The sequence below is a fragment of the Trichococcus sp. genome (genome assembly GCF_055118575.1).
Map to the genome: position 1 here is coordinate 1 of NZ_JBSQPW010000014.1, position 55,961 is coordinate 55,961.

The 55,961-nt window shown below is 45.6% G+C and carries 47 protein-coding genes; 2 read left to right on the forward strand and 45 right to left on the reverse strand.

Annotated elements, in window-relative coordinates:
* Positions 1–272 precede the first annotated feature (272 nt).
* From ACTCCX_RS05430 to ACTCCX_RS05575, 30 genes are all read right to left on the reverse strand, one after another.
* Positions 273–1,748, reverse strand: coding sequence for an O-antigen polymerase (locus ACTCCX_RS05430; protein ID WP_463275072.1), 1,476 nt, complete (start codon positions 1,746–1,748; stop codon positions 273–275).
* Positions 1,749–1,861: 113 nt separating this feature from the next.
* Positions 1,862–3,007: a non-hydrolyzing UDP-N-acetylglucosamine 2-epimerase gene (wecB, locus tag ACTCCX_RS05435; RefSeq protein WP_463275073.1), complete on the reverse strand. Its 1,146-nt coding sequence runs from the start codon at positions 3,005–3,007 to the stop codon at positions 1,862–1,864.
* Between the two features lie 12 nt (positions 3,008–3,019).
* A complete protein-coding gene (locus ACTCCX_RS05440) occupies positions 3,020–4,084 on the reverse strand; it encodes a glycosyltransferase family protein (protein WP_463275074.1) in 1,065 nt (354 codons plus the stop codon).
* Positions 4,085–4,179: 95 nt separating this feature from the next.
* Positions 4,180–5,061 carry a UTP--glucose-1-phosphate uridylyltransferase gene (locus tag ACTCCX_RS05445; protein WP_463275075.1) on the reverse strand — a complete coding sequence of 294 codons (882 nt, stop codon included), beginning with the start codon at positions 5,059–5,061 and terminating at the stop codon, positions 4,180–4,182.
* Positions 5,062–5,168: 107 nt separating this feature from the next.
* Positions 5,169–6,380 (reverse strand): LCP family glycopolymer transferase, encoded by a 1,212-nt coding sequence (locus ACTCCX_RS05450; protein WP_463275076.1) that lies wholly within the window; start codon positions 6,378–6,380, stop codon positions 5,169–5,171.
* Between the two features lie 280 nt (positions 6,381–6,660).
* Positions 6,661–7,560 carry a glycosyltransferase family 2 protein gene (locus ACTCCX_RS05455; RefSeq protein WP_463275077.1) on the reverse strand — a complete coding sequence of 300 codons (900 nt, stop codon included), beginning with the start codon at positions 7,558–7,560 and terminating at the stop codon, positions 6,661–6,663.
* Positions 7,561–7,621: 61 nt separating this feature from the next.
* Complete coding sequence (locus ACTCCX_RS05460) at positions 7,622–9,076, reverse strand: flippase (protein ID WP_463275078.1); 1,455 nt, start codon at positions 9,074–9,076, stop codon at positions 7,622–7,624.
* A 235-nt stretch (positions 9,077–9,311) separates the two neighbouring features.
* A complete protein-coding gene (locus ACTCCX_RS05465) occupies positions 9,312–10,952 on the reverse strand; it encodes a C39 family peptidase (protein ID WP_463275079.1) in 1,641 nt (546 codons plus the stop codon).
* Positions 10,953–11,178: 226 nt separating this feature from the next.
* Positions 11,179–13,911, reverse strand: coding sequence for an N-acetylmuramoyl-L-alanine amidase (locus ACTCCX_RS05470; protein WP_463275080.1), 2,733 nt, complete (start codon positions 13,909–13,911; stop codon positions 11,179–11,181).
* A gap of 139 nt (positions 13,912–14,050) precedes the next feature.
* On the reverse strand, positions 14,051–15,064 hold the full coding sequence (gene galE, locus ACTCCX_RS05475) for a UDP-glucose 4-epimerase GalE (protein ID WP_463275081.1): 1,014 nt from the start codon (positions 15,062–15,064) through the stop codon (positions 14,051–14,053).
* 72 nt (positions 15,065–15,136) lie between these two features.
* Positions 15,137–16,081: an LCP family glycopolymer transferase gene (locus ACTCCX_RS05480; RefSeq protein WP_463275082.1), complete on the reverse strand. Its 945-nt coding sequence runs from the start codon at positions 16,079–16,081 to the stop codon at positions 15,137–15,139.
* Positions 16,082–16,392: 311 nt separating this feature from the next.
* Positions 16,393–17,169 (reverse strand): tyrosine-protein phosphatase, encoded by a 777-nt coding sequence (locus ACTCCX_RS05485; RefSeq protein ID WP_463275083.1) that lies wholly within the window; start codon positions 17,167–17,169, stop codon positions 16,393–16,395.
* Complete coding sequence (locus ACTCCX_RS05490) at positions 17,169–17,903, reverse strand: CpsD/CapB family tyrosine-protein kinase (protein WP_463275084.1); 735 nt, start codon at positions 17,901–17,903, stop codon at positions 17,169–17,171. Before ACTCCX_RS05490 ends, ACTCCX_RS05485 begins: the two co-directional genes overlap by 1 nt.
* Positions 17,904–17,916: 13 nt before the next feature.
* On the reverse strand, positions 17,917–18,657 hold the full coding sequence (locus ACTCCX_RS05495) for a YveK family protein (RefSeq protein ID WP_463275085.1): 741 nt from the start codon (positions 18,655–18,657) through the stop codon (positions 17,917–17,919).
* 281 nt (positions 18,658–18,938) lie between these two features.
* Positions 18,939–19,688 (reverse strand): type I methionyl aminopeptidase, encoded by a 750-nt coding sequence (gene map / locus ACTCCX_RS05500; protein ID WP_463275086.1) that lies wholly within the window; start codon positions 19,686–19,688, stop codon positions 18,939–18,941.
* A gap of 379 nt (positions 19,689–20,067) precedes the next feature.
* A complete protein-coding gene (locus ACTCCX_RS05505; protein ID WP_463275087.1) occupies positions 20,068–20,799 on the reverse strand; it encodes a CpsD/CapB family tyrosine-protein kinase in 732 nt (243 codons plus the stop codon).
* Positions 20,796–21,818 (reverse strand): YveK family protein, encoded by a 1,023-nt coding sequence (locus tag ACTCCX_RS05510; protein ID WP_463275088.1) that lies wholly within the window; start codon positions 21,816–21,818, stop codon positions 20,796–20,798. The genes ACTCCX_RS05505 and ACTCCX_RS05510 overlap by 4 nt, the downstream gene beginning before the upstream one ends.
* A 124-nt stretch (positions 21,819–21,942) precedes the next feature.
* A complete protein-coding gene (locus tag ACTCCX_RS05515; RefSeq protein ID WP_463275089.1) occupies positions 21,943–23,100 on the reverse strand; it encodes a DegT/DnrJ/EryC1/StrS family aminotransferase in 1,158 nt (385 codons plus the stop codon).
* 36 nt (positions 23,101–23,136) lie between these two features.
* Complete coding sequence (locus ACTCCX_RS05520) at positions 23,137–24,957, reverse strand: polysaccharide biosynthesis protein (protein ID WP_463275090.1); 1,821 nt, start codon at positions 24,955–24,957, stop codon at positions 23,137–23,139.
* Positions 24,958–25,084: 127 nt separating this feature from the next.
* Positions 25,085–26,608, reverse strand: a complete 1,524-nt coding sequence (locus ACTCCX_RS05525) for a lipopolysaccharide biosynthesis protein (RefSeq protein ID WP_463275091.1) — start codon at positions 26,606–26,608, stop codon at positions 25,085–25,087.
* A 32-nt stretch (positions 26,609–26,640) separates the two neighbouring features.
* A complete protein-coding gene (locus ACTCCX_RS05530; protein WP_463275092.1) occupies positions 26,641–27,447 on the reverse strand; it encodes a glycosyltransferase family 2 protein in 807 nt (268 codons plus the stop codon).
* Between the two features lie 42 nt (positions 27,448–27,489).
* Positions 27,490–28,620, reverse strand: a complete 1,131-nt coding sequence (locus tag ACTCCX_RS05535) for a glycosyltransferase family 4 protein (RefSeq protein ID WP_463275093.1) — start codon at positions 28,618–28,620, stop codon at positions 27,490–27,492.
* Complete coding sequence (locus ACTCCX_RS05540; protein WP_463275094.1) at positions 28,580–29,830, reverse strand: hypothetical protein; 1,251 nt, start codon at positions 29,828–29,830, stop codon at positions 28,580–28,582. The genes ACTCCX_RS05535 and ACTCCX_RS05540 overlap by 41 nt, the downstream gene beginning before the upstream one ends.
* Before the next feature lie 44 nt (positions 29,831–29,874).
* Entirely contained in the window at positions 29,875–30,615 is a 741-nt protein-coding gene (locus ACTCCX_RS05545) for a phosphocholine cytidylyltransferase family protein (RefSeq protein WP_463275095.1), read from the reverse strand.
* Positions 30,616–30,663: 48 nt separating this feature from the next.
* Positions 30,664–31,383 (reverse strand): LicD family protein, encoded by a 720-nt coding sequence (locus ACTCCX_RS05550; protein ID WP_463275096.1) that lies wholly within the window; start codon positions 31,381–31,383, stop codon positions 30,664–30,666.
* Positions 31,384–31,416: 33 nt separating this feature from the next.
* Entirely contained in the window at positions 31,417–32,481 is a 1,065-nt protein-coding gene (locus ACTCCX_RS05555; RefSeq protein WP_463275097.1) for a GNAT family N-acetyltransferase, read from the reverse strand.
* Positions 32,478–33,629: a hypothetical protein gene (locus tag ACTCCX_RS05560; protein WP_463275098.1), complete on the reverse strand. Its 1,152-nt coding sequence runs from the start codon at positions 33,627–33,629 to the stop codon at positions 32,478–32,480. The genes ACTCCX_RS05555 and ACTCCX_RS05560 overlap by 4 nt, the downstream gene beginning before the upstream one ends.
* The gene (locus ACTCCX_RS05565) at positions 33,616–34,290 is read right to left on the reverse strand and encodes a sugar transferase (protein ID WP_463275099.1); all 675 of its coding nucleotides are present in this window, start codon (positions 34,288–34,290) and stop codon (positions 33,616–33,618) included. The genes ACTCCX_RS05560 and ACTCCX_RS05565 overlap by 14 nt, the downstream gene beginning before the upstream one ends.
* A gap of 52 nt (positions 34,291–34,342) precedes the next feature.
* A complete protein-coding gene (locus ACTCCX_RS05570; RefSeq protein WP_463275100.1) occupies positions 34,343–35,404 on the reverse strand; it encodes a hypothetical protein in 1,062 nt (353 codons plus the stop codon).
* 445 nt (positions 35,405–35,849) lie between these two features.
* A complete protein-coding gene (locus ACTCCX_RS05575) occupies positions 35,850–36,521 on the reverse strand; it encodes a VanZ family protein (RefSeq protein ID WP_463275101.1) in 672 nt (223 codons plus the stop codon).
* Positions 36,522–37,388: 867 nt separating this feature from the next.
* On the opposite strand from ACTCCX_RS05575, the gene ACTCCX_RS05580 reads away from it, so the two are divergent.
* Positions 37,389–38,021 carry a PepSY domain-containing protein gene (locus tag ACTCCX_RS05580; RefSeq protein ID WP_463275102.1) on the forward strand — a complete coding sequence of 211 codons (633 nt, stop codon included), beginning with the start codon at positions 37,389–37,391 and terminating at the stop codon, positions 38,019–38,021.
* A gap of 136 nt (positions 38,022–38,157) precedes the next feature.
* Here the strand turns inward: ACTCCX_RS05580 and ACTCCX_RS05585 are convergent, their stop codons facing one another.
* The 14 genes from ACTCCX_RS05585 to ACTCCX_RS05650 form a co-directional block, all read right to left on the reverse strand.
* On the reverse strand, positions 38,158–38,718 hold the full coding sequence (locus ACTCCX_RS05585) for a hypothetical protein (protein WP_463275103.1): 561 nt from the start codon (positions 38,716–38,718) through the stop codon (positions 38,158–38,160).
* Positions 38,715–39,254 carry a hypothetical protein gene (locus tag ACTCCX_RS05590; protein ID WP_463275104.1) on the reverse strand — a complete coding sequence of 180 codons (540 nt, stop codon included), beginning with the start codon at positions 39,252–39,254 and terminating at the stop codon, positions 38,715–38,717. The genes ACTCCX_RS05585 and ACTCCX_RS05590 overlap by 4 nt, the downstream gene beginning before the upstream one ends.
* Positions 39,247–40,278: a type IV pilus biogenesis protein PilM gene (pilM, locus tag ACTCCX_RS05595; protein WP_463275105.1), complete on the reverse strand. Its 1,032-nt coding sequence runs from the start codon at positions 40,276–40,278 to the stop codon at positions 39,247–39,249. Before pilM ends, ACTCCX_RS05590 begins: the two co-directional genes overlap by 8 nt.
* 43 nt (positions 40,279–40,321) lie before the next feature.
* Positions 40,322–41,077, reverse strand: coding sequence for a prepilin peptidase (locus ACTCCX_RS05600; RefSeq protein ID WP_463275106.1), 756 nt, complete (start codon positions 41,075–41,077; stop codon positions 40,322–40,324).
* Positions 41,078–41,162: 85 nt separating this feature from the next.
* A complete protein-coding gene (locus tag ACTCCX_RS05605) occupies positions 41,163–41,513 on the reverse strand; it encodes a competence type IV pilus major pilin ComGC (protein ID WP_463275107.1) in 351 nt (116 codons plus the stop codon).
* 136 nt (positions 41,514–41,649) lie between these two features.
* Positions 41,650–42,858: a type II secretion system F family protein gene (locus tag ACTCCX_RS05610; RefSeq protein ID WP_463275108.1), complete on the reverse strand. Its 1,209-nt coding sequence runs from the start codon at positions 42,856–42,858 to the stop codon at positions 41,650–41,652.
* Positions 42,859–42,893: 35 nt separating this feature from the next.
* Positions 42,894–43,910, reverse strand: a complete 1,017-nt coding sequence (locus ACTCCX_RS05615; RefSeq protein WP_463275109.1) for a type IV pilus twitching motility protein PilT — start codon at positions 43,908–43,910, stop codon at positions 42,894–42,896.
* A 13-nt stretch (positions 43,911–43,923) separates the two neighbouring features.
* On the reverse strand, positions 43,924–45,549 hold the full coding sequence (locus ACTCCX_RS05620) for a GspE/PulE family protein (RefSeq protein WP_463275110.1): 1,626 nt from the start codon (positions 45,547–45,549) through the stop codon (positions 43,924–43,926).
* 17 nt (positions 45,550–45,566) lie between these two features.
* On the reverse strand, positions 45,567–47,054 hold the full coding sequence (locus ACTCCX_RS05625; protein ID WP_463275111.1) for a PilX N-terminal domain-containing pilus assembly protein: 1,488 nt from the start codon (positions 47,052–47,054) through the stop codon (positions 45,567–45,569).
* Between the two features lie 8 nt (positions 47,055–47,062).
* Positions 47,063–47,554 carry a PilW family protein gene (locus tag ACTCCX_RS05630; protein ID WP_463275112.1) on the reverse strand — a complete coding sequence of 164 codons (492 nt, stop codon included), beginning with the start codon at positions 47,552–47,554 and terminating at the stop codon, positions 47,063–47,065.
* On the reverse strand, positions 47,499–47,912 hold the full coding sequence (locus tag ACTCCX_RS05635) for a hypothetical protein (protein ID WP_463275113.1): 414 nt from the start codon (positions 47,910–47,912) through the stop codon (positions 47,499–47,501). The genes ACTCCX_RS05630 and ACTCCX_RS05635 overlap by 56 nt, the downstream gene beginning before the upstream one ends.
* Positions 47,913–47,984: 72 nt before the next feature.
* Positions 47,985–49,442, reverse strand: coding sequence for a sensor domain-containing diguanylate cyclase/phosphohydrolase (locus ACTCCX_RS05640; RefSeq protein ID WP_463275114.1), 1,458 nt, complete (start codon positions 49,440–49,442; stop codon positions 47,985–47,987).
* A gap of 4 nt (positions 49,443–49,446) precedes the next feature.
* Positions 49,447–51,726: a putative bifunctional diguanylate cyclase/phosphodiesterase gene (locus ACTCCX_RS05645; protein WP_463275115.1), complete on the reverse strand. Its 2,280-nt coding sequence runs from the start codon at positions 51,724–51,726 to the stop codon at positions 49,447–49,449.
* Between the two features lie 460 nt (positions 51,727–52,186).
* Positions 52,187–53,239 (reverse strand): GGDEF domain-containing protein, encoded by a 1,053-nt coding sequence (locus tag ACTCCX_RS05650; protein ID WP_463275116.1) that lies wholly within the window; start codon positions 53,237–53,239, stop codon positions 52,187–52,189.
* A 431-nt stretch (positions 53,240–53,670) separates the two neighbouring features.
* Between ACTCCX_RS05650 and ACTCCX_RS05655 the strand changes: the two genes are divergently transcribed.
* A complete protein-coding gene (locus tag ACTCCX_RS05655) occupies positions 53,671–54,366 on the forward strand; it encodes an EAL domain-containing protein (RefSeq protein ID WP_463275118.1) in 696 nt (231 codons plus the stop codon).
* A gap of 220 nt (positions 54,367–54,586) precedes the next feature.
* Here the strand turns inward: ACTCCX_RS05655 and ACTCCX_RS05660 are convergent, their stop codons facing one another.
* Positions 54,587–55,639: a GGDEF domain-containing protein gene (locus tag ACTCCX_RS05660; protein ID WP_463275117.1), complete on the reverse strand. Its 1,053-nt coding sequence runs from the start codon at positions 55,637–55,639 to the stop codon at positions 54,587–54,589.
* Positions 55,640–55,961 lie beyond the last annotated feature (322 nt).

Consider the following 55,961-nt stretch of genomic DNA (forward strand, 5'->3'; position numbering starts at 1 on the left):
TGCTGAACGGGTTCGTTCAGCCCTGAAAGAAATTTAGGAAATCTGTCCGACTGAGCATCGAAGAGCGCAATAGGACAGATTTATCTAATTTCCGAAGGGTTAACCCGTGAAGCTGGCCATCATTTTAGGCGCATGAAACATTTTGCAAACGTGTGAAACACCTATGGTGAAGCACTTTTCAATCCGAAAAATTTTATACTTTCCTAGTATACAAAAAAAGGCAACCCCGACACGTGATCGGGATTCCCTTTTTGAATGGTAAAATTCAATCTTCATTGGTTCTGAATGCTCATTTCCGGCACTTTATTCCTTATTTTCATATTCCAGAAAGCCAAGAGTACCAAGAATACTACTGTATATTGCATCGTACTGTTGCTTAACCATGGGATGAAGAATGAGAACAGACAAGCATAGACGAATAGTCCAGAGAGCATAATGATGAATGGATTTTGACTGACCAGTGACATATGTTTCAGCCATGCCAAAACATAGCCATATAGTGCCATACCGACGATGACCCCAAAGATGCCAAAATCGAAGTAAAAATCAGAAACAAAGCCGAATGTATTAAGGAAAGGACTGATTTGCAGTCTTGCTTTGTCGTGCTTATAGGCATCCATCAGTTCAACCTCTTCCCCAGTAACCTTCGACCAAGCCTTTACGGGAAGTTCCAACAAAGAAATACCGTAATAGTGATTTTTCTGATGATTGACCTGATTATTGAAGCTTTGAAGGCTGTTTGAAAAATAGACATATGGTGTCACCAATACCTGCGGCAAATCAAAAGCGACTTCGTGTTGAGTCGGTTTTATCGTTTCTGTGTCGTCTGAAGGATCAGCACTGTTGTCATCCTCTTGTACATTGCTTTGTGTGTAGGCATCCGCTAAATACTCCTCACTTTGGTTTCTCGCTCCCGACAAGAAAACAAACGCCCAACCGAAGCAAAGCACCATTGCGATAAATAGTTGAAAAGTTTTTTTGCGATGATAGAAAGCCAACGTAAAGAACATGATGAACAACTGTTGCAACAACAATTGGCGGGAAACGATCAGTATCGGAATGGCATAACTGATTAGGCTCAAAACAATCAAAACCAATGCTTTGAAAGAATGCCATTTTACACCGTACTGATGAATATAAATGACCGCTAAGCTAGGAATGAAATAGGATAACACGACAAATTGGTGCAACCCACTGACATAAAAGGTAACATAAGCATTCATGTCACTACTGAAATAAGGCAACTCACCAATAATGATACTTTCCGCTACAAAACATCCTAGAATGAACAAAGATATCAGCAACGATACTGTAAAGAACAGATTACCGTCCATAAGTTTCGTTGGTTTAACTTTCTCTTCATTGGGGTTGTTGTGTATTATTTCATACAGGAATGATCCTAGTAACAATAGAACTGGTGTGATAATCAAAACGATCGAAGTCTTTAGACTCAGTTCATTATAGATAGGATTCAACCTGATCAAATTCAAAGCGAACGAGACCAACCAGGCTGCTAAAAAGATAGCCCTGAAATCGAAAAAATCCTTATTCTTTATTGAAATATAAAAATAACTGAACACTGCTAAAGCAAACATAATAATGAATGACATTATTTGGTTTTCAAAACCGATCACCCTCATCAAAAGAAACACGAGTATGATCAAAATAGCATTCTTAATTAAGTATGCATGCTTATTATTGAAAGAAAAAATATCTTTCCGACTTAATTTTGGATGATTCACTTGCATTACCCTTTACCTTTCTTCCTCGTAATTTAAAGTTTATTTAAAAATAGTAATCATAAAAACACAATACAATATAGCATATTGAATTATAGAATACTATCAAAAAATAGGCGCCCCTAATACTTGAAATCTTCAGGCCTTTGGTCCATACGGCCAAATTCGTAAGCGATACAGTCCAAAATCCTTTGGGATGCTTTACCATCTCCATATGGATTTTCCGCTTCGGACATTTTTTTGTGCAACGTGGCATTATCAAGTAAATCTGTCATGGCTTCAACCACATCTTTTGTCTCAGTTCCCACCAGTTTCAGTGTTCCAGCCTCGACGCCTTCTGGCCTTTCTGTGGTATCACGCAAGACCAGTACCGGGATGCCCATAGAGGGTGCTTCTTCTTGCACACCACCCGAATCGCTCATGATCATGTAGCTTCTGGCTGCGACGTTATGGAAATCGACGACATCCAACGGCGCAATAAGATGGATACGCTCATGGTCCCCAAGATGCGCATTCGCCAGTTCCTGAACCACAGGATTCAAGTGAACCGGATAGATTATTTCAATATCAGGATAGGCATCAACGACCTGTCTGATTGCACGAAATACCTGTTCCATAGGTTTCCCTTGGTTTTCACGACGATGCATCGTCACCAAGATGAGTTTATGCGCTTCAGGAATACGGTTCAGGATTTCGTTCTGATAATCTTCCCGGACCGTATGCTGTAAAGCATCGATAGCTGTATTACCGGTAATGTAAATAGCATTTAAGTCGTGATTTTCTTTCAGCAGATTGACCTCGCTTTGCGTTGTTGGTGCAAAATACAAGTCCGAGATGACATCTGTTACCTGCCTGTTGATTTCTTCCGGGAAAGGAGAGTATTTATTCCAAGTTCGTAATCCGGCCTCAACGTGGCCCACCTTAATGTTGTGATAGAATGCTGAAATTGCCGCCGCAAATGTGGTAGTCGTATCGCCGTGAACCAAAACAATATCCGGCTTTGCTTCTAACATGACTGCCTCCAACCCCATCAAGACATTAGCAGTAATCTGTGATAGCGTTTGGCGATCTTTCATTACATTCAAATCATAATCCGGTTTGATGTCGAAAATAGTCAATACCTGGTCAAGCATTTGCCGATGCTGCGCCGTTACAGTCACAATCGACTCGAACCGGTCGGATTGTTTCTCCAATTCCTTCACCAGAGGGGCCATTTTTATGGCTTCAGGTCTCGTTCCAAAAATGGTCATTACTTTTATCTTCTTCATAATTACACATCCTCAAATTTTCTCGGTCAGTACCTCGATGATATCTGACGCTCTTCTGTCCCAAGTGTTGTTCACCAAAAAATCAGCCTGTTGTTTTCGAGAATATTTTGGCTTAAAGTTTGTTTCGATCAATTTTTGCACCAATTCATTATATTCTGCGGCATTATTGTAGAAATAAACAAAATCACCGAATCTCTCTATTTCCGGATAATAGACCGAGATGATGCATTTCCCATAGCTGATGTATTCGTACAGTTTGACCGGGTCAACCGCCAGAACTGTGTCATTCAAAATGAACGGCATTACTAAGCAGTCTACATTCTCGATGTTCGTGTATAACTCATCATGCGGAATGATACCGCAGTATTTGACACGTTCTATCGGCTTTTTAACAACGGTCGGGCCGATGATGTCATAGGACACATTTTTAAAAGCAGCGACATTACTCGCTAGCGTTTCGAAGTCGAACCAGGAATCGACCGTTCCGATATACGCGATTTTGTAGTTCGTTTTTTCTCCATCAGACGTGCCCCGCTCATCATAAAATAGTTCACTTTGTACAAAACCATTGCGGATTATCGTCACTTTTTTGCTCGGATCCACGCGCATGATATCTTCGTACAAGCCATGGCTTGAGGCAAAAATATAACTGGCTTTTGCGATCAAAGCTAACTCCATGTTTTGCACGTATTGTTTCCTTTCACTTTTCGCCATGTTCACATGACGGTCCATGCAATCATAAATGATTGTCCCACTATAATCTTCCGGAATCGCTTCAAACAACTCAGGAGAGCATACCCAAAGATAATCATAGTCTCCCTTAATGATTCTCCTCTTATAGTTGCTTCGGATCATTGCGTTGAACTGCTTAATGATCGGCAAATCATTCTTCGGCAGCTGGAAATAGACAACTTGCTTCGAAGGACGAACTTTATTTTTTCTGACGGTTTTGCGGTTGTTCGCAAAACGATATTGCACGGTGACATCAAAATATTTACCTAATTCCAAAGCCAAAATTTGCGGCCTTTGGAAAATCCAATCCCAATCGACATGCATCATATATAGCATTTTTTCCATATTCTTCTCCTGTTTTAAACGCCATCCAGCGTTCTTTTTATTCTTTTTGCTCACCAGCTCCAGCTAGGACTACTTGAATGGAATAGGTAGCATAATTACTCCTGCTTCAGCTGTTTGCTTAATTCCTTCAGATACTCAACCAGTGGCTGAGCTGTTTCCTTGTGCTTCATACCTAATTCGATGTTTGCAATCAGTAGCCCGTACTTATCACCCACATCGTATCTTTTGCCTTGATATTCGTACGCCAGCACGTCTTGCTCTTTGTTCAGCGCTTCGATAGCATCCGTCAGTTGCAGTTCGGGCTTCCCCTGTGCAGACAATGAGTGCAATTTAGGAAAGATATCCGGTGTCATGACATATCTGCCTATGATGCCCAAGTCGTTGGATACGACCGAAGAACCGGCCTTTTCAAAAACATGACTGATGCCAAAAAGGGTTTCCCCTATCGCGTTGGAAACTTCCACAACACCAGACTGGGCTAATTTCTCCAAACCAGTCTTCATCATGGAAATAACGGGTTTCTGATATGCCTCATACAGATTCATCAAGGTTTTGGTCAGTGGTACCTCGTTCGGCATGATATCATCGCCCAGCAAAATGACAAATGGTTCATCGCCAACAAATGACTCTGCATGAAGAATAGCATCCCCCAAACCATCCGGATACGCTTGTCTGATGTAATGGATATTTGGAACATCCGATTTAGCAAGAATCGCTAATTTTTCGTGATCGTCCTTATCCGAAAGCATTTTTTCCAAGTGAATATTCCGGTCAAAATGATTTCCGATTGTGGACTTGTTCTTTCCACTTATGATCAATATTTCTTCTATTCCAGAAGCAAGGGCTTCCTCTATAACAAATTGGATAACAGGAGTGTCGACAATAGGCAACATTTCCTTTGGCATGGCCTTGGTTGCCGGAAGGAAATCTACCCCAAAATCAGCTGCTGTTATGATTGCTTTCTTAATTTTCCTCATTCTTGCCCTTCTTTCTGCTTTTATCTCTATTATTATATCAAACAACCCGCCGAAAAAAAACGAGGGCCGGACTTTTGTCCACCCTCGTATGGTTACGCATGATATTTTTAATAGCTGTATGCCTCAGAATAGATTTCATCATTGGTGGATGATGCGTTTTCGTTGTAATAGCCGTCTGAATAGTCGCTTTCTGTGTAAGTGTCGTCAGTATATGTATCCCCGACATATGGTTCTTCTGTATAAATCTCTTCCTGATAGGTTTCTTCGTAATAAGGTTCCTCATAGGAATAAGACTCTTCGGTATAGACACCGCCATACTCATCAATATCCGTAAATGCAAGATCCTCCTCAAGGCTCTCGGCCAAGCCCAATTCTTTACGGAAAATATTGGAAATGCGCAAACGCTCTTGCGGGTTCACATACAAATAGTAGATTTCATTTATGTAAGTTTCCTCACCAACCAGGGAATCCTGCACGAAATTCTGCAATGAACTCTTGTAACCGGCCTGAAGATCAACTAACTCATCAAAAGTCAAATTAGTCTTGACGTTAGCTGATAAAGTATCCAAAATCTTTCGATAGTTCTTTAGTGAATCCAAGCTGACGATTTTGTTGAGCAAGGCTTCGACAACCAATTTTTCTCTGTCTTGTCGGCCCGCATCGCCTGCAGGATCGTCATGACGCATCCTAGCGAAGGCCAATGCCGCTTGACCATCCAATTCTATTGTTTCACCTTCAACAAACTCAAAATTATCATATTCAAACGTCAATGGGCTGACCACTTCTATGCCGCCTATCGCGTTGATGATATCCACGATGCCCTGCATATTCGCTGTCACATAATAATCAACCGGAATGTTCAGGAATTGCTGCACCGAATTGATCGCCATACTCGTTTCGCCAAAAGCATATGCATGGGTTATTTTGTCATAATACGGGAATCCGTCCAAACCATTATACTCAACCATTTCTGCATAAGAGTCACGGGGAATACTCACCAAGGTAGTGGTCTTCGTAGTCGGATTAATTGTACCAATAATGATAGCGTCACTTCTGCCGACGTCAGTATCCCTTCCCAAAGCCCCGTTGTCAACTCCAAATAAAGCAAACGAAATCGGTTCGGATGCATCAGTGGATACATCTTTATCTCTTAAATCATTCGTTTCAACACTTTCATACATAGCTGTCACGGTATTATCGACCTCTGAATAGGACTTCCAAAAAAAGAACCCTAAAATGATAACAAGGCCAGCAAGCACAGCTGAAATTCCTTTTATTATTCTCTTGCTTTTCTTTTGCCGACGTCTACTGTTATTCATTATTTTTTATCCTCTTTCCTTAATAGGTTTAATAAAAAAAATAGCCCATTCACAAATAGTCATTTTTCAGTATAAAGGATTGGCTTGGATTAAAAAAGGCTAAATCAAAAATATATTAAAAATTTAACAAAAGTCACAAAAAATGAACACTCCTTTTCATATCAATAAAAAAATCGGCAAAACAAAAAGACGCCCAAAACTGAATCAGTAAAAATCCGATTCAGTTCCAGCCCCTCTGTGCCGAACGCGTGACTTATTTTGAAAAAACCACTTGCGCCCGCTATTGGTTTATGATGATAAAAGGATACTTTTTCTTGTCAATCAGGTTGAATACACCGTGAAGATAATACTTTATCTCGTCCCTGTTGGAAAAATCAAACACTAAAGTCTGAACCATTTTCAACCCCAAGTAAACAAAGAACTTCGCTTTTTGGGTAAACGTGCCGTTCCTTTTCACAAAGACCACTCGGTTTCTGTACAACAAGTATTTGCTTAGGCCTTGTACCTTGTTGATCGAACTGGAACCTTTATGATAGATATGCGCGGTTGTCAGGCAGTATACGCCAAATTTGGCTTGTTTAGCCCGGCAACACCATTCCGTCTCTTCATAGAATAAGAAGTAATTTTCCGGTATCAAACCGATTTTTTCCATCACTTCTTTACGCACCAACATGCAGGCGCCCCCGATATAGTCACAGGCAATGACTTTTTCCACTTCATCGATAGGTTTCCCTTGATTAAGGGGCAGATCGGCTCCTTTCGCGATATTGATCATCGCACCCGTCGTTTGGATGAGTTCTGGTTCATCAAATTCCAATATTGCTGGTCCTACCATTCCGCAATCAGGGTTTGTTTCCGCGAAGTCGACCAGCTGTTTCAGGAAATCCGGTTCGACTTCCGTGTCATTGTTCAATACGCAAACATAATCAGCCCCGTCTTCTAATGCCCACCGGATACCAACATTGTTACCGCCAGCATAACCCAAATTCTTCCCGGTCTGCAACAAGATGATGTCACGCGCCAAATTCTGTTGCAAAGTGGCGTAGTCATTGGTTGATGCATTATCCACCACGATGATTTTGTAATTCTCATATTGAATCTTAAGCAAACTCTCAACGCATGCGATTGTATCTTCATAGCCATTGTAATTTAAAACAACGATGTGAACACTTTTTTCCAATTGATTCCCCTCAAATCTATCATTTATTCTTGCAAGGCTGCTAAAAAACTACATAAATTTGTTAAACTTTTTTATTCCTGAATTTTGACAATAACGGGCCAGCAACTTCCAGCACCGCTTCATTCTTCAAGGCCAACATAACCAATAAATAGACGATAGCGCCCACACCGGCAGTCGCACACGTATACAGAAGCACATTAGTGATCAAGTTACGCAACACAAAAGCGACAACTGCCAACGCCACACAACCAATCAGACTGGCCCCAATATTTTTGGAGATCCCTTTCAACTCGATATGTTCTTTGGCGTAATAGTAACTCATCAACAACACAAGCAGTTCAGCAATCATCGTAGTCAGGGCTGCACCTTTTTCTTGGAAAATCGGGATCATCACCAGATTCAGACCCACATTGACAATTGCACTTGCTAAAGTCGCCTTTAAAATATATTTTTCCTTTTTCATTGGCAATAGAATCAAGGATACGATGACCGTTGCATAGATTGAAAAGAGTAAGGCCACACTCAATATTCTGAGTGAAACTGCAGCCTCAAGATAGTCGGCACCGGAAAGGATGATGACCAACTCCTCGCTCAACAGGTTGATGCCAACCACCGACGGCAAAATAAGCACAGAGATATAATTAAAAACTTTATTGATCGTATTTCGGTAATCCTCCATTCGATTGTCCGCTAAGTAGAAGGACAGCCTCGGGATTGCAACTATAATTACCGCAGCAAGAACCGATTTTACAGTCGTGTATATTTTTACAGCTACACTGTAAATACCGACGGAGTAGTTTCCGACCATAAACCCTAATAAAGTAATATCTGAATTAACATAAAATGTTGATAAGAGATTATTCGAAAAAATAATCAAGATCGGTTTTAAATGCTGTTTAAGGCCCAAGTGCCTAGTCAATCTCAACTTCGTATATTTCCTCGAATGAACATAGTTGATTACGTTGGAACCAACAGTTGAGATGACAGTGATTAGTGCGTATAAATAGTAATCTTCGGTATCTTTCACCAAAACAAAAAGCAGAATCAGTGAAATAATTTGAAAGGCCAAACTGCGCAGCGTTATGAACAAATAGTCCTCATAGATGCTGTAAATCCACTCTACTCCGACTGTAGTGAAGATGATGCTCATGCTTTGAATCAGCAACAACGACCTGTAATCCGCTAACGAAGGCACTGTGAACAAAACGACAAACAGGAAGAGATAGGAAATCACCGTCGAAATCAGATTGATTGTGAACACTTGGTTTCCGAATGTATTCAATTTTTCCGGATCGTTCCGCAGCCCTGCCCCTTCTCTGATGGCATAGGTTGCTACACCCAGTCCTGCCAACAGCAAAAAGTAATTAACGATGGAACTGCTGAAATTGACTTTTCCCAAATTAGTAACTTGCAAAACCCTCGTGGCGTAAGGAAAAGTTATTAATGGAAATATGATTGCAAGTACGGTCCTTATCCCATTGAGAGATGCATTCCGTTTTAAAGATTTATTTTCCATTCTTGAAACTACCTCAAATCTAATTATTTTATTTCCGTCTTATATATAATAACAGTCTTCTGAAAGAAAGCCCACGGGCAAATCAGTCTAACCGACAATATCATAAACAGATTATTCCGTAAATAGACTGAAAATTACTTTTAGGAATACTTAATTTCCGCATTAACTAGTTTATCTCAAAATAAGAAGAGTGAACTTATCCGATTCAGATAAGTTCACTCGAATTTTTTCCAGCTTATCGAACAACAACTGCATAATTTAATGCATTATACGCTTTTTCGAACTTTTCTTTCGTTACCCAGTATTGACTCTTTGCATATGAATTTGGATCATTCACTAAATAATCCCCTGTTTGCTCATCATAACCAATCAGGGTCATAACGTGCATGTTGTCAACTGTCCTCACATAGCCGGCATTGCCCATATAATATATGCCCCATACCGGAGTTGCAAAATTGTTGGTGACATAGACAACTACTGGATTGCCCTGCTTTATTTCTGCTTTCAATTGTACGGTAGAAAAACCTGTTGCATCAGCTACTTTCCCACTGTAAATTTTGCCGTACGAAGCCAACGCTTTAGTGAAGATAGACTGGTAGACCCCATCCACGATTTTATAGGGAGAGGACGCGAATGCTTCAAATGGATTGTTACTGTTCTTAGGCATGTTATCTAAGAATGTTTTGAGAGAAACATTTGTATAGCCTTTATATTGCAGACCCATCAGCAAACTCGCACCCTCACACCCCATTGGAGCGTATGTTGGAGTTAGTTGAGAAACAAAAGGAACATTTAAGGTGATTTTGGGATTTTCCATGAATGCTCCAGTGGTCTTTCCTGGAGCCCCGCTACTCTTTGGCAAGATTTTTATTTGAATACCTTCCAAGCGATATCCATATTTTGCTGTTCCTGAGGGTTCCCCATTTTTCGCCCAGCCTGTCCAACCGAACATCTGTGCATGGACACGATAATAAACGTCAAATTTTTGGCTCATTTCGCCGTTCAGTTTGATTTTTATTGCCTCCAGTCTCAGGGATTGTCCGGATGTTCCACTTAAAAGTCCATCACTCACTTCAGCTTGCCAACCAATATTTTGAATATGCGTGCTGTACGAGATGGATCCTGCATAAGGCAGATCGGACAATTGAATTTTAATCCCTTCCAATCTTAAGGCCTTTCCAGTAGTCCCGCTTGACGCTCCATCGCGGACCTCATTTTGCCATCCAATATTTTGCACATGCGTTTGGTAAATGATAGTTGGGTATTTTACAAATGGACTTACTGTAGGACCCGGTGCTATCCCATCTTTTTCCACCAATCTGATTTCAATTGCTTCCAAACGATAACCATAACCTGCCGTTCCTGATGATTCACCATTTTTTGCCCAATCCAACCAGCCAACGTTTTGTGCATGGACACGATAATAGATATCATATTTTTGAGCCAAATCATCCGTAAGTTTTATTTCGATTGCTTCCAATCGTTTGGCTTCTCCTTCTGTGCCACTCACTTTCCCGTTAGAAACCCAATTCATCCACCCATAATCTTGGACATGCGTCCGATATACGATATCACCGATCGGAAGGTTGTCTGTCCTCTTGATCTGGATGGCTTCCAACCTACGTGCCCCCCCTTCCGTACCACTTAGTTCCCCTTCATGCTTATCAGATTGCCAACCGATACCAGAAATATGTGATTGGTATGAGAGTAAAAATGAGTCTCCAACTTTTGATGTTTCAACAGTTGGAGTCACTGTAGCTGTCGTTTCCGCTGAAGCGGTCGCCATGGTTGCTGATGTTAAAAACCCTACCAGAATTATCCCAATCACCACCAAAGAATATCTTTGTACCTTCCATTTCGACGTACTGTTTTTCATCCGCAAACTCCCCTTTTCTGATGATTGCAAAGATTAATCGGGAATCTTCTTTGTCAATACGCTCTGCTTCTTCCCACTTATAACATCTCGACATCATTTAAACATATGCAAATTTAATTATAGTATAAACTCAAAAAATACACTATTAAATATTTATATATTTCGGCGTAATATTTTAAATACAGAAAAAAAAAAGAACCTAGATCATTGTCCAGGTTCCTTCATCTTATTGATAATAGTTGATGATACCGTTCGCGACCGCTTGAGCCAGGACGTTTTGGTAACTATCAGTTGCCAATTTCGCTAACTCAGTGGCATTGCTCATGAATCCTAACTCCAGCAAAACAGCTGGCATGGCAGTTTCACGAAGCACAGCAAAAGTTTCATCATATATTCCTCTATCTTTGGCACCAGTAGCACTGATCAGAGAGGATTGAATTTCATCTGCTAAGGTGACACTATTCGCCAGTCTGGTAGGATCTAGGTGCATCGCCTCGTTAATCTGCGGTTCATAACCTGGATAATACCCATAATAAAACGTTTCTATTCCTGTAATCGTTGAAGCATAGCCGGCTGAATTATGGTGAATGCTCACAAAGATATCTGCATTTGCCGCATTAGCCATCGCTGCACGGGCTAAAAGTTCGGTAGAAAGGTTTGTGGTGCCACTTACCGAAACGTCAGTGTACCGTGTCATTGCTACATTGTAACCTTGCGCTTCCAACAAAGTCTTCACTTTATTCGCAACTTTTAAATTAAGTGTTTTTTCATACACCCCGCTGAATGCTGCACCACTGTCCCAGCCACCGTGTCCGGGATCAAGGTAGATTAGCTGTTTCGCCTCAATATACCTACCCGCAGTCATTCCTGGAGCAGCTTCTCCTTTTTTAACAAGTTTTATTTCATAGGCTTCGATTCGAATATTGCTGACTTCGACTCCCGCAGATTCGCCATTCTTAGCCCAACCTAGCCAGCCATAATTTTGTGCATGAACGCGATAGTAGATATCATAGTTGTCGGCATATGACCCTGTCAGCTTGATTTCAATCGCTTTAATTTTTTTTCCTTGGCCGATTGTTCCGCTGGTGGAACCTGCCGTTGTCCAGTCTTTCCAACCGACTCCATCCACATCTGACCGGTAGGTAATCCCACCAGAAGTAGCACTGCTTTCCAACGAAATCTGGAACGCTTCCAGTTGCTTAGCGGTTCCCGTAGTGCCACTGATCTGTCCTTCCGCGACCTTAGCCAACCACCCATAATCCTGTACATGAGCTTGATATGAAATCACTGGCTTGCTACCTTTTAAGAAAGCACTTGTTGTATTAGCAGGTACCTGAGCACTATTGCCTTTTTCAACCAACATGACGCGAATAGCTTCCACTCGTTCCGCTAAGCCTTCCGTTCCTGCAGAATCTCCATTTTTAGCCCAGCCAAGCCAGCCGTATGTTCCAGAATAGACACTGTAATAAACATCGTAATAGGTCGATACTTCACCAGCCAGTTTAATCTCAATTGCTTCTAAGCGCTTTGCTTGGCCACTAGTGCCACTCATTTCCCAATCCTTAGACCAACCAGTCCAACCGATGCCTTCGACCTGGGTACGATATTGAATTGAGCCATCAACTGGAAGCTGCTGTAACCCAATTTTAACTGCTTCAATACGCTGTCCTTGTCCAGGTGCCCCGCTGATTGCACCGTCTTTAACTTCAGTCTGCCAACCTACATTTTGAACATGGGAACTGTAGCCTACTGCAGGAGAGAACGGCAAGCTGCTTTTGGAAGAATAAAAAGATTTTCCAATCGTGAGAGAGGTGTCACCCTTTTTCAGGAGCCTCACCTCCATCGCTTCCAAACGTTTGGCCATACCCTCAGATCCCGCCAACTTCCCGTTAGCGGTCCAAGCTGTCCAACCGATGTCTTGAATATGCACGCGATAGTAGACATCATAGGCTGCTGCAATGTCACCTGTCAATTGTATTTGGATTGCTTCCATTCGTTGTGATTTTCCCAGTGAACCACTGACTGCTCCATCCGACTCCAATTCCATCCAACCTAAATTCTGAACGTGAGCACGATAAGAAATGGATCCGGAATAGCTTCCTCCTGACAAAGAAATTCTCATTGCTTCTAGACGCAGACTTTTACCTGTCGTTCCGGCTAATGCGCCATCAGATACATCGGCTTGCCAACCGATATTTTGAACATGAGTACTATATACTACCGATGGACTGCTCACGTTTTGAACAGTACTCGTCAGTGACTGAATCGCTTCGTTCAATTGATCATATTCGGCTTTTGTTATTTCGACTATGTCTCCAGTCTCGTTCAAGGCGTAGTATTTCAAACCTACTTCACTGATTTCATCACCTGCAACGTCAACTGAATAAATTCTTTCAATAAACGAACCATTCTGATTAGTTGTCACTATTTCCGTCTTCTCAGTTTCTGATGATGTTTCATTTTCTGATGATGTTTCATTTTCTGATGATGTTTCAGTTTCCAGGTACGTTTCGGGAACTGTGATTGCATCATTTGGAGAAGCGATAGGCAAAACTGACAAAGTATCTCCACTTACTAATGAAAATACGATTACTTCACCGGTTGACAAAGTTTCCTCGTACTCGGTCGATCCGTCAACTGCGTACTCTTTTGCAATAGTTTTGCTAGTTTCAATTGTACTGCTATCAACAGAAATCTCCTTGGTCAAGTCTTCAAATGACCCGGTCAAAACATCCGGATTCCCCAAACTGACAGCTGTCAGATGAAGAATTCCTTTCTCCTCGAAGTTAATCTCTGTGGCCTTGCCGTCATAAGTGACCAAGTAATGTTTTGCATTTTTAATACCGTCCTCTTCGACTGCAAAAACACCACTCTTACCTGAGAACAAAGCTGAGAATAGAACCAACAAGCATAGACTCAGACGTATAATTCTATTTATCAAAACTGCTGTACTTTTCAATATAATGCCTCCTTAAATAACAGAAATGAGTACAACGATTAGTTTAGCATACTAATGTTGAACAATAGAATAGATATTCTGATTTTAAACAAAAAAAAAAAACGCTTTCCGATTCATTGGAGAGCGTTTTTCCTTTCTTTTATGCTTCGTAACCGTTTGGATTATTCTTTTGCCAGTTCCAGGAGTCGCGGCACATGTCCGCCAAGGTCTTATGTGCTGTCCAGCCCAATTCTTCTTTGGCTTTGTTCGCATCCGCGTAGCAGGTCGCGACGTCGCCGGGACGTCTGTCGATGATTGTGTACGGAATTTCGACGCCGGTAGCCTTCTGGAAGTTATAGGTCAAGTCCAGCACGCTGTAGCCGATGCCGGTACCGAGGTTGTAGATGCCGACTCCATTGGTCTCCTTGATTTTGTCCAAAGCCTTGATGTGGCCCAACGCCAAGTCGACGACGTGAATGTAGTCGCGTACGCCCGTGCCGTCCGAGGTATCGTAATCGTCCCCAAAGACGCTCAGGCGCGGCAATTTTCCGACCGCTACTTGCGTGATGTACGGCATCAGGTTGTTCGGAATACCGGTCGGATCTTCGCCGATCAGGCCGGATTCATGCGCACCGATCGGATTGAAGTAGCGCAGTAAAGCGATACTCCACTCGGAATCGGCGAAAGCCACATCCTGCAGGATCTGTTCGATCATCACTTTCGTGTAACCGTAAGGGTTCGTTGCGCTCGTCGGCATGTCCTCCGTCAGCGGTGACACATTGTTCATCCCGTAGACCGTTGCTGAGGAGCTGAAAACAATTTTCTTCACGCCATGATTGCGCATCACGTCGCACAAAATGAGCGAGCTCGTAATGTTGTTGTGGTAGTATTCGATCGGTTTCACGACGGACTCTCCGACCGCTTTGTAGCCGGCGAAGTGGATGACCGAGTCGATTTCCTCTTTTGCGAAGACCGCATCCAACGCCTCGCGGTCCAGCACGTCCACTTCATAGAAAGTCGGCGCTTTGCCGGTGATCGTTTCGATCCGGTTCAAGACTTCCGGTTTGCTGTTCGAATAGTTGTCGACGATGACCACTTCCTGGCCTGCATTCAATAATTCCACTACGGTATGGCTGCCGATGTAACCGGCGCCTCCAGTCACTAAAACTGACATAATATCCCTCTTTCCGATTGATAGGTTTCATAATTTCCTTTTGACAAAAAACGTATCTCTATTATACCATAATCAATTTTCCAAAGTATCCGTGTCCCCGTACCCTAACTGGATATCAGCATCCGAAAAGTTCATACCCTCAAGATTGGCCGGCTCCAATGCCAACTCATCCCGCAACAAGTTGGAAATCCGTAAGCGCTCTTCCGGTTGGACATAATAATAGTAGATATCTCCCATGTACAGATCCTCCCCAGAAATGACAAATTGCTCATAGGAAATGATGGAGTCGCTGTAATATTTTTGAATATCGACCAGATTCTCGAACGTCAAATTCGTGCGCATGCTCATTTCTACCGATGAGAGGATCGCTTCATAATTGGAAATGCCTTTGGTACTCAACAATTGATCAACGATTGCTTTGATGACCAACTGTTGGCGTTCCTGACGTCCGGTATCCCCTTGTGGGTCATCGTACCGCATACGGGCGAAGGCCAGAGCCTCCCAACCTTTCAAGGTCGCGGTATCCCCTGTTTTGAAAGAAGCTCCGTTATATTCGAACGTCAATGGGCTGGTGATTTCGATCCCACCAATGGCATCGACTAAATCCTCCAAGCCGTTCATATTGATTTCGACATAATAATCGACAGGAACAGCCAAGAACTCCTGGATGGAATTGAGTGCCATCTCTGTTCCTCCGAAAGCATAGGCATGTGTGAGCTTATCGTTGTATTCGTTGGATGTCTCCGCTTGATAATTTACCATTTCGGTGTAAGAATCGCGCGGAATGCTGACCAAAGTAGTCTGCTTTGTCTGCGGATTGATTGTTACAAGGATAATCGTATCCGATCGCCCTCCCATCTCCTCCAGCTCATCACCATAACTATCGATTCCCAACAATGCAAAGGAAATCGGTTGTTCAGCAGATAAGGACACCGCATCCTCACGTTTGTCCCGCGTTTCCACATCATAAAATACAGCATCCATCGTGCTGTCCATTCGGTTATAGGCTCGCCACATCCAGCCTCCCGAGACAACTAAAACCCCAAGAAGGAAAAGAAGCAAAAACCTTTTCTTAACTCTCTTTTTTTTGAACCTATTCTTGGAAACATACATTGTTGCACTTTTCACTCCCAGTTGAATTGTTGATTTTCCGAAAAAAACGTTATGACAGCGAACCCTTATACTTTCATCAGTATAAAACAATTTGGTTTATTAAAAAAGAAATTTTGAAAATCATAATGAAAAAACAATCTTTTCTCCTGATTGAAAATACAAAAAAGCCCGGAGAACTAATTGCTTTGTTCTCCGCACTTCGTATTTTCACATATTCATTTTCCGAGCAGCCAGAATCGTTTTTTCTTCTGGTAGACTTCCACAGGAGCCTCTGTATGGACGACATCTCCATTCAGCAAATCTTTCGCGTTCTGTCTGAAATAAGCCACCTTCTCAGCCCCAAAATCAGCCTGAAGCCGGGAGAAAGCTTTTTTGTAGTGGAAACCGCGCCCACGCGTATTGTGCGCATCTGATGCGATGATATGGACGAGGTTTGCTTCTATCAGACGGTAGCTCAATTGAGCGATGTCTTTACCGAAGGCTCCGACGTAGCTGCTGGCTGTCACTTGAGCCAACGCGCCCCTTTCGATGAAAGGGAGTAATATATTTGGATCATCAATGATCGCCTGATTACGTTCGGGATGAACGATTACCGGCGTGATGCCTTGTTGTCGTAATTTAAAAAAAAGCTGTTCCGTGTATTCAGGGATAGTCAACGTAGGAAACTCGATAAGCAAAAAACGCTTCTCTTCGTCCACGAACAGGACTTCCTCTTTTTGGATATCATTCAATAACTCGCCATTGATGCGGATTTCTTGACTAGGGTATAGGGTAAGTGCGATACCTCGCGCATCCAATTCTTCTTGCAGGGCTGCAGTGGCTTCCACCACGGCGTCTTTCGGGTTCAGGAATTTACCATTCTTATGGTGCGGTGTCACAAGTATATGGGAGATGCCTTCGGCGACGGCCAGTTGGGCCATCGCCAATGAATCTTCCAATGTTCGGGCTCCGTCATCGACACCAGGCAATAGATGGCAATGAAGATCGATCATTAAGCATCCCCCTCGCTTGTGTAGCCATAGCCGTAATACGAGTGGTCATTTTTCTTCTCTACGCCATTGAACACCACGCCGAGAACGTTCGCGTTCACCATCTCCAGCAATTCTTTTGCATTGAGTACATTATCTTTTTGCGAAATGCCGTGACGGATCACAAAAACAACCCCATCCGCTTTCGCTGCCATAATCTGTGCATCCGTTACGGACGTCACCGGCGGCATATCATAGATGATGATGTCGAACATTTCTGTGAATTGCTTCATCAACGTATTCATCCGATTCGAATTCAACAGTTCGGATGGATTCGGTGGAATCGGTCCGCTCGTTAAAACATGCAAATCTGTTCCTGTAACGACTTGAATGACTTCAGCTGTGTTTTTTTCAGGAGAGCTCAACAAGGTCGTCAGACCTTCTACATTACTCAAGCCAAAGGTCCGTTGTACAGTCGGTTTGCGCAAATCCGCATCGACCAGCAATACGCGTTTGCCCTGATCTGTGAATACAGAAGCCAAATTGGCCGATGTCGTGGATTTCCCTTCCCATGGTCCGGATGATGTCATGACGATCGATTTGACGTCACGGTCGATCATGGAAAACTGGATATTGGTACGGATGGTGCGGTACTGCTCAGCAATGACAGATTTGGGCCGTAATTTAGAAATCAAACTCAAACCTTTACGCTGTTGGCTGTCCAACTTCATAATTTTCTTTCTACTTGATCCAAACATAGATTATCGTCTCCTAGATACGTCTTTTGGCTTTGCGCGTCTTTACATCAGGTGTTGCCTGGACAAAACGAGTAGCTGTCAGTTCTTCTTCGGACATCTGCAGAACTGCGCCTAATGTCGGCCAGCCCAACTGTTCAATGAACTTTTCGTCTTTGACGGTCTTATCCATGAATTCAGCCAGGAATGCCAAGCCTACGCCGATCATCATGCCGACCAACAGGCCCAGCACAAGGTTCATCGGTGTATTCGGAGATACCGGATTCGGATTTGCTACCGCTTGCGATAGGATCGTCACGCTGTTCACGTCCAGGATGCTGCCGATTTTTTCTTCAAATGATGAAGCTGTTGCATTCGCCAAATCTGCAGCAGTATAAGGATTTTCATCCGTAACGGTCACACCGAACACCAATGAGCTGTCTTCCGTTTGAACGGTCAACTTGTCACGTAACTCTCCCAAAGTCAGGTTCGAGCCAGTATCCGTGATGACGTCCTCCAAAATGATCGGTTCTTTGATGATGCCTTGATAGGTATTTATCAGACTCAAGTTGGTCTGGATATCTGTGTTCGTGATCGCCTGTTCCGCATTCTGCGTTTGATTCACGACGATTTTCGAAGTCGATTGGTAAGTCGGTGTCACGAAAAAGAATGTGTATAGCGCCGCAAGCAACAATCCTGCCAAACCCCACATGATGATGGAACCCAGCCGTTGCTTTAAGATTGCAAAAATTTCACCTAATGATATTTCTTCCTCCATGATTTCCCTCCTGAATAAAAGCCTCTATGATTACAAATTGAATTGTGTTCTTCAGAAAAATAGGTGGCAACGCCACATTTCTCCACTGTAAAATATTGTACTATACCATTCTTGAAATAACTATAATTATTTTACTGGAATTCCGGTAAATTATTCGATGCACAGCATTCCTCTGCAAAAAGCTGAACAGCTTCGTTCGGCCCTGAAAGAAATATGATACAAAAAATAGTCCGGAGCCTCGATTCAGGGCTTCTGTTTTCAATAAGCTCGGACCCCACGCATTACTTTTGTTGCGTCAACACTCTAGCGCCATCCTTTGTGATGGCGATCGTATGCTCGAACTGACAGCTCAGGCCGCCGTCTTTCGTGCGGGCCGTCCAACCGTTGGCGTCCATTTTGGACTTCCAAACTCCAGTGTTGACCATCGGCTCGATCGTGATCGTCATGCCTTCCTTCAGGCGGAGGCCTTTACCGGCTTCACCGTAATGCGGGATGGATGGGCTTTCGTGCATCGTCGGTCCGATGCCGTGGCCGATGAACTCCCGAACAACGGAGAAACCTTCGCCCTCGACGTAAGTCTGGATCGCATGGCCGATGTCCCCGACACGGTTGCCGGCTCTGGCTTGTTCGATGCCCAGATACAAAGCCTTCTCAGTGACTTCCATCAAGCGTTTCACTTCCGGTGTCGCCTCGCCGACCGCATAGCTCCAACAGGAATCGGACATGGCGCCGTTGTAGTTCACAACTGTATCAACCTTGATCAGGTCGCCGTCCTTCAGTACATACTTACCAGGGAAACCGTGGCAAATTTCGTCATTGACGCTCGTGCAAGTGGCATACTCGTAGCCTTCGAAACCGATTTGTTCGCAGATGGCGCCGGCCGCTTCGATACGGGCCTGCACGAAGTTATTGATTTCCATCGTGGTCAAACCCGGTTTGATGAAACCGCGCAATTCCTCATGGATGCCCGCCAAGATCGCTCCTGACTCTTCCATAGCTTGAATTTCGCGTTCAGATTTTAAAGTTATCATATTTAATCTATCCTCTTCCTATAAAGTATTCTTTCTCATTATACATTAAATGGGGGCGATGACTAAATAATTTTCACGACTTGATGAAATTCCTGCCCGCTTGCTGAGTTGGCCGGAACTGAGGTATTTGGGGCGACCGGCACCTCCGGCCAGCGACGGCTTCGCCGGAGGTACGTTACTGTCGAGAAGCTCTCCTCCGGCGAGGGAATCTTCGCCGGAGGAGAGCCTTTTTCTGAGGCATTAAATCTGATGAGCGGCATCCTCCCCTGAGCTGAAGCAACCGAACGGGCTGTGGCGATTGTTCCGCAAAAAAAGACGACCTCATCAGAGACCGCCCTGTTCGATCTTTACCACATGCATACGTTCATACATACAAAAGTCATTCTTCATCATGATAGCCATAATAATAACTGTGTTCTTTCTGGCCGCCAGGTGCACGGTTATACACGACGCCCAATACATTGGCATTGACCATCCTCAAGGAATCCGACGCCTTCAGGACATCCTCTTTCGTGTCCTCTTCGTAACGGACCACGAAAATGGTTCCGTCCATTCGGCCGGACAGGATTTGTGCGTCGGTGAACCCCAGCAGAGGGGGTGTATCATAGATCACCAAATCAAATCGTTCCGCCACATCCTTTTCCAGTTGCTTCATCCGATTGCTGGAAAGCAGCTCGGCTGGATTGGGTGGAACCGGACCGCCAGTCAGGATGGATAATCCCGGCACCTCGCACGTATGCAGATAGTCATCAAGGCCCTTCCCGACGTGGTTGGCCAACAGATTCGTCAGCCCCTCCGCATTGTGTATTCCGAATTCGCGGTGAACGGATGGCCTCCGCAAATCGCAGTCCACCAACAGCACTTGGTTCCCCTGCAAAGTGAAGGTCACCGCCAAGTTCGCGGCTACTGTTGACTTGCCGGCCCCTGATGTGGCCGAAAGAACAGCAAGCGACTTCAGTTTTTTGTCGATCATCGAAAATTGGATGTTGGTCCGCAATGTCCGGAACTGTTCCGAAACGGGGGAGTTCGGTATGGCCAGTGTGATCAGACCGTGCGTGCGTTTCGATTGTTTTGTTTTTTTATTTTTTCGCTTAACTGCCTCCACCATCATCTTTTCCCCCTTTTGTTGCCGGCATTCATTATCTCGCTGCCATCACTGTTCTGAAGGATGACACCAATTTTTTCTCTTGTCATGTCCGCCACTGTCACGAGTCGTTCAGGCCCGTTCCCCGAGTGGGCGGAAGGCTGTTTTTTAGAAGTTTTATTTTTTTTTGCCGTCGGGACGGCATCAGAATGCTCTTGTTGTACTTGCTCAACAATGACAGTCGGCTTTTCATCGGGAATTCGTTTATGGACCACTGCCTGTTCCGTGCCTGAAGCCGCTGCTCTTTCAACTGCTATCAGGCTTTTTGCCGCCGCATTTTTTTGTTTCTGCATGTCAGCGATGGCCGTTCTTTCTTCTTTATTCATTTCCGAAATGGTTCCCAGATTTGGCCACCCTATTGTTTGTGTAATGAACTGATAATCATCGATTGTCTTCGCCATCGCATAGCGCAACATAGCAACGCCGAACCCGGACAATAATCCGACGCCCAGCCCGATCAAAAGGTTGTTCAGTACATGCGGTGACACCGGATCTGGATCCGGCACTGCAGCCGAAATGATCTGCACGTTTTCGATATTCATAATTTCGACGACATTGCTTTGAAAAGTCAAGGCAATTTCATTGGCGATTTCAGCAGCTTCAGCGGGATTCGGGGAAGTGACAGTCAATGAGAATACTTGCGAATCCTCATTTGCACTTATCGTCACTTGATCAGCCAAGTTTTCGACTGAATAAGGCAGCTCCAACCATTCGATGACGCCGCCAAGAATGACCGGTCCTTCGATGATATCTTTGTAGGTATTGATCATCTGCACATTGGAATTGATGTCATTAAGCACCAAGCCATTCGCCTCATCGCTCGCGCGGTTCACGAGCAGTTGGGTTTTGGATTCGTATAGGGGGGTCACAATCAGAAAAGTGTAGATCGCCGCAAGCACAAGTCCGATCAAGCCGAACCCGATTATCATCCCTAGCCTTTGCTTAATTAATGCCGTCAGATCCCTTAAAGATACTTCTTCTTTCATGATGGTCCCTCCACTTTTTTGGCTTAAACTGCCTATTCTCCCTTATAATGGACTACATGCGCACCCTTTTTGTACACGCTTTCATTATATCATAAAATATTCCTCAGGAAAAAAATAACACCACTCAATAACGTGACGAAGCTGCCCCGAAAAACCAACTGACGCGCGTTACGATCCGATCTAGATCTGCATCCGTCATCTTCGTGTCCGACGGCAAGCAAAGTCCGCGCGTAAAAATATCCTCAGAAACGCTCGGTTCCTCAGGGTTGTGGTTGAAAAATGCCGTGCCTTTGAAGACAGGCTGCAGATGCATCGGTTTCCAAATGGCGCGTCCTTCGATATTTTTGGAGTCCAGATAATCCAACAGCTCCTTCGGACGGACCTGCACGCCGGATCTGATTGTCGCACAACTAAGCCAGTAGTTCGGCTCGCCGTAAGCAGCAATCGGCATCATTTCCAACTCGTCCAGATCCCGAAAGGCTTCCTTATAATAGTCGAATATGTATTTCTTTCTGGCGATACGTTTGTCCAGCACCTGCAGTTGCCCGCGACCGATGCCTGCCACGACATTGCTCATGCGGTAGTTGTAACCAATCTCTTTGTGCTGGTAGTACGGGGCATGCTCCTTGGCTTGGGTAGCCCAGAACTCCACCTTCTCGATGGCGCGTTTGTCGCTCGCCACCAGCATCCCGCCTCCGGAAGTCGTGATGATTTTATTGCCGTTGAAAGAATAGATGCCGATGTCTCCAAATGTACCGGTCTGTTTGCCTTTGTAGGTTGCCCCGAGGCTCTCGGCGGCATCCTCCAATATCGGCACACGATGGGCATCTGCGATAGCTTTCAATCGATCGTAATCAGCTGATTGTCCATAGAGATTTACGATAACAATCGCTTTAGGATGTGGATACTGCTCGAACGCCTTTTCAAGCGCTTGCGGCGACATATTCCAGGATTCGCGTTCCGAATCGATGAACACAGGAGTCGCGCCCTGATAGATGATCGGGTTGGCAGAGGCCGAGAAAGTCAGGGATGGGCAAAAGACAACATCTCCTTTCCCGACGCCCAAATACATCAGGCCCAAGTGGATGGCGGCCGTTCCGGAAGACAAGGCATCCGCGTAAGCAGCACCGGTATAGGCGCAAATTTCTTTTTCAAAACCGGTGACGTTGGGACCCAATGGCGCAATCCAGTTGGTACTGAAGGCCTCTTTGATATAGGCCATCTCCAACCCGGACATATGCGGGGACGCCAACAAGATCCGCTTTTCGTTTTTTTCGTTCATGGGGATGCACTCCTTTCGTACAAACAACGACCTTTCTTACTGGTGCGAACAAGCATAGCCGATTAAATTCGTGCGCAACGTTTCTGTCGGTTGCATCAGCAAGTCTTCCGCAAACGCTGTCGTTTCTTCCAATGGGAAATTGGATGCCTTGCCGACGAAGATTTTTTCATAGGCTTTGCTGTCCAGCATGCTTTCGTCCGCCAGCAATTCCTCGTACAGCTTTTCGCCGGGGCGGATGCCGGTCTCTATGATGGGGATGTCGTCCTCGTTGTAACCGGAAAGCTTGATCATTTTCTTAGCCAAGTCGACGATTTTGACGGGCTCACCCATGTCGAGAATGAAGATTTCGCCGCCTTTCGCCAGTACACCTGCCTGGATGACGAGCCGGCTCGCTTCCGGAATCGTCATAAAATAGCGGATCATGCGGAAATCAGTCACTGTCACTGGCCCGCCTTTTTCAATCTGCTCTTTGAAAACAGGGATGACGCTGCCGCGGCTGCCCAGAACATTCCCGAACCGGACCGCCGCAAATTTAGTTTTGCCGGGTTCGTCCAAAGCCGTCACGATCATCTCAGCCAACCTTTTCGTCGCCCCCATCACATTGGTAGGACGAACCGCTTTGTCGCTGGAAATCATGACGAAACTCTTCACCCCTGCGGCTTTGGCAGCCTCGGCCATGTTTTTCGTCCCGAAAATATTGTTCTTGACCGCTTCGCGCGGATTCCATTCCATCATCGGGATATGCTTATGCGCAGCCGCGTGGAAAACGAAGTCCGGGCGATGCTGCGCCATCACTTCAAAAATCAACTTGCGGTCCTGCACATCAGCTATCACCGGCACGATGTCTATCGTTTTCCCATAGGTCAGCGTCATTTCGCGATGGATCAGATAAATCGAATTTTCCCCGTGCCCCAACAAGATCAAGCGCTTCGGCCCGAATTTGGACACCTGCCTGCACAACTCTGATCCGATCGAACCACCCGCACCGCTGATGAGGATGGTTTTGTCTTTCAAGGATTCGATAATCAGCTGCTTGTTCAGTTTTACTTCTTTCCTTCCAAGCAGGTCGACCACATCGATTCCCCGTGTCCGGCTGACGGATAGCCTGCCGGTCATGACATCCTCCATTCGCGGCATCTGGTTGACGGCCACCCCGACTTGATTGCAGTAGTCAAGGATGCGTTCCAGCTCCTGCGGCTTCAGGGAAGGGATGGTAATGGTCACTTGGTTGATGCCGTATTTGGTGACAAGATTTGGAATATCTTCTTCCTTGCCCAATACAGGGACACCCATCAGGCGATATTGCTGCTTCCTCTCATCACGATCGACTATGCCGACGATTTCGATATTGTTCGGCCGATGGATCAGGTTAGAAATGAACAGCCGTCCGCCTTCCCCAGCGCCCACCAACAGCGTCCGTATCTTTCCGGACGACTCATCCTTGCCGCGGTAATCGACTTTCTCTGTGTACTCATGATAGATCCGCCACGCCATCCGGATACCCGGAATGAAGACGAGTGAGAACATATAGGTCAAAAAAATGTAACGATAGCTCACAAGTCGGAATACGACCGATGAAGCCATAGCTGACAGCAAAAACGCAAACGACAGGATCTTCACGTGGAAAATGAGATCATGCAGCCCAGTAAAATATGGCAAATTCGCGAAAAGGTGGCGAAAAGCGCCCAGAGATCCATAGATCACCACGGTTATCCCGATCATCAAATAATAATAATGATTCGGCAGCGTTACGTAATTTTCCAATAGCCAATAAGCAAGGAACGCCGCCAGCATGATTGATAGACTATCGATGAACATCAAAATAACCATTTTCTTTTTGGAGTTAATTTTGCTCATCTTCAACACCACCTAACTTGTTCTGGAATTTTTATTCGTACGGGGCTGCATTGGGCGGATGCCCAAAATACCTTTGACATACATGTTTTTGATTTTTTTCTGGTTATTGCCGGCAGTAGCAATCCGGTCACCTCCGCTTCCGGCGCACCACCTCGACCATAAGCCCTTTGAAATACCGGTACTCCTGCGTCCGATAGAACAGTATCAGGAACAGCAGATTCGGCACTACCAGACATAACACGAAGCTGGCTGCCAAAGCCGCAAACCCGGATCCGTCGATTTGGGCGATGACCGCACCTGTCAAATACCCGGTCGCAAGCGTGATCAGCGTATAGCGCGCATAACTAATATAATATGTCCAAAGTGGCGCAGCGAAGCCAATTTTGTATAGGAAATAAGGCTCAACCAAAAAGCAGGTTGTGATCAGCGACACGATTGTCGCGAAGATGACCCCGGAGATGCCGTATACCGGCGCCCACACCAGCGACAAGAGGACATTGACTGCCGACTGGAAGATCGGTTTGTAGCGATCGTACCAATACAGACCCAACGCTTCCCGAAAAGTCAAAACCGCGCGGCGCATGCCTTGGATATAGTAGAGGACCACTAGCAACAGCACCGTCTCCATTCCCAATAGATAATCCTCACCTACCCACAATCTGACGAACGGATTGAACAGGTAATAGAGCGAAATACTGCTGTAACCGAAAATCCAGAAAGTGGCGAACTGGATTTTCCCGAAAACATCCAGCAGCCTTACTTTCGACTCGGTAACCCCAAGATTTCCGACACTCGCTGTGATAGCGGTGAAGAATTGACCGAGGATCCCGTTCAGCGCGCTGATGACCAGCAGATAATTGGAATAGAGCCCTACAAAGACCGTGCCGACCCTCATCGAAATGACGATATTGTCGGTAGCGTTGATCACGATTTCACCGATTTTTTGCGTCACCATTGCAGCTGTGTTCTTTTTTACTTCTTCAATGGTTTCACAGTCGAGTTTCTCGGTCGTTTTCTCCTTCAGGAACGGATAACGTTTGTCCGCACTGTGCGCGATAAACAAATTTTCCAACAACGTGCACAAGATGCGCAGCAGCAAGAAATCGATATAGCTCCGCGTCAAATAAAGGAAGAGAATCTGGAGCGCATTCACCAGGGAAAAGAAGCCGAAACGGTAAACCGTCACAATGTAGCGCTGCTGGTCGGCGACGATCAGGTTGCGCTTGTAGGCGAAAAAGTAGGAAACTGCGGAGTTGAGGACAAACAGGAAGAAAATCCAATCGAGGTTCTGCACGTTCGAAGCGTCCGTCACGAAGAGGTGCAGAAAGGGAATAAGGGCGATGCCCAAAAGCAGGATGAGGGTGCCGATGAGAAAGTAAGCTTTTTTGTAGAGCTGCATCAGCGCCTTCACGTTCGGGATGTCCTTTTCGGCCAATGGTTTGTAGAGGCTGTATACGATTGCCGGGCCGATGCCTAGTTCGACGAGCGAAAGCATCGTCAGGATGCTGGTGAAGAGTCCATTCACGCCAAGATATTCTACTCCGAGAATCCGGATGAAGATGATGCGGGCGATGAAGCCAACGGGCACAGCCACGATTTCGCCCACAATCGCGACCGAGATATTTTTCAATGAATTTTTCGTCCGAGACATCCCATCACCCCGACAATCGTCGCTTATTGGTTTCATTCCGAAGGTTTGCGGTATTTCCGTTCATGATATTTGCGGACCCAGACAGCCGGGAACAATCCGACGATGAGTGGGCGCAATGCATATAACTGCCGGTGCAACGGAATCCCCAGTGCTTTCGCCCATTGCCGTTTCAGACGGAATTCGTTCAGGCGGTATCGGTATTTGCGTTTCTTATAAGAGTCCCGCGCTTCATAGTAATCGATCAGAATATCCGACAGATTGTAGCCGGCATAGCCCTTGCTGTAGAGTTTGCACCACAGGTCGAAATCTTCAGTGCGTTCCGTCAATTTCCCTGTCGTGTAGCCTCCGACCTCCAGCAAGGCCGCCCGTCGCATCATCACCGATGGATGCAAAAACGTGCGCCCGCGGAAAATCTGCAGTTTCGACGGTTCGCCGGAACTGACGCGGGCGCCCCAGATTCCACCTTTATCGAAGACGTTCCGGCTCGTGCCGACGATGGCGTACTCCGGATGCTCATCTAGAAAGGCAACTTGCTTTTCGAAACGGTTCGGATGCGACCAATCGTCGTCATCCATCCGGGCGACGAATTCGCCGCTCGCTTCCCGCAGACACGCATTCAGCGCGGGCGCCAAACCTCGGTTGTATTTGTGGCGCAGCAGCTTGATGCGCGGATCGTCCTCGAACGACGACTCCAACCGCAACCATGTTTCATCGGTAGAGCCGTCGTCGCAAATGATGAATTCAAAATCACGGAAACTTTGATCTAGGACCGACGCAATCGCCCGCTCCACTTTGGCGCCGCTGTTGTGGACGCCCATGATGACCGATACCCTTGGCATGACGGGTATCCCCCTTTCTGGTAGTGATGCGCTCCTGCCCCGTCATTCCCGGCGAAGCAGTTCTGAATAGATTTCATCCATTTCCCGCAGTACGTTTTCGACCGCGTAGTCCTGGATCATTGCCGCGCTTTCTCGTTTCATGCTTTCGCGCAACTTGTCATCAAAATAAAGCATCACGAGCTTTTCTGCGTACATAGCCGGATCGTCTTGCTTGATCAGGAAACCGTTGCGTCCATCTTCGACCAGATCGCGGTTGCCTCGGCAAGCGCTGACGATGAGTGGCAGCCCGATCGCCATCGCTTCCATCACATTCACCGGCAGCCCCTCCTGGTTCGATGAGGAGACCGCGACATCGGCCAGTTGCATCAGCTGCGGCACGTCCTTCCGGTAGCCCATCAAGTAGACCTGCCCTTCCAGTTTCAATAATTTAACCAAGGCACTATAACCCACTTCGTTCGGTCCTTTCCCGATCAGAAGCAGCTTGGCTTTCGGGACCACCTTTACCAGTTCCGCCATCGCCTCGATCAGGATTGTCTGGTGCTTGCGGTTGTTCAGCGCCGCTGCATAAACCAGGATAAAATCATCCGGCGCGAAGCCATATTCCCGGCGCAGTCGTTCTTTTTCGCTTTCCGCCTGAAGCGTGAATCGACTCAAATCGACACCTACCCCGTGCACATTGACGACGCGTCCGGCTGAAAATTTGTCGGCTGCGCAAGCATAATCCTCGCTGTTCATTGTAATCAGGACGTCAGTGTAACGGGACAGGGCTTTTTCGACTGGGTAATAGGTCAGCCAATTTTTCCGCGCCGCTCCTTTGAAGAAATGAAATCCGTGAGCAGTGTACAGGACTCTCACATCCTGCCTGTCCCGGCAAGCCAGCCGCACCAAAGCCGATGCCACCGGCGTGTGCGTGTGTACCCAATCGAACCAGACTTCTTCATCAAGAACCCGGTTCAGTTCCCGATAAGCCTCCAGATTGCGTTTATCGAACGGGGAACGCTGAAACGCGATCGGATAAACCTTAACCCCCCTCGCCAACAGTTCCGGATGGATCGGATCTTCTACCCTGCAGGCGACGGAGACCGTATGCCCCTGATCCATCAAGCGCGTGATGTGTGGCACGAGGAAGAGGTTAATGGTCCCGGAAATCGTCGATACGTAGAGAATGTTCAATCCGATCGTCTCCTTTCGCGATTTTCAGAAGCCCTCCATGATCCGTTTCAACAGCGATGCTGCTTCCTTCCCGTTCCGCAATTTTCTGGAACGCCAACACCTGCAACAGCACGAACAGCATCCAGAACAGCGGTTGGCGTTGGTTCAGCAATGTCACACTTTCCACGGCCAACGACACGATGACAGCCAGATTACTGAGCGACAGCCGCCGTACGTTCAGCACCACCCAATACAGAAACAAAAGCGTCGGAGCCATGCCGTAATAGAAAAGGATGCTAAACAGTGTCGAATGGATTTCGTTGTCAGAAACGGACAGAACGAAGCGGTCGTGCATCCCTTCCCCAGCTCCGAAAAGGGTTTTTTCTGGATAAAGATAAATTCTATCGATACCGCGATCCTGAAGATTGGTTGGACCGTCCGTCGCTACTTCCATCCGCCCAATTTTTTGCTCTACCCGTTCGATGATCGGCGATTGCGCAATTGTTTCCTTGAAATCATCCCACTTCGGACTGAAGAGCAACAGCGCCATCAATAGCGCAGTCCAAAAGAGGATGAAGCGGACATTGTGAATGCGCCGCAGCAAGGTGAATACTTTCGTCAACAGCCACACTCCATAGAACACAGTAAGAGCCAACAGCATCCCTGTTGAAGAAGTCTGGAAAATCAGGACGATCGCCACTGCATGATAGAGAACGTGCAATTCTTTATGGTTCAGTTTCGCAATGAGGTAAGCCGTCATCAATGAGATGTAGATGAAGAAACCCATCTGGTTCGGATCGTTGAAGGTACCCATGTAGCGATTGGCCGTGTAGTAGCGCCCCAGCCCGACCAGATAAATACCCAACTGCGAAAGAATGTTGAAACGGCAGACCACGGCGACCGACGACAGGAAGCGCCGATCTTCGGCATAGATCCGGAAAAAGATGACAATCAATAGGTTGTACAGATAGTACAGCGAGGAAATGACGAAAGCTGATTCCCCGTAGTAAGTCGCATAGACCGTATTCACAATGAAGACGAAGACAACGAACAAGAACAGCGGCTTATCCGTCTTGTCTATTTCGATCTTGTCGCCTTTTTTGACGATGAAGACATAGTAGAAAAACGAAGCCACGAAAAACAGGTCCGATAACTGCAGCCCTCCGGAAGGGAACAAGTAGAACGGCTTCGTCGCGAGGAACAGAAGAAACAGAATATGTTGCAACGGCACAAAGATCCCTCCTTTTACTGGCGGCCCGATTATCCGACCACTGTTCAATCCAAGTGGACGACCTCAATGTTGTAGTTCAACCGGTAATCGCGGAAGCGCAGGATGCGTTCGTAGTCCTCGATAAAGTCCACCTCGGCCCAGAATTTCCCTTCCACTTCTTTGATGAGGATATCATGACTGCCGACCAGCGTATAAAGGATGTTTTCCCACCAAACGCCGTGCTGTTGGGTATTGATCATGTGCTCCATCTGCTCTTTGAAAATGGGAAGGAAATCCTTCCCGATTTTGGCGACACCTACATATTCACCTGTGATATCATCGCCGTGCAATTCCTTACCGTATTTCATCAAAACATTGTTTTCATAATAGAATTTATAATCGCCCTCTTCTTTCCGCGAATCATCCGCGAACAGGATGGGGCTGTGCTCCTCGGCGATGATGTCATCGATCAGGTCCGGCTCCAAAAAGACATCGGCATTCATGATCATGATCGCCTCATCATCGACGATGAAATCGCGGGCGAACCAAGCCGAAGCGATGCTGTTGGTGACGTCGAAAAACGGATTATAATAGAAGGTAACCCCTTGTCCATCCAGTATTTTCCTGATTTCCTGGTTTTGGTAACTGACCGTGATGGCTATGTCGGTGATGCCTTTCAATTTCAATTGCTCCACTGTGTACTTGATCAAATATTCTCCGCCGATGTCGACGGTGGATTTATGCCGCCCCGACAAGTACCTGCTGATCCGCGTCCCTCTCCCTGCTGCAAGCATCAATACTCTCATCTTCTTTTCCTCCTTCATCTGTCCTTTCAAAACGCAGCTGTCCGTATCTCAGATTTCCGCATAATAATTCTCTCGTTTCGGCGTCATATAATCATTCCCGAAGAACAACCGCAATACTTGATCCCAACCGGCCGGCGCCAACAGTTCCAAATCCTCGAAAGGCAGCCGCACCGTTTCCGCCACCAATTCCTTCTTGAAGGTGATGTCCATGAACCGGTAAAGCCCATTCGACATGAAAAGTTCATCCGCACCGCCGACATTGGCCCGCTGACTGATCCGCATGTAGGTGTTCAATTTTGCTTCATCCGTCATGAATTTCCCGAGCGTGCTCGTCCCGAAAACCAGCACTTTGCCGACGGAATCATATTGGGCATAGTCGACATCCTTTTTCATCATCCCCTGTAGCAGCTTCAGTTCGAAATTCTGCCACTTCCTGTGGAGCGGTTTTTTCGGCAAGGCATCCAAGATGCAGAGGTCCACCATAATGCTCGGATCGGCCACCAACGCCACATTCGGCACCCGCTCGGAACGGTCCAGGAACAGTCCCATTTCGGCCAAATGATCTTGACAGCGCGCTTCGAAGGCATTGTAATCTTTGCGCAGCATCATCAGGTCGGCGTCGTCATCCCATTCGATGAAGCCACTCTCCCGGACCGCTCCCAAAAGCGTCCCGAACGTCATCATGTAGGATAGCCCTTCTTTAAGGCAGATTGCATCGATCGCCTTCAGGATTCCCAACAGTTGTTGCTTGATCACCGGATTCCCCATGTTCCCAACTCCCTCTCTTTTGGCTCTATCGGCTCAGCCGCGGTAGGCCGGAAAATAACCGGTTGCGGCATCGAAAGCCGGATCTGCCTTACGGATAGCCAAGCACGCTTCGTAGCGTTCCTCATCAAAAATCTTGCGCCCGATCCAGAATGACGTATCCGCATGCCGGTTGAATGATTGCTTGAAATGCAGCAATCCGTCAGACTGACCGCCCACCCCGCCGCCCATATGCAGCGTCCGGTAACCATTGTCGGCTCCCCAACAGGCGACCTCGTAATAAAGCAGATTGCTCGGACAGAAATGCAGACATTCCTTGTCGGAGGCACTCAAATGCAGGTGCAACTGTCCATTCGCGAACAAAGCGATTGTCATGGCGATGATTTTTCCTTCGTACACCGCATAGAAGAACAACGCATGATGCGCCAAATCCCGGAGGATGCTCTCGAAGACCGGCTGCTTGAAATAATAGTAATCGGCGGCGTGGTCCTTATCCATCGTGGCATTGTAAAGGTTCATGAATGCTCCGATCAGTTCCGGTGAACGTCCACAAAAGATTTCGACCCCAAAATTCCGAGCCTTTTTGATGTTGGTCCGGTTCGGATGGGTCAGGTTCGCCCAGATGACTTCTTTGGAAGCCAGATCCATCGCGACCGTATCGTTGAAACGGGTCAAATTGTAAAGGCCAGCGAGCTGTTCCTGGTTCTTCAGGACCGGATGGCAACGGACGAATTCCGAAATGATGCCCGCTCGGCGACAACTGCGGCTGTAGGCAAGGTCCAACTCCTGGACCTTTTCCTCAGTCACATCACCTTCCAGAATGAAGCCTCCGAATCCGTAGGGTGTCGCCAGATCGAAGTGTGTGCCGGGCTGGAAAGTGCTGCTGAAGTGCGGGTCATTTGTCAGATCCCGTTTCATGACGACATTCAAGGCCCGAAGATTGTCTTTTTCGTAATAGTACAGCAGCGGCTCCCCATCCCCGTGCAGCTGGAAAGCCCGTGCATAGGCGCTAAGATAATAGACATCAAAAGCAGCGAAGGAACGGACGATTTCATCCCACCTTTCGCTTTCCGCAAGCGTTACGACCGACCCTTTCGTCATGACAAAGTCTCCTTTCCAACGTTATCGCAGAGCATTTCCGTTTGTTCGAAATTCTTCAGCACGACTGCAATGGCGTCCATATCTTCTGATCCGTAACGCTGATCCAGCGGCAGACTGAGCGTATGCGTGTAGATCCATGTGACCGATTCCGTAATGCCTTCCAGTGACAGACCTTTGAAGCCATCAAAATTGGGCCAGACGATCGGCGCATAAATGGCCTGCTCCCGAAGCAACAGCTGGAGCCGATTTCGGCTTTCTTCGGACTGCGCGTAAAGCGGCAAATAGAGTGGCACGACATCTTCCGGCAAATCCGGAAAAACCGGCACGAGGAGGTGGCTGTCTTTGAGAGGCTCCAGCAAATACTGGTAATTCACACGGCGGCTTTGCTTTAATTCACAGATATCAATATCACCCAAGAATTGTTTGGAAAAATCACCCATCGCGAAGAGATCCCCTTGGGTTTCCAGAATTTGCTCGGCAATCCGGCATTTATTCAAGAAGACTTGTTTCGGCCCCTCGCCTCTGACGATATATCTGAATTTTGCATACAGTCCGTCGAGCTTGGCCTTTTCCAAAAGTTCGTCGGTTTCGATCGGCACATTTTTGAAAGACCCCTTGCGTTTAAGTGCCAGACCGCCTTCCGGAATCGGCATCCATTTGCGGAAACTTGCCACATAGAAATCAGCCTCCACGCGCGGAATTTCCGAAAAGAGGACTTGTGTCAAGTCTTCGATCAGGATGATGCCTTGGCTGCGCAAGGTTTCAAAAGTGCCTCTCAGCGGGCTGAGCGTGTCAAAACCGAAATAGTTATGCACTAGGATGACGGTTGGATCTGTCGTTCTGATTTTAGCGAGGAAGACTTGCTCATTCACCGTCAAATCTGTTTCAAGATCGTAATAGGCCACGCGATAACCGTTCTCCACGAAAGGCAAAACGACCGAATCGCAGGTGTAAGCCGGGAGCAGCGCTGTTTTTCTGTCCTCCGCCAAGTCGAGCTGACGCAGACACAAAGCGATGGCGCCACGGCCGGTGGATGTGTAGGCCAAATCCCCATCCGGCAAGTGGAACGTTTCGACAGGGATCGGCCTACCGGAGTAGGTGCTGTCAGGGTCAAGCCAAAAATTGCTTCCGATTTCAGTGTACTTCATGGGACTGGCTCCTCCCTTCCTCCTGCCATTTGCGTGCGCGCTCTTCGTTGAAATCGACCAGCACCGCGCCGCCTTCCTCGACAACATCTTTCCGTCCGAGCACCGTCTTTACCGTGTCCATCAGGATTTTCAGGTCGCCCAGGAAAGTGATGTGCCGGATATAGTCCAAGTCATACTGGAATTTCTGCTCCCAAGACAACGCATTTCGTCCGCTGATCTGGGCCAAACCGGTGAGTCCGGGCTTGACATCATGGCGGTGGTTCTCTTCCTCCGTATAGTAAGGAAGGAAATAAACTTCCAGAGGCCGCGGACCGACAAGCGACATGTCCCCCTTCAGCACGTTGAACAATTCCGGCAATTCATCCAGACTGGTGCGGCGCAGTTTTTTGCCGAATTCTGTCAGCCGATCACCGTCCGGCAACAGCTTGCCTTGCGCATCGCGGGCATCGGTCATCGTCCGGAATTTGTAGACTTTGAAGATTTTTCCGTCTTTTCCCGGCCGTTCATGGGTGAAAAGGATCGGTTTGCCGTGCTTGCGGCGAACCATGACTGCGGTTGCGGCTAAAATCGGACTGAATGCTATCAATGCAGCTGCCGATCCGATGATATCCACACTGCGTTTCCCGTATGTTTCGTAAACTGTCTGCTTTTTCTTACTCATATGGCTTCCTCCCCAGAGATGGTCATCAGCTGAATGGGTGGCTTAGAGCGTTTCATTTGGATAAGGCATTTCTTCGCAGCCCCCGATATATTTTCCGGAATGCCGTGAACAGCCCCAGTCGTTTCAAGCTCCGAAGCAACCATGTCCTTTGTTTGTAAACTAGCCATTTAGAGACTTGTTTGTTTTTGGCTATGATCCAGTTGCCCGGAAACTGGGTATTTGGTTCAGCGGAAGCCAGATGCATCAGCTGTTGCCGGACTTTTTCTGGGTCGGTTTCAAAGTGGAGTGTGTATTTGCTGTTTTGGAAAAGTTGCTGCGCATGGGCCTGGATTGCGTCATTACCCGCCTTGTCGGCAGTTTCGAAAAGGTAGAGTGAGCATGATTTTGGGCTATGATTGTTCGGAGGATTTTTTATGAGCGTAGAATTTTCGAAGATTGAGGAGAATACTCCTGTTGAAGTGTTCAGGGGATTTATTTTTATGGAATAGATAAGTTTACCCTCTTGATTGATAGCTTTCCGGATTTTCCGGGCATAAGAAAATTTCGGTTCGATTGCCGGAAACACGTAAACCAGTTGAACAGTCTCCTTCAGTTTGGCATACTCGAGAACCAGAAAATCCAAACACCGCCTATCGAGTAAGCGCTTTCTGAAATAGGCAGCATCGTACGTGACTTTTGCATCAGAAAGTCGAACGATCGGCACTTTTTTGTTGAAGTATATGGCAACCGAAACCCGATGTGCCCCGTCCAGCAGCACATTGTCTTTCCCGACCGGAACGACAGACTTGTCTTTCTCAAAACCGGAAATTTTGATCGCATCGATCAGCTGATCGAATGAGGCGAAATACTTTTCGATAGTGTCCTTTTCAGGGCTCCCGCTCTCTTTGAACGTCCCATAGGAAAAGGCCTCGATGTGCTTGACGTAGCATTCCCTGATGAATGGAGTTAGCCGGCTGTTTTCACGGGCTTCGATGTACATCAGCTTCGCTACCAAATCCAGCCGTTCGCTCACGAGCAAGGTTCGCGAATCAACCCATTCGACAGGGTAATCCTTGTCCCGATCAATCCCGTAAGTCTCACAAAAATAAGGCGTCAACTCGTGGCGAATTTTCATAAAAACACCTCAGCTTTTCAATACGAGCACAGCAAAAAAGCGTTTCGAATCGGATATTTTATTTTCAGATGAATGATAAGTAAGGATAAAAAAATCGAGAAATGATAGTTTTTGGATGGTTCACATGGTGTGTGTGAAATGAAAGTCTACGTGGTGGGGAAAAATTGGTGCAGCAAGTTCCAGCAGAGAGCCGGGTGGATGAGAAGATAGTTTGGATAATAAATATATTATCACATTAAATTTATACGAGGGTACGTGTTGGTTTATCTACTTGCATTCTATCATAAATCAGCCAGGTTTGAAACGTGGAACTACTTGAACGCATGATAATTTTCGAAAAAACAAACAACACAATCATGTCCTTATAGATTTGACCAAGGATTCAGCGCCAGCAACGAGCCAGTCTATAGGAAAAATATCCTAGCAAAATAGCCTAAAAACACGATCAATCCGGTGTTTTTAGGCTAGACTTTTTCCAGCGGCGCCATAGCTGCTTGGCCACGACAGACAGAATGATACCGAGAGCTGCGCCCGAACCATCGATGAAAACATCCTTCACAAGCGGTCCGCGGCCGGGTACGAAAATTTGATGGAACTCATCACTGATTGCGTACACCACACAGAACAGTAGGCTGGCACCTCTCCGCTTCCAGGCGGTCGCGGTAGAGGCCTCATTCTTCATTGCATGCGAAACCAGGAAACCGAGGATCAGATAAGCGATGAAGTGGGCGGATTTCCGGATCAATCTGCCTGCGTAGGAAAAACTGGTGTCCTGCACCAAATCGACGAACAGGAACAAACTGATCGCAAACACCAAAAAAATGGCTGCTCCACCGATGATCCAGCTTTTCTTGATGCCGAAAATTTCCGGTTCGTCCTTTTGTGTTTCGAGTAGATGGATCAGCACTAGGATACCTGCCAAAAAAACGACCGTTCCCTGCGCACGCGTGAAATGTTCGATGAATGCTGCAAGCTGATTGAGTCCGTTCGTCAAGAAGCGTGTCACGCTTCCGCTCAAAATGATGGACTGATTTGCCGGTTGAGCCGACAGCATAAAAATAACAATCATCCATGCGATTACCGGCAGCCAAACATAGTTGCGTCGCTCTCTTTTCATCGGCAGCGCCTCTTTTCTTTCCGACTGAATGTTCCTTTCAGTATATCAGATAGTTGAGGTGCGTTGTAGTCCATAAGTCGAATATTTTGCTTGCTGCTCCGGTGAGCGACAGGGTCGCAGGAGTTGACGTTGGCTTCTTAGGCTGTCCTCCCGTGAAGACTTCCTCACAGGAGTTGGTGCATCTCTTCCCAGTATTACATCCGAAGACGCACGGCTTCGCCGGAGGTAATCTGCCCGTAGCGGCCGGTTCTCCGGCCTAGCATACCAGCTTTCGCTCCTCCTGCGAGCAGCTATGTTGCCGGAGTTGGCGCGGTCTTCTTAGACTGTCCTCCGGCGACATCTTCCTCACAGGAGTTGGTGCGTCTCTTCCCAGTATTACATCCGAAGACGCACGGCTTTGCCGGAGGTAATCTGCCCGTAGCGGCCGGGTCCTCCGGCCTAGCATACCTGCCTTCGCTCCTCCGTTGAACGGCGGGTTCGCAGGAGTTGGCGCGGTCTTCTTTGGCTGTCCTCCGGCGGCATCTTCCTCACAGGAGTTGGTGCGTCTCTTCCCACTATTACCTCCGAGGACGCACGGCTTCGCCGGAGGTAACCTGCCCTTAGCGGCCGGGTCCTCCGGCCTAGCATACCAGCTTTCGCTCATCCTGCGAGCGGCTGTGTTGCCGGAGTTGGCGCGGTCTTCTTCCGCTGTCCTCCGGCGACATCTTCCTCACCGGAGCTAGCGCCCCATTCCAAGGCTGTCCTCCGGCGACGACTCTCTCGCCGGAGTTGGCGCCACATTCGACGGCCGGCTCCTCCGGAGAAGGCCGTTTTGTTTGACCCATAATGTTGTTTGCCTTATCCTTGTATGAGAAAGGATGATGTTAAATGATGCAGAATTGGAAGTATATCGCCTTATCCGGCGTGGCGGTTTTGACGCTCGCCGGGTGCGGGGATAACGCAAACACCACTGATGAGGTCTCGAGCACCAGTTCCTCAATGGCGCAGGAAGCTAGTACCGAGACGATGGATCCGGCGAACACAAGTAGTACTGCGGTCGCAACCGATGATGCATTGCCGGCCGACGCAGGCTACAGCAACGTATCCTTGGACCGTGCCGTCGCAATTTTCATGGAAAAATATCCGGATGCCCAAATCAAAGAAGTCGACTTCGACAAGGACTTCGGCGACTACACTTATGAAATCAAAGGTGTCGTCGGACAGACCGAACATGAGCTTCGTATTGATGCCGAGACCGAAGAAATCCTGAAAGAAGATAGCGAAAATAACGATCACGATGACGACGGCTATCTATCCTTCGATAATCTGATCACTCCTGCCGAGGCCATTCGAATCGCCCAGGAACGCATCAACACCGAGGCTTCGGCTTTTGAAGGCTGGAAACTGGACAACAATAACGATCACGGGAATGCTCCTGTTTATGAAGTCGAGTTCCAAGGACACGATGCCGAAGTGAAGATTCACGCTGAGACTGGTGAAGTTTTGGGAGTCGATGGCTGATCAGGCTCACCTTGACTGCCCAACGTCTGAATGCAAGGACTTTCCTTCGCCTCACTGATGGCTAACACAAACGAGCGGCACCCTCACATTTTCTTGTGAGGGTGCCGCTCGTTTTTTCAATTATGTATGAAGAAATTCAATTTTGAGCGTCTTCGGATTCTGCTACATAATAAAACAGTTCAAAAGTGAAAGTACCGCTGAAAGACTCCTCACCAATTTTTTCGAACCCAAAAGAATGGATATTCCAGATGCGTTCCAAGTCCTCTAGCCTTTCGATCAGCCTCTGCAGATTGCCTGCAGCAGTGCTTGTCATTTCCACTTCATAAGTGCTCTTCCGGTAACTTTCATCAAGTCCTTCGATCGGTTCGGGTTCTTCTGCACGCACGATTTGTTGCACCAGAACATTCTCTTCGGCCGCAAGCTGTTCCAGAATGACCAGTTCTTGGTGGACTTTTTCGCCTTCAGGTAAAAATTTCCAAGTCTCTTCGTAAGTTTGTCGGTACTCATCCAGTAAGGTTGCTTCTGGAGGATAATCGGCCAGCAAGCTCGTTTGTTCCGCCACCAGCTGCGCTGCACGATCGGCTCCTTGCTTAATCGGAGCGAGAAAATACACGTGAGCGAAAACGAAAGCCGCCAGAACCATCAGCCCCATCACAAATGCCAATAAAATAGACAGTCGATCCCATTTCAGCTTCATGAAAGAACCTCCTCTCGCAGCGCCGCTTCATCAAGTTCCAGCCAGAGTTCGACCGTCGAACCCGCTCCGTCCAGTTGATTTTCCATGCGGATGAGCTGGACATTCGAAACATAAGCCAACGCTTTAAACTTTTCGACTGTTTCGGAGATTTCCGTGACGGTCAGTCCCTCCAACACCAAGGTGATTTGATTGGTCTCATTTTTATTGAAAATAGCCACATGCTGTTCGCCGTTAGGAACTTGCGCCGTGATCTCCTTTGTCACGAAGGCCATCGGATATTGTTTCGCTTCAAAAGTGGCTTTATTCTCTGCCGTCTGCTCCGTCAATTGCGCGTATTCCTGCATTTGACGCGAAACCCGCAGCTGCTCTGCCTCGGTCTGAAGCCACTCCCGGTCACGTATTTCCGCTTTTGTATAATACGCTTGCGCCGAGAAAAAATAGACGCCCACCAGAACAAGCAGGAAAAGAAAGGCTCCACCAAGCACATAAGGAAGAAAATTCCGCTGTTTTTTTTCAAAAAAATTGACTTCAAACATGTTCATTTTCCTCCTGTACTTTTTTTCCGGAACGCTTCATTTTTTTCTGCGCAACCTTCTTCGGAACACCGGCCTGCTTCTCCTTCGTTGCGAGCCCGTATAAAGGCAAAAATTTCGAGCTGATTTCTTCAGACGGCTGCAGCAAGTGGATTGGCAAGAAAAAACGTTGGGCCAGTTGATCCCTTATCTTTTCCAGATATGGGAAATCGCCTGCCAAAACAATGTCCGTCACGCCGCCTTGACCGTTCATCACGGAATAGCGATAAAACTCCAACAGCCTTTCCAAAACATCCAGCATATCCGTGATCGTCTCTTCAAAAGACTCCTGATCTTCCTTCCAGATCCATTCGCCTTCCGGACCGATCTCCCACAAATCCACCAAACGAGCTATCCGTGAATGGCGCGAAAATTTAGGCAAGTCACTGTGGAAAACCATGATCGTGTGATCCACAGGGCTGTATTGCAGCATCATTACATGTTTGTCGGGAGTCTGTTCCAAATCACGCTGCTGCAGTATGGTCCGGTACAGGCACAGCGAAGAAATATCCGCCAAGACTGGATTCAAGGCTACTTTCTCCAACAAGGATTCGTACTCAAAAATGACATCCTGTGGGTAGAGCATCAAAAGAATGTTCTGCTCCAGATCACTAACTTCAAGCAACTCGAAATGAAAGCGCGTCTCCTTGAACGGCGAGCGGATCAGCTGGCCCATGTGCAGTGCGACATAACCCTTGATTTCTGACGGCGCCAACTGCGCCGGTATCTTTTCCTCCCGCACGATGACAAAATCGTCCGGCAAGAGGATCGCTGCTTTTGCATTTTTCCATTTTTTTTCGGTAACCAGCGCATTCAGCCGATTTTCAAGCAACGAGGGATTTATTATTCTCCCTTCATGAAGAATCTCGGTATCGAACAGAATTTCACTCTGTTCCAGTATGGTCCGGGACTGGGCATCCATGACCAAATAGCGGATCCTTCGCTCCAAAAATTGAAAATATAATAATGGCTTTTTCTGAAATAACATTATGTGCCTCCTTCCTTATCCAATACACAGACAGTGGTCCGACTCAGCTGAAGAGCGTCAAATACCACTGAATCAACGCTTCGCCAAAATAAAAAACAGTCATTGCGGCCAGACCGATATACGGCCCGAACGGTATCGTCATTTTCCGATCGCCACCCTTCAGCTTCATCAGGATCATTCCAACGATCGCTCCGTAAAGTGTGGCCAAAAAGAACAGCAGCAAAAAATGAACAGGTCCGAAAATGAACCCAAATAAAGTGAAGTATTTCAGATCACCAGCACCCATGCCTCCGTTCGATGCAAGGATGACCACGAATACCAAAATAAAAGCCAGACCCGCTCCCGCTAGAGACAGCCACAGAGACGGCTGCGAATACAGCAAGCGCAGCGCCACAAACAGTGGCGTGAAAAACAAAAGCAGCTTGTTGGGGATTTTCCTATAGGCCAAATCCGATACCGTGATCGGAACAATCAGCGCAATCAACAGCAAGCCCAGAACCGTTTGCCCGCTCCAACCATACCGGTAGAATGTACCAGCCGCCAAGAGTCCGGTCGCCAGCTCCATGATCGGGTACAGCAGCGAGATTTTTTCCTTGCATTCACGGCATCTGCCACTTTGGCGCACAAAAGACCAGACCGGAATCAATTCTTTCCAAGTCAAAGTCCGCTGGCAGGTATCGCAATAGGAACGCGTTTGAGCCAACAACGACCCGTTCGGTACCCGCAACCCCACCACATTAAAGAACGATCCGAATACCAAGCCATAGATGAAAAAAATAACCGTTACGATTGTATGCATGAAAAAACTCCTAATAAGCAAGAAAGACCCCACGAAGGAGTCTTTCTATGTATTTGAATGGGTGTTACTATTCTTCAGGATATGTTTATTTTGTAACTGAATACTGTCCTTCATCATCTTTTGTAACCGTATAAATAACTGTCGTGCTACCGTCTTCTACACTTTTCGCTTCTAGATATCCAGCATCAATTAATTCTTTACTTGTTACTCCATCAGTTTCATCAATGGTTCCACCTCCCAATTCATACATTTGGGCAGCGTCAATAACTAACTCTTCTTGAGCTTCAGTTGTTTTACCTTCAGCACCATCAATCACATTACCAATCAAAGGAATCGAGATACCCACGATTAGACCCAAAATTACGATAACACCCAACAATTCTACTAATGTAAAGCCGCCTTCTTTGTTCAACAACTGTTTGATTTTATTTCTCATGTATATTTCCTCCGTCTTATTCTGTATTTTTTTATTGTTTGTTTACTAAAAAAACTCACCTTGTTTTTCAACAGAAGTTTATTTCTTTCCTATTATATAAAAACTCATTTACGTATGCAATCTTTTTGTTTGATGATTATCCAAACGTTTCGAACATGCTGAACATCGGCACAACGATGGAAAGTACGATCACACCTACGACTCCGGAAAGGAAGATAATCATGACCGGTTCGATCAACGCCTGCAGTTTGTCGGACGCTTCTTGCACTTCCTGATCGTAGATTTCCGATACTTTTTTCAGCATCTCGTCCAACTCTCCGCTCGATTCTCCGACTTGGATCATCTGAATGATCAGCGGCGGGAAAAACCAGTGATCGACCATCGGCTTCGCCAGCGACTCGCCTTGCTCGACATCCTTTTGCGCCTGCTGCAGCACCTGTTCTACAACGCGGTTGCCCACTACTTTACTGGTGACTTCAATGGCCTGCAGAATCGGGACAGAACTGTTGATCAAGGAACTCAGCGTTTGCGTCATCCGCGCCAGCAGTGTTTTCTGGATGAAAGTACCCAGAATAGGAATCTTCAGCTGCACCACATCGAATACATAGGCGACCTGATTTCTTTTCCCAAGCTGAACGACAATTGCCACGAGGCCTCCGACGCCTAACAGCATCAGCCACCAGTACCGCTGAAGCAAGCCGCTCAATGTCAGGACGAATTGCGTGATAGCAGGCAACTCGCTGCCCATGGACGCAAACATATCTGCAAAAATTGGGACAATGAATACCAACAGGAAGGCTGTGATGAAGAGAGCCAATACCCCTACCACAAGCGGATAAGTCATAGCAGTCGAAATCTTTTGTTTGATACGGTGCTGCTTTTCGTAATAGTCGGCCATCTGTTGGAGCACTTCTTCCAGCCGTCCGCTTACTTCAGCCGAATGGATCATATGGATTAATAGATCCGGAAACAATTTCGTTTTTTTCGCCATCGCTTCCGACAAAGGCACTCCTTCTCTGACTTCCTCGGAAATTTCTTCCAACGCCTCTTTGAGCGCCAGGCTTGTCGATTGGGCGGCAAGCAGGTCCAATGCATCCACAAGCAGGATCCCTGCATTCATCAACGAGGAAAACTGCCTCAGGAATACGATGAAATCCTTTGATTTCAATGACTTGCGCAAAGAGATCTCCTTGTTCAGGACCGCATTCAGTGCAGTAACGTCAAAGACGATCAGATCCATATGTCGGAGTTCATTCAGAGCTTCTTTCTTATTAGGGCTCTCGATCTTGCCCTTCATCAATTTCCCATCTTTGGTTTTGGCTTTATAGGCAAAAACTGCCATCATTCCCCTCCTTCCTTGTCTAACAAATTTTTCTTTCACTATGGTAATAGATGCGACCGACTGATTGTCTCTACTTCGACGAGTCGTTTGACGCTCATCTCCATCGTGTGCATGCCTTGATCCATCGAAGTCTGCAGCACATTCGGGATTTGATGCATTTTTTCAGAGCGGATCAGATTTTTGATTGCTGCATTGTTGACCAGCATTTCCGTCGCTGCAACGCGTCCATTGGTCTTCTTGGTCGGCAGCAAGCGCTGCGACAAAATTCCAAGGAGCACATTTGCCAGCATCAAGCGGATCTGCTCCCTTTGTCCTGCCGGGAAGACATCGATCATCCGCTCGATGCTTCCGGCCGCATCCGAAGTGTGCAGCGTTCCCAACACTAAGTGGCCTGTTTCCGAAGCTGTGATGGCCGTGGAGATCGTGTCCATGTCACGCAGCTCCCCTACCAGAATGACATCGGGATCTTGACGCAGACTCGCGCGCAGACCGTCTTTGAATGATAAGGTATCAAAGCCCACTTCCCGCTGTTCAATGATGGATTGCTTATGCACATGCAAGTATTCGATCGGATCCTCCAATGTGATGATATGCCGGTTCATCGTTTCGTTCACATAATCGATCAGCGCCGCCAGTGAGGTGCTTTTTCCGCTGCCGGTCGGTCCGGTAACCAAGAAAAGTCCATGAGGCTGTTGGACCAATTTTTTGGCGATGCTGGGTAGTCCTAAACTTTCCACGCTGGGAATGTCTTTGGAAATGATCCGAAAAGCAAGCGAAAGCGCGTTGCGTTGGTAAAAGGCATTCACCCGGAAACGGGCAATGTCCGTGATGGCATAGGAGAAATCAATTTCCCGTTTTTTTTCCAGCGTCTCCCACAGGTCCTGGCTCAGGATGGCTTTGGCAAACCCTTCTGTATCGCGAGGCATGAGGCTGGCTTGTTTTTGGGGAATCAGCTTTCCGTCCACCCGAAAAACCGGCGCAGCGCCTACGACAAGGTGAACATCGGACGCTTTTTTTTCATAGGCGTCTCTTAATATCATATCCAATTGTTCCATCGTTTCCGCCCTCTTATTCATTGATTGAAGCAACCCGCAACACTTCTTCCAGTGTCGTCTTGCCTGCTTTTACTTTTATCAACCCATCATCAACCAAGAAGCGGATGCCTTGCTGCTGGATATGGCGCTTGATTTCCTGGATGGATGCCTGATTCATCATCAATTGCTTTATTTCTTCTGTAATCACAATCAATTCATGGATAGCCATCCGTCCACGATAGCCGGTATGGTGGCAAACGTCGCAGCCCTTTCCGAAAGTGATTGTGTCGATTGTCTGATGGCGGCGTTCGAAGATTTCCCGTTCGACCGGCGTAGCTTCGCGAGTTTGGGCACAATCTTTGCAGATGGTTTTGACGAGCCGCTGTGCGACGACACCGCTTAAGGCGGATACGATTAAGTAAGGTTCGACACCCATATCCAGCAAACGGGGAATGGCCTCGATTGCGCTGTTCGTATGCAGGGTACTGAAAACTAAGTGGCCTGTCAGAGCCGCACGCACGCTATTTTCAGCCGTTTCCTTGTCCCGGATTTCCCCTACCATGATGATGTTCGGATCTTGACGCAAAACGGAACGCAAGCCTGTTGCAAAAGTCAGCCCGATCTGGGTATTAACTTGGACTTGGTTGATGCCCTCGAGTTGGTATTCAACCGGGTCTTCAATCGTGATGATATTACTTTCGGGATGGTTCAGTTCATTGATCGAGCCGTACAGCGTGGAGGTTTTCCCGGAACCAGTCGGACCTGTCAGCAAAATCAATCCAGATGGCTGGGCAATCAAATTGCGATAATCCGCTAAAATATCGCTCTCCAGGCCGATATCCTCGACTTTCCGGAACATATTGGAGATATCCAATATCCGCAGCACAATTTTTTCGCCAAAAACGGTCGGTAAGGTTGATACCCGCAGATTCACCCGTTTGCCCAAAACGGTTGTGCTGATGCGGCCGTCTTGAGGCAAGCGCGTTTCCGTCACGTTCAGCCCAGCCATAATTTTTATCCGGGCAACCAAAGCGTTCATCAATGTTTTCGGCAAAGGTCGTTCATTCCGGAGCAGACCATCCACGCGGTAACGCACGGATACTTGGCGTTCGGTCTGATCCAGATGGATATCGGAGGCACGCAACGAGACACCCGTTTCCAACAGTTGATCGAAAATTCTTACTGCTGGCGCATCTTCCCCCTCCACGTAGTCGATATTCACTTCTTTTGAGTCGTACAGACGGTTGATGGTCTGCAATAAATCATCCCGTGTCGCGATCACTGGTCTGACGGCATAGCCGGTGGAAAACTCCAGCTCCTCAATGGCATAAAAGTCCAATGGGTCATTCATTGCCACAATCAAACGACTACCCGCTTTTTTGATCGGGAGCAATAATTTCGATCGTGCAAAATCTTTTGATATCAACTCGACTACAGACATATCGATCGGATATTGATACAAGGATACACTTTCCAGTTTCAATTGGATTTCCAGTGCATCCAGCAGTTGCTTTTCGGTGATGTAGCCTTGTTCAACCAAAAGATCACCTAATTTTTCGTCCTGCTTTTTCATGGCGAGTGCTTCCACAATCTGCATTTCCGTTACGAGCCCTGCTTCTTTCAACAAGTCACCTAATTTTTTCTTCTCAAAATCTGCCACATGATCCCACCTTTCTTCTATTTTTCTATGATTGGCCCGGCGATGATGATGTCTTCCGGCTTCGGATCAACAGCAGGAACCGAGGATCCACCGAATGGAAAACCTGTCGTGTCGATGTCTTTATAAGTGAGACTTGTACCACCGTTCATACTAAATTGCTTTGCGATAACCGTGCCATTTATCGAATAAGAACCTTGTAATGAGACTTCTGCACTCGGCGCAATCAGCATCATGTTGGAAACTGCATTCCCGCCCGTAAGCTGAACACTTTTACTTGCCGTTAAGAAAATCCCTTTAATACTGAGTGAATTGGCAAAAATATCTATATTATTTTTAACAATAATATTTCCATTTATTGTCGCACTCCAATCACTTAACTTGAACTTATTATTGTCTGTTCCAAGAAATATAAGGTTAAGCGGAACGCTATTTTTATTATTATTAAAATTTGGAAGATGTGAAATATCCAATTCATCTCTCACGAATATGGTAAGCGTCCCTCCGCCTGTAATAATCAGATTACTTGAATCGATCACCATCTTATCAACCAAAATTGTGCGATTCTGTCCTTGAGTATTTATTGTAAAAACCTGGTTCCATGTGCTTGTAATTATTGGAATATAAACATCTGATTCTAAAAAAAGCTCATAACTACCTTGGATGTTTAAGTTCCCCTTGTCATCCTGAACCTGATGGCCATTAAATATTTTGGATGGTAATATTCTAGTTATTGTAGGAGCGTTAATTTCACCTAAAATCTTTGTATAGGCTGTAAAATCAACACTATTACCATTTGCTATACGATTGCTCAACAAGTCTTTTTTACTACCCTCTACTAATTTATCAACATTTGCTTTACTGGAGTAATATAGGGTGGTTTGCGTAATTGTTGGTCCACCCGAAATTGTGATTGAATTTGGTAATGTGGCATTCGTGTATATATCACCTTGAAAAGTACCATTAGAAATTTTAATACTATCTTCCGTCAGCAAAGTCGCATTATCAGCAAGTATCGGCAATCCACCACCGCCAGTATTTTTTTCAATCCAATTCACGGTGAATTCTTTGGTGACGGTCCGTTTTTTCCCATCCACTTCTCCGGTGGAAGAAATCGTGTATTTTCTTGGGCCTTCTGGGACTGTTTTGGTTTCTGGGTCTACTTTGATGGTTGCAGTCGGTGTACTGCCGAACTGGTCCCTAAACGTAACACCCGCTGGACCATTTTTGGAAGACATAATAGTCGACACCCGCTCGTAAAAACTCTCTTCTGTTTTATACTCTGCATAAGCGTTTAATACTTCACTCTGAATCGCTTCATAAGCAGCGACGGCTCCGGCTTCAGCGACATAATAAGCGGAAGTACCGTCGCGGTTCGCATCCCCCAAACGGTAACTGCCGAGCGTGAGCGTTCCGATGGAGATACCGAGTACGGAAAGCACGAGCAGCACCATTAACGTTAATACGAGGCCGCTGCCGTTTTCTTCTCGGAGATGCTTGATTCCCATTTTCCCACTCAACTCCTCAAATAGATTTTCGTTTGGTATTTTTTTGATTGATTGTTGTATTTGGGTATACTTATTAATTCGATGGTCACACTTTTGTCAGCGGCATTCAATTCAACCGTAAAATCGGCCACCCCATCCGTCAACACCTGATTCTCATTTTTTACGAGCTCTTCCCCCTGTTGACGGAATCTTTTAACCCCTCCAATAGAAAGAACCGGACCCTCTTCAGAAACCTCGAGCGAACTGAAGGATTCTTTACGCACTTCTTTTGAGATCACCGACAATGCATAAGCAAAATCATTTGATTGACCTGCCGCATCGGACTGTGCCAAGAATTGTTTCTGTCCGAACAAATGAACAGCACCGACCAACGATAGCACTACGGATAAAAGCGCAATAGTGGCCAACAATTCTACGAGCGTCATCCCGGATTCGTTCCGCAGACTATTCTTCAGGATTTTCTTCTGTACGGAACGATAGCCGCGTTTCCATTCGTGCATATCTTGTTTCTCCCTTCCAAACTTCCACAGTTCCTTTGTAGAGCGTTCCATCCGATTCTTTTAACAGATTCGATACAATTTCATAACCGTTGCTTTCCGTTTCCATAAGCCCCAACGTTTCATCCACAGTTTTTGTATTTGCGTAATAAGTGAGCATTTCAATCTGCTCTTGTGCGATAAATGTCGCTTCGTTCACAGCGTTTGTTTCATTGTTGACCTTAGCAGCCTGAATAAAAAAAGACAAAAAAGTAGAGATGATAAGGGAAAGTAATAAAATGGAAGCCAAAAGTTCTACTAAAGTCATACCATTTTCATTTGTCAAAAACCCTTTTTGTCGATTGTTGCGCCAGTAGTTCATGATACGCTCCTCTTATCCAGTATTTTGAATGACATCACCTTGTGAACGTCAGAGCCACGCTTGCAGGACTGTTCAATGCTTTCCATGCTGCTCATCATCCGATTTTGAACCCATGGCCTCGATGAAAGCAGAGACCACTTGCGGATCAAACTGGGTCCCGGAATATTTTTTCAGCTCTTCAAGTGCTTCCGCTTTATTTTTTTGGGTACAGTAACTTCTTCCGCTCGTCATCGCATCGTATGCATCCGCCACTGCGATGATCCTTGAAGGTAATGGAATTTCATATTTCTTCAGTTGTTCCGGGTATCCTTCCCCATTGAACCACTCATGGTGGGATAATACAATCATCGCTAACGGAGCATATACATCCACGGACCGCAGAATTTGGTAACCGGATTCTGGATGCCGTCTGATCAACTCAGCTTCTCTCTTGGTCAATTCGGATTGCTTGTTGAGAATCTGCGAAGGGACTGTTATTTTGCCGATATCATGCACAAATCCAGCCTTCTCCACCATTTCTTGTATTGATGGCTCTAAGCCCATCTCCTTGGCAATTGCTTTTGCGTATTTTGCGACATTATTGGCGTGATCCAAATCCCATTTCCTGAGTAACCTGGGATTATCCTTGATTCCATCGATAATCGAATTTTTGTGTTTTCTGCTTTTGCGAAGCTTGTCTTCATACATCAGTCGGTCAGCTTCGGCAATCAGATCTTCGACTGAATCTTCCGCGCCAGTCTTAGTCGCCACGCCCAAAGAAATGGAGACCCATTGGGAAGGAAACCTTCCTGATATTTTAAACCCTTCTTTTTTCTGCAGTTCATCTGCTAGGAGTTGTGCCGTCCGACTATTGGTGTAGGGAAGCAAAAGAACGAATTCATCGCCTCCATAGCGGACGAAAATGTCATCCTTTCGTTTAAAACTGAGTATCCACTCCGCAATGCCGCGCAACAATTCATCCCCTTGGTCATGCCCATACGAATCATTGATCAATTTCAGTCCATTCAAGTCGACAAAAATTGCGCTAAGCGGCAATTTATAAGGCAAAACAACGGTTTCAGGGGATGTCCATAAATAGTTGCGCTGATACATACCCGTCAAAGAATCTCGCGTATGGTAGTACTCCAATTTCACCTGTGTCTTCATCAAGTCAGAAATATCCCGGCCGGATGCATAGATTTTTTTTTCGAATATTTTCACGCGCCACTCGAAGTAATGCGGTTCACCGTCCATGCTCATGATGCGGTTGATGAACTTATCCATGCCACCTTCTTTGACGGACTCACTGATCGCAAATTTCGTCGCATACATATCCTCTTTGAGTATGATTTCAAATATATTTTTCCCGACTAATCGAAACTCCTCGTAACCCAAAGCATCCTTCCAATTCGGATTGACAGCAACAATCTGTCCACTATAAGTGAAAACACAGAACAAATCCTTCGTTACAGAAAGATACCGCTGAAGCTCAGTGTTTTGATTCTTCAGTTCAGTGATTTTTGATTTGTATTCTTGAAGCTTTTCTGACATTTCTTCACTCCTTCACTTGCACTTGCGACATTCCGTTGTAATCTTCCAAAAATGAAAGAGCTTTTAGCTCTGGCAAGGGCCGACTAACAAGATATCCTTGAATAATGTCGCACCCATAGTGTTCCAAATACGTTTTTTGACGCTCGTACTCTACTCCTTCAGCAACGACCTGCAAGCCGATTTTGTGCGCCATCGAGATGATATCCGAAGTGATCAGATCTTTATCGGGTAAATGTGAGATGCGGTTGATAAAAAATCTGTCGATCTTCACAGTATCGATATGCAATTCCCCAATACTGGACAAGGACGAAAAGCCGGTACCGAAGTCATCCAGTGATACAGAAATCCCCAATCGCTTGATTTCTTCAAGAATATCATTAATTTGGTTATGATGCTCCAACAACACGGATTCGGTTATCTCAAATTCCAGACTCTTTAAAATTTCGTCAGTCAAGTACGGCGCTGCTCTAAGTGCTTCTACAAATCCTTCGCGCAACAGCTGGATACCGGAAATGTTCACGGCGAGCGTTACATCCGATAAACCTTGCTTCTGCATCCGAGCCAAAAAGTCGATCGCTAGTTTCATAATATGATTCCCGAGTTCGTTGATCAATAACTTTTCTTCTGCTAAGGCAATAAATTCGTCTGGAGGAATTTGACCGAGAGAATCGGTCCGCAACCTTGCCAATGCTTCAAATCCCATCACACGATTTGTACTCAAGTCAATTTTAGGTTGATACTCAAGGTAGAAAGAAGTAGTATCTTTTCCGCTTATCACGTCCCGAAGCACTTTCACGAGCTTCTCTTTTCGCAATAATACTTCCACCATCTTTTCATCAAAAAAAGCAAGTGGCAGAACTGCACTGTCTTTAATATAGGTTAATGTCAGAGTTGCATCTTGGAGAACCTTATCCGTCGTATCGTGTCTTTCCAACAGATTCACGATTGCGACCTGAACTTCGACAAACTGTTTTTCAGTTCCTTGAACGATAGGGTCATCGAACAGCCGGATCACTTTTTCCGCAATGTATCTCGCACTCTCTTTCTGCTCACTGTTATCCATAATGATAACGAAGCGATTCCCATCGTACCGGAAAAAAGTCTCATCCGTCTTCAATACCTGTCTGATTTTATCAGCAATCTGTTTCAACAGTTCATCCCCATATGCGAATCCATACGTCATGTTCACCATTTTCAAATTATTGAAATGCAATAACAATAGTACTTTATTCCGTTTTTTGGGAACAACAAGGAGCCCGTCCAAATAATCGTGCAGGTACCTTGTGTTTCGAAGACCCGTCACATCATCATAATAAGCAATCTTGATGTTTTCTTTATTCTTGCGGTAAGCATAAAACAAAATCCCGCCTGTTGTCAGCATGATGGCGATGAGAACACCTATCCCGAAACGGATGATTTCCGATACTTGCTTATCCAGATTATCAGTGGGCCAGTCAATCACGAGGGTGCCCAAACGTACAGAATCTGAATAAATCGGAACCGCGACTCTGACTAACGTCGTTCCGCTCATCTCAACCTGCTCCACCTGTGATTGCTCGCTCAGCAGTTTATTTTGTAAAGCTGCATCTTGAATCACAGTCCCTTTATATTCTGCAAGACTGCTCGCAACGACCTGAAATTTTGTGTCCACAAAAAGCACATTTTTAACGTCCTTACGACGGGAAATTTCATCCACAAGCCTGGCCACTTCAAATTCATCCAGGAATTCCTGCATATTTTCTGCCAGAATTCCTAACTGTACGAAGCCGCTGCCTGGGTTTTTTATGTACCCGAATTTGTAATACAGGCCATTCACACTATCTTGTCGGACTTCCTCGATTCGGATAGTTTGGTTACTCATCATAAAATCATAAACAGGATGCCCTTCATATGCTTGCCAACCAAGAAGCCCATCATCGGTACTTGAAATGATTTCGCCGCGATCGTCATAAACTGAAATTTCATCGACATTGAATGCTTGAGCTATTTCCCGAAGCACACTGCTATCTTCTTTATTCGGGATCCGTATGACCGATTGCGCCACGATTCTTATCTTTTCGTCCAATAATTTGGTTATCATATCGTAGGCTTCAGTTGTATGAGCCAGATTATGTGAGTAACTGTTGGCAATCTCAACGGTGCGTTGCTCCAACAATGCATGTTTTTCATCCACACGATTTTTGACTGTAAAAGCTGTCAATACTGAAAAGCCGATCATCAAAATTACAAAAGGTACCACAAAATAGGTCACCTCAACCGATTTGAGCTTATCCTTTTTTTTCACTGTTCTTCCTCCGTCCGCGACGATCAATTGAATACCCACTGGACTGACTTCCGCCACTTTTTCTCACTCCGCGTCCTTCTGTCTGAAGAATCAAAGTAAAGTACAGAACAATCGGGTTCACAAGGCGTTATTTATTTCATTATATACGAATCGGTAAGTTGATTGAAACACCTAGCACTTGATAGGCTTATATTAATTATTCCTACAGCAAAGAAAGGTAATGGGTGAAATCCGTTCCCATCCGAAAGGAGTGGCATCTGTTTGGGAAGTGACGTATTGCATTCAAACAAAGGACCGATCCTGGGAACTCCTTGAATACTCTTATTAACCGCCAAACCTCAGAAAACAGCCACAAATGTTGTTTTTCCAACAGTTATGGCTGCAATCAACGAAAATTTCAGAAACCTTACCTACAAACGAGAAACTGTACGTTAGTTTAGAATCCTTACTTATTAAATTATTAGTAGGGTGGAAATGAAACAATCACTTTATTTCTGCCGCCTTTTTTTGCTTGATAGAGAGCTATATCGGCTTTTTTGAGCGTTTTTTTCAACGTTTCCTCTTTTTGGCTGTGTGCCAAACCTACAGATATTGTCATACTGACCGAGTCACCCGAAATGATGTGGAATTTGCTGTGCGCAACTATCTCCTGAAAATCATGAATGAATTCTTCTGCCTCACACGTATTAGCGTTGGCTATCATAACGATGAATTCTTCACCACCGACTCGGTAGAAAGAAGTACTTGGAGTATCAAGCGCATTAAACACCAACGCCAACTGCTTTAAAAGCGCATCCCCACTATCATGTCCAAATTTATCATTATAATCCTTAAAATAATCGATATCCATCACTGCCAGTGTAATAGATTTTTTGTTCCGTTCCATCTTCATCAGATCGTTGTGGAAAGTACGCGCATTCTTGAGTTCAGTCAGGGAATCAGTGCTGGCGGATACAATCAAACTATACAAATCCGAAACGAAATAGTGCAGCATAAATGTTGCAGCATAACCGGAGATTATCAAAATTCCACCAATCAACAGCACAAGCGATTTATCAGCTATGAGGTGATTAGTCGCTACTAGTGTCGGGAGTAAAGAATAGGTGACTAAGACAAGCAATTGCGTCAGTTCGTTCAACCTATCTCGCGTATAACGATCTATCAGCGGTAATGTGACTGCCAGCAAAATGCTGATTTTTAGGTTAATCTCGGAAACGTCCGCATTCCCCCAAAAAAATCTGACCATTCCCAATAACAGAATACTCGATGAGTTTATTTTCCAATCCATATATTTAGCGGATAAGCCAAACATCAGAAATCTGAAATCATATCTCAAACCCATAATTACTGTGGAAAAACTCAACAAAATACTTTCTACCAACAATTCCAATAGAATGCATTTGATGTAGTAGGATATTGTCAGATTATTTTGATTTGGCGATCCAAATTTGCTTCTTAAATAAAAATAAATAGCCAAAAACATGATTCCAATATTTGCCAGTAGACTAATCATCGTATGCTCCTTACATGCGTGTCCACTAGACACAAATTACTGTATATTTTTAAAGCTACATCACCAAAAAAATCAAGTATGAATTACAGCAGAACAAATGTTTGATTAAGGGGAACAACTTCTCTAAAACAGTCATATCTTAATTATTATAACTTACTTATTTCGTAATACATAATATTACCAGATGTGATAAATGTTTATATTTTCAAAAAACAATATTGTTTTTATAATTTGGGATTAAATAACTATTTATTTGACCGATATAATAACTTTACGTTGGTAATTTCAAAATCTGTACAAGACTATGTATTTTCGGATCGTCATCTTTGGCAGTTTCAATCACATGATTTATTTAAACAAAGTATTCGATCCAATGTATTCTCAATAGCTAATTTTCAGTTAACTAAAAAGGGGGAAGATGAGTGGATGATATGCAAGCGTTGTTAGATGATTTATTCATAGTGTGCCAACCAATCATGCTATGTTCAAATACAAATGTCATCGATGGGTACGAAATTTTATTAAGATCAAAAAAACAACCTGGTTTCCCTGAAAAATTATTCCTATGGTTCATCGAAGTGGACCAACGTAATTCCAAATTGATGGCTTATTATTCAAGGGAGCTAAAAAAATTGATGGATGCCCACACCGACATCAAGTTATCGCTGAACTTGCATCCAATGCAATTACAGCATCCATCAACTTGGGAGTTTTTGGATTCTATTTCCTTGATGAGAAGGAATGTATCCATCGAATTGACTGAGCATTACTGCGATTCAAATCCAGATGAGCGGATGGAAGAACTCCAAAGCTATATCACTGAATTGAAGAATACGGGGATTTCGTTGGCGATAGATGATGTAGGAACTGGTCAAAATAACTTTGAATTAGTAACGAGTAATATCAAAAATATTTCAACGATAAAATTTTCACTCTTGAAATTTCGAAACCTAAACGATCATGTACTGTTCAATTTCTTGAATAGTTGGTATGTTTTGTCCCAACAGTATCAGCTCAAAATGATTGTAGAAGGTATTGAATCCGAAAGCCTCAGCAATGAGCTTAAAAATCTGGGATTGGTTTACCAACAAGGCTACTACCATGGTAAAGGCCAAGTATTGGTTTGACCTATTGCGGCCGTCCCAACAGGCCAAGCCCTTTTATCGGCGATCCGGTCGGGGCTAACGCCAACTTATGGGGCTGTCATCCGGTAAAGGGTTTCATTTCCAGCTGGTAAATATTCGCTGCGAAGCCTTGCATTGGCGTTGTACCTATAATTTAAAAATCCCCGACGAGACGAGTTCATCGGGGTAAAGGCAATGTATTCAATTTTTCTACAACCTTTTTCTAATGCAGCTGTGCTATCATCACTTTATTTCGGCCGTTTCTTTTCGCCTGATATAAAGCATTGTCTGCTCTCTTGAGTGTTTTTTTCAATGATTCATTTTTTCGGCGATGCGCCACACCGGCTGATATGGTCAGAGCAATCGGTTCTCCTGTCGTTGCAAAAAAGACGTTTTCCTCAACCGTTCTCTGGATGTGCCGCACAAAATTTTCCGAATCCGTGGCCTGAGTGTTTTCGAGGACAAGCGCAAATTCCTCCCCGCCGATTCTATAGAACGTTGCTTCCGACACTGCCTGCGCGTTGAACACACCTGCCAACTGTCTCAATGTCGCATCCCCACTATCATGCCCAAAACAATCGTTGTAATCCTTAAAATAATCAATATCTATGACGGCCAGCGTTACCGATGGATTATTCCGCTGCTCCACTGAAGACAATTCTTTATGGAACGCACGAACATTTTTCAGGCCTGTCAGATGATCGGTGCTGGCAGAGATAATCAGATAATAAAGATCAAAAACAAAATGATGCATGATGAAGACGCTCCCGTACCCGACCACAACCATAACCATACTTATATAGACAGCCTGTAATCTATCAGCAATCAAATAATTGGAAAGCAAGATAGTCGGCCACATGCAGTAGCTGACCAAAATATACAACTGCATCAAGTCATTCCATTTTTTTTTGATAAAAGCTGCAATGAGCGGCAAACTGACTGCCAGAATGACACTTGCCAACACATTCATTTGCGCAACCTGATCATTCCCCCACCCAAATCTTAAGATAGCGAGCAAGAGTATACTCGAACTGGTCACTTTCCAATCCAAATATTTCGCAGAAAAACAGAACAATAAAAATCTGAAATCATATCTTAAGCCATCCACTACGATGGAAAAGCTCATCAAAATGATACCTACCAACACTTCCAACAAAAAACTGTTGATAATATCGGATTTATTCCCTCCCGCTTGTTCATGCCAACCAGTGCTCGTCCTCATATAAAAATATACAGCCATTAGCATAACGCCTACGTTTGCCAGTATATTGACCATTGTGCACTCCCTAATTATTTGCCTCGTAGAAATCAACAATTCCTATAATTTCACTACTTTTTGATGCTACCCGTAGAAACAAATGTTTCTTTTTAGAGGATACATCAAAAAAATTATACCATTTGACCTATTATACAACACAAACTTTATTTTATAATACTAGAAATTGGCGAAGTATGTGTCAATCTTTTCTATGCAAAGTTCAGAAACCTTACGTGTACTACCTATTTAGAAATGTTTTAATATTGTCCCTGCAGCTTCGGCGCGCGTCGCTTGCCCATCCCTTCGGGAATCAAGTGAATCAAAACCCACGATTCACTTG

Excerpts from the sequence above, each read along its gene's own strand:
- ACTCCX_RS05430 (WP_463275072.1), bottom strand. The coding sequence starts at position 1,748 with ATGCAAGTGAATCATCCAAAATTAAGTCGGAAAGATATTTTTTCTTTC.
- wecB (WP_463275073.1), bottom strand. The coding sequence starts at position 3,007 with ATGAAGAAGATAAAAGTAATGACCATTTTTGGAACGAGACCTGAAGCC.
- ACTCCX_RS05440 (WP_463275074.1), bottom strand. The coding sequence starts at position 4,084 with ATGGAAAAAATGCTATATATGATGCATGTCGATTGGGATTGGATTTTC.
- ACTCCX_RS05445 (WP_463275075.1), bottom strand. The coding sequence starts at position 5,061 with ATGAGGAAAATTAAGAAAGCAATCATAACAGCAGCTGATTTTGGGGTA.
- ACTCCX_RS05450 (WP_463275076.1), bottom strand. The coding sequence starts at position 6,380 with ATGAATAACAGTAGACGTCGGCAAAAGAAAAGCAAGAGAATAATAAAA.
- ACTCCX_RS05460 (WP_463275078.1), bottom strand. The coding sequence starts at position 9,076 with ATGGAAAATAAATCTTTAAAACGGAATGCATCTCTCAATGGGATAAGG.
- ACTCCX_RS05465 (WP_463275079.1), bottom strand. The coding sequence starts at position 10,952 with ATGAAAAACAGTACGTCGAAATGGAAGGTACAAAGATATTCTTTGGTG.
- galE (WP_463275081.1), bottom strand. The coding sequence starts at position 15,064 with ATGTCAGTTTTAGTGACTGGAGGCGCCGGTTACATCGGCAGCCATACC.
- ACTCCX_RS05480 (WP_463275082.1), bottom strand. The coding sequence starts at position 16,081 with ATGTGGCGAGCCTATAACCGAATGGACAGCACGATGGATGCTGTATTT.
- ACTCCX_RS05485 (WP_463275083.1), bottom strand. The coding sequence starts at position 17,169 with ATGATCGATCTTCATTGCCATCTATTGCCTGGTGTCGATGACGGAGCC.
- ACTCCX_RS05490 (WP_463275084.1), bottom strand. The coding sequence starts at position 17,903 with ATGTTTGGATCAAGTAGAAAGAAAATTATGAAGTTGGACAGCCAACAG.
- ACTCCX_RS05495 (WP_463275085.1), bottom strand. The coding sequence starts at position 18,657 with ATGGAGGAAGAAATATCATTAGGTGAAATTTTTGCAATCTTAAAGCAA.
- map (WP_463275086.1), bottom strand. The coding sequence starts at position 19,688 with ATGATAACTTTAAAATCTGAACGCGAAATTCAAGCTATGGAAGAGTCA.
- ACTCCX_RS05505 (WP_463275087.1), bottom strand. The coding sequence starts at position 20,799 with ATGATGGTGGAGGCAGTTAAGCGAAAAAATAAAAAAACAAAACAATCG.
- ACTCCX_RS05510 (WP_463275088.1), bottom strand. The coding sequence starts at position 21,818 with ATGAAAGAAGAAGTATCTTTAAGGGATCTGACGGCATTAATTAAGCAA.
- ACTCCX_RS05515 (WP_463275089.1), bottom strand. The coding sequence starts at position 23,100 with ATGAACGAAAAAAACGAAAAGCGGATCTTGTTGGCGTCCCCGCATATG.
- ACTCCX_RS05520 (WP_463275090.1), bottom strand. The coding sequence starts at position 24,957 with ATGAGCAAAATTAACTCCAAAAAGAAAATGGTTATTTTGATGTTCATC.
- ACTCCX_RS05525 (WP_463275091.1), bottom strand. The coding sequence starts at position 26,608 with ATGTCTCGGACGAAAAATTCATTGAAAAATATCTCGGTCGCGATTGTG.
- ACTCCX_RS05530 (WP_463275092.1), bottom strand. The coding sequence starts at position 27,447 with ATGCCAAGGGTATCGGTCATCATGGGCGTCCACAACAGCGGCGCCAAA.
- ACTCCX_RS05545 (WP_463275095.1), bottom strand. The coding sequence starts at position 30,615 with ATGAGAGTATTGATGCTTGCAGCAGGGAGAGGGACGCGGATCAGCAGG.
- ACTCCX_RS05550 (WP_463275096.1), bottom strand. The coding sequence starts at position 31,383 with ATGGGGAATCCGGTGATCAAGCAACAACTGTTGGGAATCCTGAAGGCG.
- ACTCCX_RS05555 (WP_463275097.1), bottom strand. The coding sequence starts at position 32,481 with ATGACGAAAGGGTCGGTCGTAACGCTTGCGGAAAGCGAAAGGTGGGAT.
- ACTCCX_RS05560 (WP_463275098.1), bottom strand. The coding sequence starts at position 33,629 with ATGAAGTACACTGAAATCGGAAGCAATTTTTGGCTTGACCCTGACAGC.
- ACTCCX_RS05565 (WP_463275099.1), bottom strand. The coding sequence starts at position 34,290 with ATGAGTAAGAAAAAGCAGACAGTTTACGAAACATACGGGAAACGCAGT.
- ACTCCX_RS05570 (WP_463275100.1), bottom strand. The coding sequence starts at position 35,404 with ATGAAAATTCGCCACGAGTTGACGCCTTATTTTTGTGAGACTTACGGG.
- ACTCCX_RS05575 (WP_463275101.1), bottom strand. The coding sequence starts at position 36,521 with ATGAAAAGAGAGCGACGCAACTATGTTTGGCTGCCGGTAATCGCATGG.
- ACTCCX_RS05580 (WP_463275102.1), top strand. The coding sequence starts at position 37,389 with ATGATGCAGAATTGGAAGTATATCGCCTTATCCGGCGTGGCGGTTTTG.
- ACTCCX_RS05585 (WP_463275103.1), bottom strand. The coding sequence starts at position 38,718 with ATGAAGCTGAAATGGGATCGACTGTCTATTTTATTGGCATTTGTGATG.
- ACTCCX_RS05590 (WP_463275104.1), bottom strand. The coding sequence starts at position 39,254 with ATGTTTGAAGTCAATTTTTTTGAAAAAAAACAGCGGAATTTTCTTCCT.
- pilM (WP_463275105.1), bottom strand. The coding sequence starts at position 40,278 with ATGTTATTTCAGAAAAAGCCATTATTATATTTTCAATTTTTGGAGCGA.
- ACTCCX_RS05600 (WP_463275106.1), bottom strand. The coding sequence starts at position 41,077 with ATGCATACAATCGTAACGGTTATTTTTTTCATCTATGGCTTGGTATTC.
- ACTCCX_RS05605 (WP_463275107.1), bottom strand. The coding sequence starts at position 41,513 with ATGAGAAATAAAATCAAACAGTTGTTGAACAAAGAAGGCGGCTTTACA.
- ACTCCX_RS05610 (WP_463275108.1), bottom strand. The coding sequence starts at position 42,858 with ATGATGGCAGTTTTTGCCTATAAAGCCAAAACCAAAGATGGGAAATTG.
- ACTCCX_RS05615 (WP_463275109.1), bottom strand. The coding sequence starts at position 43,910 with ATGGAACAATTGGATATGATATTAAGAGACGCCTATGAAAAAAAAGCG.
- ACTCCX_RS05625 (WP_463275111.1), bottom strand. The coding sequence starts at position 47,054 with ATGGGAATCAAGCATCTCCGAGAAGAAAACGGCAGCGGCCTCGTATTA.
- ACTCCX_RS05630 (WP_463275112.1), bottom strand. The coding sequence starts at position 47,554 with ATGCACGAATGGAAACGCGGCTATCGTTCCGTACAGAAGAAAATCCTG.
- ACTCCX_RS05635 (WP_463275113.1), bottom strand. The coding sequence starts at position 47,912 with ATGAACTACTGGCGCAACAATCGACAAAAAGGGTTTTTGACAAATGAA.
- ACTCCX_RS05640 (WP_463275114.1), bottom strand. The coding sequence starts at position 49,442 with ATGTCAGAAAAGCTTCAAGAATACAAATCAAAAATCACTGAACTGAAG.
- ACTCCX_RS05650 (WP_463275116.1), bottom strand. The coding sequence starts at position 53,239 with ATGATTAGTCTACTGGCAAATATTGGAATCATGTTTTTGGCTATTTAT.
- ACTCCX_RS05655 (WP_463275118.1), top strand. The coding sequence starts at position 53,671 with ATGCAAGCGTTGTTAGATGATTTATTCATAGTGTGCCAACCAATCATG.
- ACTCCX_RS05660 (WP_463275117.1), bottom strand. The coding sequence starts at position 55,639 with ATGGTCAATATACTGGCAAACGTAGGCGTTATGCTAATGGCTGTATAT.